Below are 57,671 nucleotides of genomic sequence, written 5' to 3' on the forward strand. Positions count from 1 at the left end.
GGGGCCAGGCCGAGGTGCTGCTGCGGATCGTACGGCTGGAAGGTCTGCGGGTGGGTGAAGGGGGTGCCGGTGGAGATGCTGGCGACCCCGGTGCCCACGACAGGGGTGGTCACGGTGAGCGGGACGCCGGTCTCGGCGGACACCATCCGGGCGATCCCGGGCAGCCGGGTCAGGTCCGGTGCGGTCCACCAGGGTTCGCAGTCGGGCCCGAGGACCTGGGCGGCCTTGGCCGGGTCGTGGGCGAGCAGGAAGAGCAGTTGCTCGGTGGCGACCATGCCGCTGCGCTCGGCCATGCCCAGCCAGGAGCAGGCCGCCACCCTGACCCCGCTCTCCAGCGCGGCCAGGGTGTTGGCCAGCCCCAGCCCGAGGTCGTTGTGCAGGTGCGAGACCAGCACCGCGTCCGGTCCGGCCCCGGCCGCGACCTGCCGGAACAGTGCCCGGGCCTGACCCGGCATCAGGTCCCCGACGGTGTCGGCCAGCACGATCGTGCCCGCGCCGTGCGCGGTCAGCGCTCCCGCGTACTCGGCGACCAGGGCGTGGTCCGCGCGGGGCGCGTCCACCAGGCAGACGTCCACCGCGATGCCGTCCGCGAGGTCGACGGCCTCCTTGACCACCTCCAGGCCACCGGCCAGCGCCGTCCGGGCGTCGGCGTGCACCAGGGCGCGGGCGGTCGCCTCGGACGCCGCCACGATCACCATCACCCGTGCGTGCGCCGCGTCCCGGACCGCGCTCAGCGCCAGCCGCACGTCCTGGACGGTGCCCCGGCAGATCGCCGTCGGGCTCACCGAACCCTGGGCCTCCAGTGCGACCTGACGGGTCGCCTCGAACTCCTGCCGGCACACGGAGGGGAAGCCCGCCGCGAACACCACGTGCCGGGGCCCGTCGGTACCGAACACCGCCCCCTGCTTGCGGGCCAGCCGGACCCGGAAGCCGGCGCCCATCAGGGTCTTGGCCTGCGCCCCGTCCCGCGCCGACTCCTCGAAGAACACCACCCGGCCGGCCTGGGCCGACTCCCGCACCACGTCCACTGCCCGGCTCCCGTCCCAGTGCGGCCACCTCGGTCGGCTCGCCCCTCGCGTGAGCGTAGAGGGCGCCGACGAATGGTGGTAACAGGGGTACGGGAGCCGGGAAGTGATGCTATGTCGACAAGTGGCCGCGACCTGCTTCCGGCCGGAGCCCGCTCAGCTCAGCGGACGGCAGAGCAGGGCGTCCGGTACCCCGCCGTGGTTCCACCGCCAGGTGAAGGCCACGCCGGCCAGGTACTCGGTGTCGGCGCACTGGCCCTTGTAGTGGCCGGGTGCCCAGTCACTGGCGGTGGAGCCGCCGGTGCCGGGGCGGTTGTCGCCGTGGTCGAACCAGACGTTGCGGCCGGTCAGCGGCAGCGGGGTGGTGGCGGGGGCGCACAGCAGGGTGGCCATCGCGTTGCCGCTCGCGCTGTAGCCGACCGCGAAGGTGTGGTCGGGGCACTGGAGCTTGTTGTAGCCCGGGGCCCAGTCGCCGTGCGTGACGTAGCGCTCGTCGTTGACCGCGATCCAGTCGCCGGCGGCCTTGGCGGGCTGGTTCGCGTCGGTGCACAGGCCCCGGTTGGAGCTGCGGGCGAGGGCGACCACGCGCTGGGTGTCCGGGCAGTTGCCCTTGCGGTAGCCGGTGGCCCAGTCCGCCTTGGCGCGCATGGTGAGGGAGAGGTTCTGGTCGCCGAAGTCGAGGTCGAGCATGTTCCAGCGGTCGGACCGGGCGATCCGTCCGGTCCGGGACGGGGCGTCGACCAGCTTGTTCCAGGCGGTGGCGCGCCAGTCGCCGGGGTCGGTCAGGCCGAGCCGCCGGCCGGCCGTGTCGTAGTTGACCAGGGCCCAACTGTCCTGCGGCTTGCCGTCGTTGCCGGTCCAGCCGACCAGCGGCCAGACCGCGAAGTCGGTGTCGTTGGCGACCAGGATGTCGGTGAAGTTGGCCCACCAGGTCTGCTCCAGCGGGTCGCTCTCGTCGCGGCCGGCCGCGCCGAACTCGCTGATCCACACCGGCGCGGTGAAGTGCTGGCCCGCCTCGGTGACGAACAGCGCCTCGTCGTGGACGAGTTGCCGGAGCTGGTCGAGCGGGAACCGCTCGTACGGCCAGTCGTTGGTGTGACCCGGGCCGCTGGCGGCGCCGGTGTAGTTGGGGCCGGTGTAGCCGTAGAAGTGGGCGGAGTAGACCAGCTTGTTCGACTGGATCAGGGTGTTGGAGAGATTGCGGACCGGGGTCAGCATCGGCCGGCCGTAGTCGAGGCCGTCGAGCGGGATGCCGTACCAGTTGATCCCCTCCATCACGATGAGCAGGTCCGGGACGGCCTGGAGGATCCGGTTGCCGGCCTCCTGGAAGGCGGCGTACTCGTCGTGGGAGTCGCCCCAGCCCCAGTTCGGGTTGTCCCAGGTGTCGCGGCGGACCTCGTTGCGCAGGTCGGCGCCGACCACCCGCTTGTTGTCCTGGTAGCGCTTGGCGAGGAACACCCAGTCGTCGATCCACTGCTGGGTGGACTGGCCGCTGTTCCAGCGCTCGCTGCCGTCCAGGCCGCAGCAGAACCGGTAGCCGGTGGTGTGGTTGTTCAGGACGACGGCGAAGCCGTCGGCGGTGAGGGCCGCGATCACCGCGTCGAACACCTGGAGCGGGGTCCGGCCCCGGAGTTGCGGGTTGGCCGCGACGGCGGAGTCCGGCACCACGGTGGTGTCGTGGACCAGCGCGTTCGCGTACGGGAGGCGGATGCTGTTGAGGCCCAGCGCGTGGAAGTCGGCCAGGATGGTCGCCAGCGGTGCCCGGTCCAGGCCGAGCGGGATGTTGTTCGACAGCTGTCGCGCCTGGTGGTTGGCCGGGTCGTTGACGTCGCCGCTGCCCTGCCAGGTGCCCTGGGCACCGGCCCAGTTGCCGGACTTGAGCTTGAAGCGGTTGCCGTTCGCGTCGACGATCCAGCGGCCGCTGGTGCTCAGCGGGCCGGTCCAGGAGGCGGCCAGTTGAGGCCCCGTCAGCACGGCCGGGCCGGCCGGGGCGGCGGCGGGAGCGGAGGTGGCGGAGGCGGGCGCCCCGCCGAGGACGAGGGTCAGGGCGGCCGCGGCGGCGGCCAGCGTTCGGAGGATGGGGCTTCGGACGGCGGGGGCCGAGTCGGCTGATCTCATGCTGTTCCCCTCCAGGGGGTGGGGTGGGGCCGAGGAGCTTCGGGTGGTGCCGGCCGGACCGGTGGTCCGGAGTCGGGGAGCGGCCCGGGCTCAGCCCTTGAGGCCGCTGGTGGCGATGCCCTCGACGATGTGCCGCAGGGCGAGCAGGAAGCTGTCGGGTGCCGGCCTCGCCGTAGGCGTGCGACCAGTCGGAGGCTCAGGGGAAGAGGGCCTGGATGCCGACCACGGCGGCCCCCCGGGCCCACTCCTCCCAGGGGAGCGGACGCAGGGTCAGCGGGCACTTCGCCGCCGCCTTGAAGCAGTGCGCGGCGTAGGCCTCCCTGATGTGCACGCCGAAGAGGTCGTAGGTGTCGAGCCCCTCACCGGTCACCACCACGCGTTCGGGGCCGAGCAGGTTGACCAGGACGGCGATGCCGGTGCCGATCGCCTGACCGGCCCGGGCGAACGCGGCGCGGGCGGCGGGCTCCCCGCCGCGGGCGAGCTGGACGGCCCCGTCGAAGTCGAGCTCCGGACGCCCGGTGGCGCGCCGGACGGTGGCGAGGATGGCGTCGCTGGAGGCGACGGCCTCGACGCAGCCGACCTGGCCGCAGTGGCAGCGCGGCCCGTTCGGGTCGATGCTGATGTGCCCCATCTCGCCGGCCACCCCGTACGCGCCGGTGACCAGGTCACCGTTGACGACGACCCCGGAGCCGATCCCGGCGCCGATGGTGACCAGGGCGAAGTACTCGGTGCCGATGCCGTCGCCGAACCAGTGCTCGGCGCTGGTGAGCGCCTTGACGTCGTTCTCCACGGTGACGGTCAGCCCGGTCGCCGCGGCGACCGTCTCGGCCAGCGGCACGTCCTGCCAGCCGGGGAGCACCGAGTAGCAGACCCGCCCCCTCAGGCGGTCCACGTCGCCGGAGACCGCGATCCCCAGGTGCCGGGTGCGGGCCCTGAACTCGGGCTCGGTGTCGAGGAGTTCGGTGACCAGCTCGGCCAGCAGCGCGCACACGGCGGCCGGGTCGCGGTCGCCCAGCGGGCGGCTCGCGGTGGTGCGCATCCGGGCCTGCAGGTCGCAGACCGTGCCGAACAGGGTGTCGGCACTGATCTTCACCCCGAGGACGAACTCCCGGTCGGGAGTGACCGCGAGCGGGTTGACGGGGCGTCCGGCCCCGGGGGCGGTGCGCTCCGGCGGGAGTTCGTGCAGGTAGCCGTCGTCGATGAGCGGTCGGGCGGCCTTGGTCACGGCGGTCGAGGACAGCCCCGTCCGGCGGGCCAGCTCGACCCGGCTGAGCGGGCTCTCGGCCAACAGCAGGGCGAGGATGGCGGTTTCGGCCGGTGCGGAGACCAGCGGCCTCGAGTGGTTTGGAAACACGGCCGCAACCTACCGGTAAATAAATAACTTCGTCCAGTATTGATTTCCCTCCGGGCCGGACCTACGCTCTGGCCCAACTCCCCATGCTCCGGCCGCCGTTCGCCATGCAGCCGTTCGCACCGCGCACGATCTCCGCCGTCGCCGAACCCCCGGGACCTCCTGTGCCGCCCACGTCCTCCGCCGTCTCCTTCGACGCCGCCCGCGGTCTCGCCGTCCTGCGCACCCCGAACAGCACCTACGCGCTGCGGGTCGGTGTCGACGGCAGCCCCCGGCACCTGCACTGGGGGGCGGTGCTCGACACCGCGGCCCTGACCGGCCTCACCGTGGCCGCCTCGCCCGCCGCGAGCAGCTTCGAGGCGGACCCGGCGCCGGACGAGCTGGCCCCGCAGACCGGGGCGCGGTTCGGCCCGGCCGGCCTCCAGGTGCGGTTCGCGGACGGCACCTCCGGCGCCCAGTGGAACTTCGCCGGGCACACGCTCCAGGACGGTGAACTGCGGCTGCAACTGACCGACCGTCACTACCCGTTGGCCGCCCGGCTCTGTTACCGGGTCCGCCCCGGCAGCGACGTGATCGAGCGCTGGACGGAGCTCACCCACACCGGCACGGCGGACGCGGGCCCGATCACCGTCGACCGGCTGGACTCGGCGGCCTGGACGGCCCCGGCCCGGCCCGACTACCGGCTGAGCCACCTGGCGGGCGGCTGGAACAGCGAGTTCCAGCTGCACCGGGACCGGCTCCCGGTCGCCGAGACCGTGCTCACCAGCCGGCGCGGCCTCACCAGCCACCACGCCAACCCCTGGCTCGCCCTGGACGACGGCACCGCCGACGAGGAGCACGGCGAGGTCTGGAGCACTGCCCTTGCCTGGAGCGGGAGTTGGCGGATCACCGTGCACCGCGACCCGGTCGGCCGGACCGGCTGGACCGGCGGCTTCGGCCACGAGGGAGTGCGCTGGACCCTGCGGCCCGGCGAGAGCCTGCACACCCCCGTCTTCGCCGGCCTCTACACCTCCGGCGGCTTCGGCGCCGCCAGCCGCGCCTGGCACACCCACCTGCGCAGCTGCGTGCTGCCCGCCCCCGAGCAGGACCGGCCGGTGGTCTACAACTCCTGGGAGGCCACCGGCTTCGAGGTCGACCAGGCGGGCCAACTGCGGCTCGCCCGGCTGGCCGCAGGGCTGGGCGCCGAGCTGTTCGTCCTGGACGACGGCTGGTTCGGCCGCCGGACCAGCGACCGGTCCGGCCTCGGCGACTGGACGCCGCGCCCCGAGGCGTTCCCCGACGGGCTGCGCCCGCTGGCCGACGAGGTGCACCGGCTGGGCATGGCCTTCGGCCTCTGGGTGGAGCCGGAGATGGTCAACCGGGACAGCGACCTGTACCGCGCCCACCCCGACTGGGTGGTGCACGCGCCCACCCGGGACGCCACCGAGCTGCGGCACCAGCTGATGCTGAACTTCGGCCGCCCCGAGGTCGAGGGCTGGGCCCACCGGACGCTGGACCGGCTGGTGCGCGAGCACGACGTCGACTGGCTCAAGTGGGACGCCAACCGGGGGGTCACCGAGGCGGGTTGGGCCGGTCACCCGGACCCGGACCGCCTGTGGATCGACCACCCCCGCGCCGTCCACCGGATCATGGACCGGCTCCGCGCCGACCACCCCGGCCTGCGGATCGAAGCCTGCGCCGGCGGCGGCGGCCGGGCCGACCTCGCCGTGCTGGCCCGCACCGACCAGATCTGGACCTCCGACAACACCGACCCCGTCGACCGGATCGCCATCCAGCACGGCTTCAGCCAGCTCTTCCCCGCCCAGGTGATGGCCGCCTGGGTCACCGACAGCCCCAACACCACGACCGGCCGCACCACCCCGCTCCGGTTCCGCTTCCACGTCGCGATGGCCGGCGCGCTCGGCCTCGGCGGCGACCTGACCGGCTGGTCCGAGGCCGAACTCGCCGAGGCCGCCGCCCTGGTGGCCCGCTACAGGCAGATCCGCCCGCTGGTCCAGCACGGCCGGCAGCACCGGCTGACCGGCGGCGGCGGTGTGACGGCCGTGCACCACGCCTCCGAGGACGGCGCCGACCACGCCGTGCTGGTCTGGCGCCCCGTCACCCGGTTCGGACACCAGCCCCCCGCGTTGGTGCTGCCCGCCCTCGACCCCACCGCCCGCTACCTCGACCCGGACGAGGGGATCGTTCACAGTGGCGTCGTTTTGACCCGGTACGGTCTCGAGCTGCGGTTGCCTCCCGGCGACCACGCCAGCCGCCTGATCCGACTGCGCCGGGTCGCTCCCTGACCCGGTCGGCCGGCCCGGCACCGTGACACGAAGGAACAATCGGTACGGAGACCCGCCGGGTTCTGGTCGTCGGCATCGACGGCGTACGCCTCGACCTGCTGCCGCAGTTGGACACTCCCCACCTCGACGCAGTCGCCCGGGCGGGTTTCCTGGCGCCGGTCGAGGTCGACGAGGTGACGCCCACCATGTCGGGCCCCTGCTGGACCACCGTGGTGACCGGGGTCGGGGTCGCCAAGCACGGTGTCCGGGGGCAACAACTTCGTCGGGAACCGGCTCGACGTGTTCCCCGACTTCACCGCCCGGCTGGCCGCCGGGCACGGGCTGCGCACCTTCGCGGTCGGCGGCTGGGAGCCGCTGTTCCTGGCCCGGCAGGGCGGCCCGGTGTTCGCCGCGCCGAGCCGGCTGTCCTACCTCGCCCCACGGGCGGACACCCCTGCGGCCTGGGAGGAGTGCGACGGGAGCGTGACCGCCGAAGCCGTCCGGATCCTCGGCTCCGGCGAGGACCTGGCGGCCTCCTTCGTCTACCTCGGCGCCGTCGACGAGACCGCCCACTTCCTCGGCTGCGGTGCCGAGTACCGACGGGCGATCGAGACCGCCGACCGGCGGCTGGGCGACCTGCCGGCCGCCGTACGCGACCGCCCCGACGCCCGGTCCGAGCAGCCTGGAGCGCACCGCCTGGATCGCCGCGAGCGGCCCCGACATCACTCCCGGCATCACCCCCGACGTCCAGCCCGGCGGCCTCCGGCACGCCGATGTCGCCGCCCACGTGTACGCCGCCCTCGGCATCGCAGCCGACCCGCACCGGACCCTCGACGGACGGCCCTTCCCCACCCGCGTCCCGCAGACCGCCTGACGCGCCCGCACCCACCCCGGTCCCCGCAGTCGCTGACGGAACGTGAGTGCGGGGCGGGTAGGTGACGAGTCGGCCAAGGATATGTAAGGTAAGGCTCGCCTTACTGGCTCGATCGAGCCGATCCTTGTCGACGCTGGGGGAGTTTTGAAGAGCCTTCGTGGCTTGCTGGAGCCGCAGTCGTCGCTGGAGCAGCTGCGCGGCAGCATCGTGGTGGTGAAGTTCGGTGGGAACGCCATGGTGGACGGTGGGTTGAAGGCGGCTTTCGCGGCTGATGTGGTCGAGTTGCGGCGGGCTGGTGTGTGTCCGGTGGTGGTGCATGGTGGTGGTCCGCAGATCAGTGCCCAGTTGGGCCGGTTGGGGTTGGAGTCGTCGTTTGCGGCGGGTCTGCGGGTGACCACGCCGGAGGTGATGGATGTGGTGCGGATGGTGTTGGCGGGTCAGGTGCAGCGTGAGCTGGTGGGTCTGGTCAATGCTTTCGGTCCGTTCGCGGTGGGGATGACGGGTGAGGATGCGCGCACCATGACGGCGGTGAAGCGGTATGCGGTGGTGGAGGGTCGTCGGGTGGACATCGGTCTGGTGGGTGATGTGGTCGGTGTCGAGGCGGGTGTGGTGCGGGCGTTGATCGCGGACGGGCGGATTCCGGTGATCTCCTCGATCGCGCGGGGTGTGGACGGTCAGGTGTACAACGTGAACGCGGACACGGCGGCTGCGGCGCTGGCGATCGAGTTGGGGGCGGCCCGGTTGCTGGTGCTGACCGATGTCGAGGGTCTGTATGCCGACTGGCCGGACTCCGGTTCTCTGATCGACCGTCTGACGGCAAGTGAACTCGATGCTCTGCTGCCGGTGTTGACGAGCGGGATGCTGCCGAAGATGGAGGGCTGCCTGCGGGCCGTCCGGGCCGGGGTCGGCAGCGCCCGGGTGCTGGACGGCCGGGTCCGACACGCCCTGCTGGCGGCTTTCGGGCCGGGTGGCACCGGCACGTTGGTGGTCCCGGACCGGCCCGCCCGGAGTGCGCTGCAGGCCGATCGCATCGGTCTGCAGGCGGACGTCAGTTGACTACGTCGCCCCCATGATAGAACTTAGGTAAGCCTTACCTTGTTGAGGCTGCCGGATCACGAACCAGCAAGCAGTCAACGGGAGGACCAGCATGTCGCGAGGGCTCGGACAGAGCGCAGCCGATCGGGCCGACGAGGCCGCCCAGGTCGACGACCTGATCGGGATCGGCTTCGGCCCCGCGAACCTGGCCCTGGCCATCGCGATCGACGAGCACAACCGGACCGGACCGGCGCAGGCGCTCCAGGTCCGCTTCCTGGAGCAGCAGGAACGATTCGGCTGGCACCGGGGCATGCTGCTGGAGGGGGCGACCATGCAGGTCTCCTTCCTCAAGGACCTGGTCACGATGCGGGATCCGCGCAGCCGCTACACCTTCCTGACGTACCTCCAGGAGCGCGGCCGGCTCGCCGACTTCATCAACCAGAAGAGCTTCTACCCGACCCGGTTGGAGTTCCACGACTACCTCGAGTGGTGCGCGGCCCAGCTCACCCACCAGGCCGGCTACGGCCGCCGGGTGGTGGCGGTCCACCCCGTCGAGCGGGACGGCCGGGTCGCCCTGGTGGACGTGGTCTCGGAGTCGGTGACCGACCCGGCCGACCGGCGGACCCACCGGGCCCGCAACGTGGTGGTCGGTACCGGCCTCAAGCCGCGGCTCCCGGCGGGCGTCGAGGCGGGCGAGCGGGTCTGGCACACCAGGGACCTGCTGTTCCGGGCGCCCCGCCTGACGGACCGTCCCCACCGCAGGTTCACCGTGGTCGGGGCCGGCCAGTCCGCCGCCGAGGCGGTGGAGTACCTGTACCGGACCTTCCCGGACGCCGAGATCTGCGCGGTGGTCGGCCGCTACGGCTACAGCCCGGCCGACGACAGCCCGTTCGCCAACCGGATCTTCGACCCGTCCGCCGTGGACGAGTTCTTCGGCGCCCCGGACGAGGCCAAGCGGACCCTGCTCGGCCAGCACGCCAACACCAACTACGCGGTGGTGGACGGCGACCTGATCGAGCAGCTGTACCGGACGGTCTACCAGGAGAAGGTGGCCGGCACCGAGCGCCTGCGGATCCTCAACGCCAGCCGCCTGACCGGGGTCGAGCCGGGCGAGGACGGCGCCCGCGCGCTGGTCCGCTCGCTCACCACCGGCGAGGAGCTGGTGCTGGAGTCCGACGCGGTCGTGCTGGCCACCGGCTACGACCACGTCGACCCGCGCGAGCTGCTCGGCGAGCTGGCCGCCGCGTGCGTCACCGACGCGGCCGGCCGGCTGCGGGTGGAGCGCGACCACCAGCTGCTGACGGCCGATCACATCGACGTCGGCGTCTACCTCCAGGGCGGCACCGAGCACACCCACGGCATCACCTCCTCGCTGCTCTCCACGCTGGCCGTGCGGGCGGGCGAGATCTGCGACTCCCTGCTGCTGCGGCTGACCGGTGACGAGCTCCGGCTGGACGAGGCCGCCGGCCTCGCCGCGAACTGACCCGTCCTCACCACCCCACGGAGCGAACCGAGATGAACCCCACGCCCGGCCTCGACCCGGACAGCCTGCGCGCGGACCTCGCCGAGATCCTCGGCGAGCGTCCCGAGGACATCCTGGACGACGACGACCTGCGCGACCTCGGCCTGGACTCGATCCGGCTGATGACGCTGATCGAACGCTGGCGGGCGCGCGGCGCCACGGCCGAGTTCGCCGACCTCGCCGAGGTCGGCCCCGCGCCCACCATCCGCGCCTGGTCGGCCCACCTCCGGGCCACCCACTGACCTGGCCCGCCCGGCCCACCCCCTGAACGCACCCTGCTGAGGAGAACCATGAAGACCCACGCCCTGTCCACCCGCAGCCGCAGACTCGCCGCCGTCGCGTCGGCCGCCGCGCTGCTGACGCTGACCGCCTGCGGTTCGGACGGCGACAAGGCGGCCGGCGACGGTGCGAAGAGCTCCCCGTCCGCGCCGAAGGTGATCGAGGCCACCAACGGGAAGATCACGGTGCCCGCCGACGTGAAGCGGATCGTCACCGTCTCGTACGCCACCGGCGCACTGCTCGACCTCGGCGTGCAGCCGGTCGGCACCAGCACCCTGGACGAGAACAACCCGGTCGAGCTGCTGCCCGCGCAGAAGGACGCCGCGGCGAAGATCGAGCCGATCGGCTCCGGCATCGAGATCAACATCGAGAAGGTCGCCTCGCTCAAGCCCGACCTGATCATCGTCGAGGGCGCCACCGCGTTCGACTGGGGCGTCAAGAAGCTCGAAGGCATCGCGCCCACCCTGTACTTCGGCGTCGACAAGCCGGTCGACCTGCTGACCGCGCAGGAGAAGATCGCCACCGCCGTCGGCAGGGACGCCGAGTTCAAGAAGCTCAAGGGTGACTACGAGGCCAAGGCCGCCAAGATCAAGGCCGACTACGCGGGCAAGCTCAACACCGTGAAGTGGAGCTTCGCCTCCTCCTACGGCGGTGGCGAGTTCCTGGTCGACACCAGCAGCTCCTGGGTCGGCCGGGTGCTCAAGGACGCCGGCGCGACCTTCTCGACCGCCTCCGCCGACGGGACCGAGCACGAGGTCACCTACTCGACCGAGAAGCTCGACGTGCTCGCGGACGCCGACATCATCCTGATCCCCAAGCTGGCCGCCACCGGCGAGGTCCCGGCGGACACCAAGGACCTGGACAGGCAGCCGTCCTGGCAGAACCTCAAGGCCGTCAAGGCCGGAAAGGTCGTCCCGGTCACCTACGCGACCACCGACCGGTACGGCACCTCGATCGACGTGCTGAGCCAGCTCGAGACCGTCCTCAAGGGTCTCTGACCCCCGCCGCCCGGCCCCCGCCGCCCGGCCCCCGCCGAGCTGCACCCGCCCACCACACCCCAGGAGAGCCCGACCATGGCCGAGGCGAGCACCGAGACCGCGCAGGCCGAGCTGACGGCCGCTCAGGCCGGAGTCCTCGCCGCCCAGCGGATCGACCCGGAGAACCCCGCCTACAACGTCGGCCAGTACGTCGAGTTCGACGGCCCGCTGGACGGGGAGCTGCTGGAGCGCGCGCTGCGGCAGACCCTGGCGGAGGCGGACGGCCTGCACGTGCGGCTGGTCGAGCGGGACGGGCGGACCGTCCAGGAGTTCGCCGGATTCGACGCCGCCGCCTGGCGGTTGCCCACCCTGGACACCCGGGGGGCGGCCGACCCGGTGGCCGCCGCCGTGGCGCAGGTGCGCGAGCTGCTGGCCGTTCCCACCGCGCTGGCGGGCGCGCAGGCCGGGCCGCTGACCGGCGCGCTGCTGGTGCGGGCCGGGGAGCAGCGCCACCTGTGGTTCCAGTGGTTCCACCACCTGGTGATCGACGGCTACGGCGTCGCGCTGTTCACCCGCCGGGTCGCCGCCGTCTACACCGCGCTGGCCGAGGGCGCCGAGCTGCCCGCCGCCTTCCGCCCGGTCGCGCTGCTCGCCGAGGCGGAGGCCGCGTACCTGGCCTCCGAGCAGGCCGCCGCCGACCGCGCGTACTGGGCCGCCCGGCACTCCGCCGGCCCCGCCGCGGTGGGCCTGACCGAGCAGACCGCCCAGGCCGGGCCGGTCGCGCTGCGGCACCGGGTCGAGCTGTCCGCCGCCGACTCCGCCGTCGTGCTCGGCGCGGCCGGCAGCGTCCGGGCGACCTGGGCCGAGGCGGCCGCCGCCGGGCTGGCCGCCTACCTGCACCGGATGACGGGCACCCAGGAGGCCGTGCTGGGCATGCACTTCATGGCCAGGACCGCCCCCGGCACGCTCCGGGTGCCCGGGATGGCCGTCAACATCCTGCCCGTCCGGCTCGCGGCCACCGGCGGGGACAGCTTCGCCACCCTGCTGCGCCGGGCCGACACCGAGCTCAAGGACGCCCGCCGCCACCAGCTGTACCGGGGCGAGGAGATCCGCCGCGACCTCGGACTGGTCGGCACCGACCAGCGGCTGTACGGCCCGCTGCTCAACCTCAAGCCCTTCGACCTGGACCTGGACTTCGCCGGTCTGCCCGGACGCACCGTCAACCTGGCCTCGGGCCCGGTCGAGGACCTCGCCCTGTCGGTGGCCAAGACCCCCGACGACGTCCTGGTGCTGGAGTTCGAGGCCAACCCCACGCTCTACCGCGCGGACGAACTGGCCGCCCACGCCGAGCGCTGCGCCGCCCTGCTGGCCCGGTTGGCCGCCGCCCCCGACGTCCCGCTGGCCGCGCTCCAACTGCCCACCGAGACCGAGCTGCACGCCGTGCTGCACGACTGGAACGCCACCGGACGGGAGGTGCGTCCGGGCACGTTGGTGTCGCGGATCGCCGAGCGGGTGGCGGCCGCGCCGGACGCGGTGGCGGTGGTGTTCGAGGACGAGACACTGACCTACCGTCAGCTGGACGAGCGGGCCGGGCGGCTGGCCCGTCGCCTGGTGGCCGCCGGTGCGGGGCCGGACCGGATCGTCGCGGTCGCCGTGCCGCGCTCGGCCGAGCTGATGGTCGCGCTGCTGGGCGTGCTCAAGTCCGGCGCCGCCTACCTGCCGCTGGACGCCGACTACCCCGCCGAACGGCTGGCCGTGATGGTCGAGGACGCCGCCCCCGTCCGGGTGGTCACCGTGCCCGCCGTGCTGGAGCGCCTGCCCGAGGCCGCCCGGGCCGCCGCCCTGCTGGTGGACGGCGCGGGCCCGGAGGCCGAGCCGGTCGCGGCCGAGGCGGAGCACGCCGCGTACGTGATCTTCACCTCCGGCTCCACCGGCCGCTCCAAGGGCGTCCTGGTCACCCACCGCGCGATCGTCAACCGCCTGGACTGGATGCAGCACGCCTACCCGCTGACCGCCGGTGACCGGGTGCTGCAGAAGACCCCGGCCAGCTTCGACGTCTCGGTCTGGGAGTTCTTCTGGGCGCTCTGCGAGGGCGCCGCCGTGACCCTGGCCAGGCCCGAGGGCCACAAGGACCCGGCTTACCTGGCCGAGCTGGTCGGGACCGGCGGCATCACCACCCTGCACTTCGTGCCCTCGATGCTGCGCGCCTTCCTGGAGGAGCCCGGCACCGCCGCCCGCTGCACCGGCCTGCGCCAGGTGTTCTGCTCCGGCGAGGCACTCCCCGGCGACCTGGTGGAGCGCTGGTATGCCGCGCTGCCGGGCGTCCCGCTGCACAACCTGTACGGTCCGACCGAGGCCGCCGTCGACGTGACGTACCACCACACCGCGCCCGCCCCCGGCCCGGTGCCGATCGGGCGCCCGGTCTGGAACACCCGGCTCTCGGTGCTGGACGCCGAGCTGCGCCCCGTCCCGGTCGGCGTGCCCGGTGAGCTCTACCTCTCGGGCGTCCAGCTGGCCCGGGGCTACCTCGGCCGCCCCGGCCTGACGGCGGGTCGGTTCGTCGCCGACCCGCACGGCGAGCCGGGGGAGCGGATGTACCGCACCGGTGACCTGGTGCGCTGGGCCCCGGACGGCACCGTGGAGTACCTCGGCCGCACCGACGACCAGGTCAAGGTGCGCGGCTTCCGGATCGAGCTCGGCGAGATCGAGGCCGCGCTGGAGGCCCTGCCCGGCGTCACCCGGGCCGCCGTGACGGCCCGTGAGCTCACCCCCGGCGGCGCCCGCCAACTGGTCGGCTACGTGGTGCCCGCCCCGGCGGACCCGGAGGCGCTGCTCGCCGAGCTCGGCCGGACCCTGCCCGAGCACTTCGTGCCCGCCGTGCTGGTCGGCCTGGCGGCGCTGCCGCTGAGCCCGAACGGCAAGCTGGACCGCAAGGCCCTGCCCGACGCCCGCCCCGCCGCCCAGGGCGCCGGCCGGGCCCCCGCCACCGAGGCCGAGCGGGTGCTCGCCGACCTGGTGGCCGCCGTGCTCGGGCTGCCCGAGGTCGGCGTGGACGACAACTTCTTCTCGCTCGGCGGCGACTCCATCTCCGCCATCCAGCTGGGCAGCCGGGCCCGCCGGGCCGGCTACGGCATCACTCCCCGGGTGGTCTTCGAGCGCCGTACGGTGGCCCGGATCGCCGCCGTCGCCGAGACCCTGGCGGTGGCCGCCCCGGCCCCCGCCGAGGACGGCACCGGCGTGCTGCCCCCCACCCCGATCAGCGAGTGGCTGCGCGGCCGGGGCGGCCCGGTCGGCCGGTTCGCCCAGCACACCGTGGTCACCGTCCCCGGCGGCCTCGACCAGGCCCGGCTGACCGCCGCGCTGGAAACACTGACCGACCGTCACGACGCGCTCCGCCTGCGGCTGCACATCGCGGCCGACGGCTCCTGGCGGCAGGAGGTCCGCCCGGTCGGCAGCGTCCCCACCGCCGAGCGGCTGCGCCGCACCGAGGTCACCGGCGAGGAACTGGACGCCGCCGCCGTGCGGGAGCGCGAACGGCTGGCCGAGGGGCTGGACCCGGAGCAGGGCACCGTGCTGCTGGCGCACTACCTGGACGCGGGGGAGAGCGGCCGCCTGGTGCTGGCCGCCCACCACCTCGCGGTGGACGGCGTCTCCTGGCGGATCCTGCTGCCCGACCTGCACGCCGCGTACCAGGGCGACACCCTCGAAGCCGTCCCCAGCTCGCCCCGCCACTGGGCCACCGGCCTGCACGAGGCCGCCACCGGTGACGGCGTCCGGGCCCAACTGCCGCTCTGGCAAGCCATGCTGGCCGACGGCGCGGGCCCGCTGCTCGGCGACCGGCCGCTCGACCCGGCCCGGGACACCGCCGCCACCACCCGCCGCCTGCGGCTCACCCTGCCCGCCGGGCGGACCGCCCCGCTGCTCGGCGCCGTCCCGGCGAGCCGGCGCGCGGGTGTCGACCACGTGCTGCTCACCGGCCTGACCCTGGCCCTGCTCGGCCGGCGCCGCGACCGGCACGGCGCCGGCAGCCGGGCCGACCTGCTGGTTCGGCTGGAGGGCCACGGCCGGCAGGACGCACTGGTGCCCGGGGCCGACACCGCCCGCACGGTCGGCTGGCTGACCACCGAGTTCCCGGTCCGCCTCGACCTGGACGGCCTCGACCTGGCCGAGGCGCTGGCCGGCGGCCCCGCCGCCGGGCGGGCGCTGGCCCGGGTGAAGGAGCGGCTGCGCACGCTGCCGGACGCCGGGGCCGGCTACGGCCTGCTGCGCCACCTGGACCCGGTCTCCGGGCCCGCGCTGGCCGAGGCCGAGCAGCCGCAGCTGCTCTTCAACTACCTGGGCCGGTTCGCCGGTTCGGGCGAGGACTGGAGCCCCGCCCCCGGCTGCGGCGACGCGATCGGGGCGAGCGCCGACGGCGCCCTGCCCGCCGCGCACGCGCTGGAGGTCGGCGCCTTCGTGCACGACGGCCCGGCCGGCGCGGAGCTGACCGTGCAGCTGAGCTGGCCCGAGGGGGTGCTCACCGAGCAGGCCGTCCGGGAGCTGGCCGAGCGCTGGTTCGCCGCCCTGGACGCGCTGGCCGCCGACGCGGCCCGCCCGGACGCGGGCGGGCTGACCCCCTCCGACGTGCCGCTGGCGCGGGTCACCCAGGCGGAGCTGGACCGGCTGACCGCCGCCCACCCCGGCACCCAGGACGTACTGCCGCTCTCCCCGCTCCAGGAGGGCCTGCTGTTCCACGCCCTGTGGAGCGGCGAGACCGAGGGCGCCGACGACCTGTACACCTCGCTCACCTCGCTGGAGCTGCACGGCCCGCTGGACCGCGCGCTGCTCGCCGCCGCCGTCGACGCCGTGGTGAACCGGCACTCCGCGCTGCGCGCCAGGTTCAGCACCGGACTCACCGAGCACCCCGTCCAGTTGATCGCCGACCGGGTCACCGTGCCCTGGCGCGAGTACGACCTCACCGGCCTGGCCGGGAAGGCGCAGGCCGCCGAGCTGGCCCGGATCGAGACCGCCGAGGCGGCCCGCCGCTTCGACCTGACGGCGCCGCCGCTGGTGCGCTGCGCCCTGGTGCCGCTCGGCCCCGACCGGCACCGCCTGGTGCTGACCCGCCATCACATCGTGATGGACGGCTGGTCCACCCCCGTCCTGCTGCGCGAGCTGATCGCCGCGTACGGCGGCGCCGAGCCGGCCGGGATGCCCCAGGTCACCCCGTACGCCGACCAGTTGGCCTGGCTCGCCGGACGGGACGCCGCCGCCGACACCGCCGCCTGGCGGGCCGCGCTGGCCGGGCCGGTCGCGCCGACCCTGCTGGCCGACGTCCTGGGCACCCCGCCGGCCGGTCCGGCCGGCGCGGGGCGGGAGATCGAGCTGCCGATCCCGGCCGAGCTCGCCGCCGCGCTGACCGCGACCGCCCGCCGGTACGGACTGACCCTCAACACCCTGGTCCAGGGCGCCTGGGCGATCCTGCTGGGCCGGCTCACCGGCCGGGACGACGTGGTCTTCGGCGCCACCGTCTCCGGGCGCCCGAGCGACATCCCGGGCGTCGAGTCGATGGTCGGCCTGTTCAGCAACACCGTCCCGGTGCGGTTCCGCCCCGACCAGGACGAGCCGGTGGTGGAGGCGCTGGAGCGGCTCCAGCTCCAGCAGTCGGCGCTGCTCGACCACCAGTACCTGGGCCTGGCCGAGATCCAGGCGGCGGCCGGAGCCGGCACGCTCTTCGACACCCTGCTGGTCTTCGAGAACTACCCGGTCGACCCCGACCGGCTCGCCGCGCGCGGCCTGCGGGTCGGCGCGATCGGCCACCGGGGCGCCACCCACTACCCGCTGACCGTGCTGACCCTGCCGGGCGAGGCGCCGCAGCTGACCGTCGAGTACCGCCCCGACGTGTTCGACGCCGCGACGGCCCGGGCCGTCGGCACCCGGCTGCTGGGCCTGCTGGCCCGGATCGCCGCCGAACCGCGCACCCCCGTCGGCGCGTTGGAGATCCTGGCCGAGGACGAGCGGCACACCCTGCTGGTGGGCTGGAACGCCACCGCCCGGGAGGTCGGCGACGCCACCCTGCCCGAGCTGTTCGCCGCCCGGGCCGCCGCCACCCCCGAGCTGACCGCCGTGGTCTGCGGCGACCGGGCGCTGACCTACGCCGAGCTGGCCGCCAAGGTCGAGCTGACCGCCCGTCACCTGGCCGCCCTGGGCGTCCGGCCCGGCCAGGTGGTGGCCCTCGCCCTGCCGCGCTCCGCCGACCTGGTGGCCGCCCTGCTCGGCGTGCTGGCGGCCGGTGCCGCCTACCTGCCGGTGGACCTGGACCATCCGGCCGAGCGGGTCGCGCTGATGCTGGCGGACGCCGAGCCGCTGCTCACCCTGACCACCGCCGAGGTGGCCGACCGGCTGCCGGTGCTCACCGAGCACGGCCTCGGCGTCGTCACCCTGACCGAACTCGGCACCCACGCCGCCGAGCCGACCCTGCCGCACCCGGACGACCTGGCGTACGTGATCCACACCTCCGGCTCCACCGGCCGCCCCAAGGGCGTCCAGGTGCCGCACCGGGGCCTGGCCAACATGCTGGAGCACCACGCGGCCACCGTCTTCGCCCGCGCCGTCGAGGCGGCCGGCGGCCGCCGGCTGCGCGCCGCGCACACCGCCTCGTTCTCCTTCGACTCCTCCTGGGAGCAGCTGCTCTGGCTGGTCTGCGGCCACCAGCTGCACGTCTACGACGAGCAGCTGCGCCGCGACCCGCAGGCGCTGGTGGCCCGGCTGCTGGCGGACCGGATCGACACCCTGGACGTCACCCCCTCGTTCGGCCAACAGCTGGTCGAATGGGGCCTGTTGGACTCCGCCGAGCACCGGCCGCTGCTCTTCCTGGTCGGCGGCGAGGCGGTCGGCGAGGCGCTGTGGACCAGGCTCCGGGAGACCGAGGGCGTGATCGGCCACAACTTCTACGGCCCGACCGAGTACACCGTGGACACCCTGGGCGCGGCGCTGGACGACTCCGCCACCCCGTTCGTCGGCCGCCCGATCGGCAACACCCGGGTGTACGTGCTGGACGCCCGGCTGCGGCCGGTGCCGGCCGGCGTGCCCGGTGAGCTCTACATCGCCGGCCCCGGCCTGGCCCGGGGCTACGGCAACCGGCCCGCGCTGACGGCCGGGCGGTTCGTCGCCGACCCGTTCGCGGGCGACGGCAGCCGGATGTACCGCAGCGGCGACGTGGTGCGGTGGCGTCCCGACGGTGCGCTGGACTACCTGGGCCGCGACGACGACCAGGTGAAGATCCGCGGCTTCCGGGTCGAGCCCGGCGAGGTGGAGGCGGCGCTCGCCGCGCTGCCCGGGGTGGCCCAGGCGGCCGTGGTGGTGCGCGGCGGCGAGGGCGTCCGGCGGCTGGTGGGCTACGTCGCCCCGGCCGGTCTGGACGGCTCGGTGCTGCGCAAGGTGCTGGGCGAGACGCTGCCCGAGTACCTGGTCCCGGCGGCGATCGTGGCACTCGACGCGCTGCCGCTGAACGTCAACGGCAAGCTCGACCGGCAGGCCCTGCCCGAGCCCGCCGCGACCGCCTTCACCACCCCCGGTGGCCGGACCCCGCGCGACGAGCGCGAGGCCGTGCTGTGCGCGCTGTTCGCCGACGTGCTCGGCCTGCCCGGGATCGGCGTGGACGACGACTTCTTCGCGCTCGGCGGCCACTCCCTGCTGGCCACCCGCCTGGTGGGCCGGATCCGGGCCGCGCTCGGCGTGGACGCCGCGATCCGCGACCTGTTCGAGACCCGCACCCCGGCCGCCTTCGCCGTCCGGCTGACCGGCGCCGCCGCCCGGCGCCCCGGCCCGGTCGCCCGGCCGCGCCCCGAGCTGCTGCCGCTCTCGCCGGCCCAGGCCCGGCTCTGGTTCCTGTACCGGCTGGAGGGCCCGAGCACCGCGTACACCATCCCGTGCGCGCTGCGGATCGACGGACCGCTGGACGCCGACGCGCTGCGCGCCGCCTTCGGCGACGTGCTGGCCAGGCACGAGGCGCTGCGCACCGTCTTCCCCGACCGGGACGGGCACCCGTACCAGCTGGTGCTGAGCCCCGGGCAGGCCCAACTGCCGTTCGAGACAGTTGAGGTGACGGTAGGTCGGCTGGACGCGGCGGTGGCCGCCGCCGGGGCGTACGCCTTCGAGCTGGCCGAGGAGATCCCGGTGCGGGTGACGTTGCTGAGTGCCGGACCCACCCGGCACGTGCTGAGCGTCGCACTGCACCACATCGCGGGCGACGAGTGGTCCGAGGGCGTGCTGCTGCGCGACCTCGATCTGGCCTACGCGGCCCGACTGGCCGATCGGGCACCGGAGTTCGCTCCGCTGCCGGTGCAGTACGCCGACCACGCGCTGTGGCAGCGCGAGTTGCTGGACGGACCGGTCGGGGCGCAGACCGCGTACTGGACCGTGCAGTTGGCCGGTCTGCCGGCCGAACTGGCGCTGCCCGCCGACCGGCCCAGGCCGACCGAGGCGAGCGGCCGGGGCGGCGCCGTCCGGCTGCGGCTGCCCGAGGAGCTGCACCGGGCCCTGCTGGACCACGCCCGCCGGGCCGGCTGCACCCCGTTCATGGTCACCCAGGCGGCCGCCGCGCTGCTGCTCGGCCGGCTGGCCGGGACCACCGACGTCGCGCTCGGCACCCCGGTGGCCGGGCGGGCCGACAAGGCGGTGGAGGCGGTGGTCGGCTTCTTCGTCAACACCCTGGTACTCCGGCACGACCTGTCCGGCGAGATCGCCTTCGACGAGCTGGTGGCCCGCTCCCGGGAGACCGTGCTCGGTGCGCTGGCACACCAGGACCTGCCGTTCGACCGGCTGGTGGAGATCGTCAACCCGGAGCGCTCGCTCGGCCGGCACCCGCTGTTCCAGGTGATGGTGCAGCACCGCAAGGAGGCCGGTGGGCTGGACACCCTGTTCGGCGGCCGGACCAGGCTGCTGCCCGACCCGGTGCACGCGGCCCGCTTCGACCTGGCCTTCACCTTCGTGGAGTCGGCCGAGGGCGACCGCACCGAGCTGACGGTGATCCACGCCGAGGACCTGTTCGACCGCTCCACCGCCCGCCTGTTCGGCGCCCGGCTGCTCAGCGTGCTGGAGCAGGCGCTGGCCGCGCCGGAGCGTCCGGTCAGCCGGATCGAGCCGGTCTCCGCCCAGGAGCGGCGCGGCCTGGCGGGGGAGTGGAACGCCACCGAGCGGGAGGTGCGTCCGGGCACGTTGGTGTCGCGGATCGCCGAGCGGGTGGCGGCCGCGCCGGACGCGGTGGCGGTGGTGTTCGAGGGGGTGGAGTTGACCTACCGTCAGCTGGACGAGCGGGCCGGGCTGCTGGCGCGTCGCCTGGTGGCCGCCGGTGCGGGGCCGGACCGGATCGTCGCGGTCGCGGTGCCGCGCTCGGTCGAGTTGATGGTGGCGCTGCTGGGCGTGCTCAAGTCCGGTGCCGCGTACCTGCCGCTGGACGTGGAGTACCCGGCCGAGCGGCTGGCCGTGATGGTCGAGGACGCCGCCCCGGTCTGCCTGCTCTCGGTGCCGGGACAGGCCGAGTCGCTGCCCGTGCTGCCCGGTGTCCCGGTGCTCACCGTGGACGGCGCGGGCCCCGGGGCCGAGCCGGTCGCGGCCGAGGCGGAGCACGCCGCGTACGTGATCTTCACCTCCGGCTCCACCGGCCGCCCCAAGGGCGTCGTGGTGACCCACCGTGCGATCGTCAACCGGCTGGACTGGATGCGGGAGGTCTACAGCGTCACGCCCGAGGACCGGGTGCTGCAGAAGACCCCGGCCGGCTTCGACGTCTCGGTCTGGGAGTTCTTCCTCCCGCTGGTCAGCGGCGCCCGGGTGGTGCTCGCCCGTCCGGGCGGCCACCGCGAGCCGGAGTACCTGGCCGCCCTGACGGGCGCTCAGGGGATCACCGCCTGCCACTTCGTGCCGTCCATGCTGACCGCCTTCACCGGCGCCGCCGAGCAGGACCCGGCGGTCCGGGCCGGCTTCCAGGGCGTCCGCCGGGTGTACTGCTCCGGCGAGGCGCTGCCCGCCGCCGCCGTCGACCGGTTCGCCGCGCTCTGGCCGCAGATCGAGCTGCACAACCTGTACGGGCCGACCGAGGCCGCCGTCGACGTCACCTACCACCGGGCCTGGGCCGGTTCGGGCACCGTCCCGATCGGCCGCCCGGTCTGGAACACCACGCTGCACGTGCTGGACGCCGCGCTGCGCCCGGTGCCGGTCGGCGTGCCCGGCGAGCTCTACCTCGGCGGGGTCCAGCTGGCCCGGGGCTACCTGGGCCGCCCCGGTCTGACGGCGGGTCGGTTCGTCGCCGACCCGTTCGCGGCCGGCCGCCGGATGTACCGCACCGGCGACCTGGTCCGCCGCCGGGTGGACGGCGAGGTCGAGTACCTGGGCCGCACCGACGACCAGGTGAAGGTGCGCGGCTTCCGGATCGAGCTCGGCGAGGTGGAGTCGGCGCTGACCGCCGCCCCCGGCGTCGGCCAGGCCGCCGTCACCGCCCGCGCGCTGACCGAGGGTGGCGCGCGCCAACTGCTCGGCTACGTGGTGCCGCAGGCCGGGGCCAGCGTCACCGGCGAGGCGGCCAGGGCGGCCGTCGCGGCCGTGCTGCCCGAGCACATGGTGCCCGCCGTGGTCACCGTGCTGGAGCGGCTGCCGCTCGGCGTCAACGGCAAGCTGGACCGCAAGGCGCTGCCCGCCCCCGGCCGCGCGGCGGCCCCTGCCCCGACCGCCGGGCACACCCCGGCCCGGGCGATGGCGAAGGTCTTCGCCGAGGTGCTCGGGCTGCCGGAGGTCGGCGAGGAGGAGAACTTCTTCGCCCTGGGCGGCGACTCGATCGTCTCCATCCAACTGGTCGGCCGGGCCCGCAAGGCCGGGCTTGAGATCGCCGCCAAGGACGTTTTCCAGCACCCGACCCCGGCCGCGCTGGCCGCCGCCGCCAAGGGCACCGCGGTGGCCGCCGCACCTGCCCCGGCCGCCCCGGTCCCGGTCGAGGGCGAGCTGCCGCTGCTGCCGGTGGTGCACTGGCTGCGCGAACGCGGCGGCCCGCTGGAGCGGTTCAACCAGTCCGTGCTGCTCACCGTCCCCGGCGGGCTGCGCGAGGCGACGCTGCGTCAGGCGCTCACCGCGCTGGTGACCGGCCACCCGGCGCTGCGGCTGCGGCTCGACCGCACCGACGGGATCTGGACCCAGCGGATCGGGCCCGTCCCGGACCCGGCCGACCTGCTCCGCCGGGTCGAGGGCGGCTTCGACCCCGCCGAGGCCGACCGGGCCGCCGGTGAGCTCGACCCCGCCACCGGCCGGGTGCTCCGGGCGGTCTGGTTCGACCGGGGCCCCGGGCAGGACGGCCGCCTGCTGCTGACGGTGCACCACCTCGCGGTGGACGGCGTCTCCTGGCACACCCTGCTGCCCGAACTGGCCGAGCACCACGCCGCGTTCGCGACCGGCCGCCGCCCGGTCGCCGAACCCGAGGCGGAGAGCCTGCGGTCCTGGGCCGAGCGGCTCACCCGGCACGCCGGGGAGCGCGCCCGGGTCGCCGAACTCCCGTACTGGCAGGGCGCGCTGACCGGCCCGGCCGGACCGCTCGGCGCCCTGGCGGCGGACCCCGGACGGGACACCGTGGCGACCCTGCGGACGCTGCGCCGCACGCTGCCCGCCGACCGCACCGCGCCGCTGCTCAGCGACCTCCCCGTCGCCTTCGGCGCGGGCGTGGACGACGTGCTGCTGGCCGGTCTGGTGCTCGGCGTGGCCACCGCCAGGCCGACCGGCACCCCGGCGCTGCGGATCGACCTGGAGGGCCACGGCCGGGGCGGCAGCGAGACCGGCGGGCTCACCCCCGACCTGGCCCGCACCGTCGGCTGGTTCACCACCGTGCATCCCGTCCGGCTCGACCTGGCCGGGCTCGATCCGGCCGCCGCGCTGGCGGGCGGCGAGGCCGCGGGCGGTGTGCTCAAGCAGGTCAAGGAGCAGCTCAGGTCGGCCCCCGACCGGGGGCTCGGCTACGGCCTGCTGCGCTACCTCAACCCGCAGACCGCCGCCCGGCTGGCCGCCGTGCCGCGCTCCGAGGTGCTGTTCAACTACCGGGGCCGCGCCGAAGGTTCGGCCGGCGGGCCCGGCGGCTGGCCGTTCGCCCCGCAGGCGGAGCGGGCCGCGCTGGCCGCCGCCACCGGCCCGGACGCGGCGATGCCGGTCGGCTACCCGCTGGAGATCGACGCCGTGGTCCAGGCCGGCCCCGACGGCCGGCCCGAGCTGGCCGTCGAGTGGAGCTGGCCGCAGGCGCTGCTCGGCGAGGACGAGGTGGCCGTGCTGGCCGACTCCTGGTTCGCCGCGCTGGACGCGCTGGCCCGGCACGGCGCCACCGACGGGGCGGGCGGCATCACCCCGTCCGACCTCAGCCTGGTCCGGCTCAAGCAGGCCCAGATCGACCGGCTGGAATCCCGGCTGCGCGGACGGCGCCGCCGATGACCGCCGAGCCGCTGCCCACCGCCCACCCCACCACCCCCAGGACCGAGAAGACCGTGACGAACGAAGCGACCCCGACCCAGCAGCCGCCGGCCGACTCCGCCACCTCCGGCCTGGAAGACGTCTACCCGCTCTCCTCGCTCCAGGAGGGCCTGCTGTTCCACGCCCTCTACGACGACGGCGCCCGGGACGTGTACGTGGTCCAGTCCCACCTGGACCTGGCCGGCGCGGTCGACACCGCCCGGCTGGGCCGCGCGGTGGACGCCCTGCTGCGGCGGCACGCCAACCTGCGGGCCGGCTTCTGGTACGAGGACCCGGAGGCGGTGGTCCAGTTCGTCCAGCGCGAGGTGCCCACCCCGCTGCGCGAGGCCGACCTGACCGCCTACGCCGGTGCGGCCCAGGACGCGGCGATGGCCGCCGAGACCGAGCGCGACCGGCAGCAGCGGTTCGACCTGGAGACCCCGCCGCTGCTCCGCCTCACCCTGCTCCGGCTGGCCGAGGGCCGCAGCCGACTGGTCGTCACCTGCCACCACCTGCTGCTCGACGGCTGGTCGATGCCGATCGTGGTCCGCGAGCTGCTGGCGCTCTACGGCTCGGACGGCGACCTCGCCGCGCTGCCCCCGGTGCGCCCGTACAAGGACCACCTGGCGCTGCTCGCCACCCGGGACACCGCCGCCGCCGAGGCCGCCTGGGGCGCCGCGCTGGCGGGTGTGACCGAGGCGAGCCTGGTGGCCCCCGGCGGTGGCGCGGTGGAACCCGCTCTGGTGACCCGTCAGGTGGACGCCGAGCTGTCCGCCGCCGTCGCGGGGGCCGCCCGCAGCCGGGGCCTGACGGTCGGCAACCTGGCCAACACCTTGTGGGGCGTGCTGGTCGGCTCGCTCACCGGCAGCACCGACGTGGTCTTCGGCACCACCGTCTCGGGCCGCCCGGACGACCTGCCCGGCGCCGAGTCGATGGTCGGCCTGTTCATCAACACCGTGCCGGTCCGGGTCAGCCCCGCGCCGGACGCCACCCTGGCCGGGGCGGTCGCCCAGGTCCAGCGCGAGCAGGCCGAGCTGATCGCCCATCACCACCTGGGCCTGGCCGCGATCCAGCGCACCACCGAGGTGGACGGACCGCTGTTCGACACCCTGCTGGTGGTGGAGAACTACCAGGGCGGCGGCGACGCGCTGGCCGAGGCGCTCGGCACCGTCGAGGGCCTGACCGTCACCGGTCTCGGCGCCCGGGACACCACCCACTACCCGCTCGGCCTCTCGGTGCTGCCCGGCACCGAGCTGCGGGTCGAGCTGGAGTACCGCCCCGGGCTGTTCGACGCGGCCGGGGCCGAGGCGCTGGCCGACCGGTTCGTGGGTCTGCTGCGCACCTTCGCCGCCGCCCCGGAGACTCCGTTGGCGCGGCTCGACCTGACCGACGGTCAGGACCGGTTCGCCGAGGGCGAGCGGGCCGGGACCCCGGCCGGCACCGTCGCCGACCTGCTGGCCGGGCAGGCCGCCCGCACCCCCGGGGCGACCGCCCTGGTCTGCGGCGCCGAAACCCTGACCTTCCGTGAGCTGGACGAGCGGGCCAACCGGCTGGCCCGGCTGCTGATCGCCGAGGGCCTGACCGGCGAGCGCACCGCCGCGCTGGCCCTGCCCCGCTCCGCCGACGCGGTGGCCGCGATCTTCGGGGCCCTGCGCACCGGCGGCGCCTACCTGCCGCTGGACCTCGCCCAGCCCGCCGAGCGGCTGGCCCTGCTGCTCGACGACGCCGACCCCGCCGTGCTGCTGACCACCGCCCAGGTCGCCGGGCAGCTGCCCGCCGGCCGCCCGGCCGTGCTGCTCGACCCCGAGCGGCTGGCCGCGCTGCCCGGCACCCCGGTCACCGACGCCGAGCGCGGCGGCCCGGTCGACCCCCGGCAGGCCGCCTACGTGATCCACACCTCCGGCTCCACCGGCCGCCCCAAGGGCGTCGTGGTGCCGCACGCGGCGCTGGCCAACCTGGCCCACGACCACCTGACGACCAGTTATCCGGCGGCGGCCGACGGTCGCGTGCTGCGGGTGCTGAGCACCGCCGCGTTCTCCTTCGACTCGTCCTGGGACCAGCTGATCTGGCTGCTCGGCGGGCACGAGCTGCACGTGCTGGACGAGCACGACCGCCGGGACGCCGAGACCGTGGTGGCGTACACCCGGGCGCACCGGATCGACGTCCTCGACAACACCCCCTCCTACACCCAGCGGCTGCTGGACCTCGGCCTGCTGACCGGCGGGCACCGCCCCTCGGTGCTGCTGCTCGGCGGCGAGGCGCTGCCCGAGCCGCTGTGGACCAGGCTGCGTTCCGAGGCGGGCGTCACCAGCCTCAACTACTACGGCCCGACCGAGTTCACCGTCGACGGCCTGCTCGCCGACCTGGCGGACACCCAGGCGCCCACCGTCGGCCGTCCGCTGCGCAACGGCCGTGCGTACGTGCTGGACGCCCTGCTGCGCCCGGTGCCGGCCGGTGCGCGCGGTGAGCTCTATCTGGCGGGCCCGCAGACCGCGCGCGGCTACCTGGGCCGCCCCGGCCCGACCGCCGAGCGCTTCGTCGCCGACCCGTTCGCGGCCGGGGAGCGGATGTACCGCACCGGGGACCTGGTGCGGCGCCGCGCCGACGGCCGGCTGGACTTCCTCGGCCGGGTGGACGACCAGGTGAAGATCCGTGGCTACCGGATCGAACTCGGCGAGATCGAGGCCGCGTTGACCGCGCAGCCCGGTGTCGCCCAGGCCGCCGTGCTGGTCCGCGAGGGCACCGTGCGCCGGGTGGTCGCGTACGTCGTCCCGCAGCCGGGCGCCCCGGTGGTCACCGAGGAGCTGCACGCGGCGCTGGCCGCCGTGATGCCCGAGTACATGGTGCCGTCCGCCTTCGCGGTGCTGGACGCGCTGCCGCTGACCGTGAACGGCAAGCTGGACAAGGCCGCGCTGCCCGACGACGCGCTGGACTACACCGGTCTGACGGGTGGTCGGGAGGCCGGCACCGCGACCGAGCGGCTGCTCTGCGAGTTGTACGCCGAGGTGCTCGGTCTGCCGGAGACCGGGGTCGAGGACGACTTCTTCCGGCTCGGCGGCGACTCGATCTCCTCGATCCGGCTGATCGGCGCGGCCCGGGCCGAAGGTCTGGCGATCAGCCCGCGCGACGTGTTCGAGCTGCGCACCCCCGCCGCGCTGGCGGCCGTGGCGGACCGGCGGGAGACGGCGGGTGCCGTCCCCGAGCTGCCCGAACTGCCGGAGTCCGGCGCGGCCGAGCTGGCCGCCGTCCGGGCGGCGGCGCCCGGGCTGGAGATCGAGGAGGTCTGGCCGGTCTCGCCGCTCCAGGAGGGCCTGCTGTTCGAGGCCGGGTACGACGACCGGGGGCTGGACGTCTACACCTCCCGCGACGTGGTCCAGCTGACCACCCGGGTCCCGGTCGAGGTGCTGCGCGGCGCGGTCGCCACCGTGCTCACCCGCCACCCCAACCTGCGGGTCGGCTTCCTCCAGGACGGCCCGGACCGCCCGGTGCAGTTCCTGCCGCGTGCGGTCGACGTGCCGGTCACCGAGGTCGACCTCGGTCACCTCGACCCGGACGCCTTCGAGACCGAGCTCGCCCGGCTCAAGGAGACCGAGGCGCTCACCCGCTTCGACCTGGCCGCCCCGCCGCTGCTGCGGCTGGTCTCGGTGCTCGCCCCCGGTGGCGGCCAGCAGCTGCTGATCACCAACCACGCGCTGCTGTGGGACGGTTGGTCCACCGGCCTGTTCCTCCAGGAGCTGCTGACGCTCTGCCACCTGCGGCTGACCGGTGGCGCCGACCCCGAGCAGGCCGAGGCGCTGCCCTACCGCGACTTCCTGCGCTGGCTGTCCGCGCAGGACCACGAGCAGGGCCGGGCCGCCTGGCGCGAGGCGCTGGCCGGGCTCGACGAGCCGACCCTGCTGGCTCCGGCGGCCCGGGAGCGCGCCGCCCTGCTGCCGGAGCAGGTCACCGCCGAACTGTCGGTCGAACTGACCACCCGGCTGGGCGAGTTCGCCCGGGAGCACGGTCTGACCCTGAACACCGTGCTGGCCGGCGCCTGGGCGCTGCTGCTGGCCGGGCTGACCGGCCGCCGCGACGTGGTCTTCGGCGCCACCGTCTCCGGCCGTCCGGCCGAGCTGCCCGGCATCGACGCGACCATCGGCATGTTCCTCAACACCGTCCCGGTCCGGGCGGGCCTGCGGGTGGAGGAGTCGGTGGCCGACTTCCTGACCCGCTTCCAGGCCGAGCAGAGCGCGCTGCTGGCGCACCACCAGGTCGGCCTGGGCGAGATCCAGCGCGACACCGGCCTCGGCCGGCTGTTCGACACCCTCCAGGTGCTCCGCAACACCCCGGCCGACGAGAGCGTCCGGGACCGCATTCGGGAGGCGCTCGGCGTCCGGGACGTGGTGGACGTGGACGCCACCCACTTCCCGCTGATCTTCGTCACCAACCCCGGCGAGACGTTGACCTTCGAGTGGAAGTACCGCCCGGACGTCTTCGACCGCGACACCGTGGAGCAGCACGCCGAGCGGATGGTCGCGCTGCTCACCCTGATAGCCCGCCGGCCCGCCGCACTGGTCCGCGACGTCGATCTGCTGACGGTGCGTGAGCGTGGGTGGGTGTTGGGGGAGTGGGCGGCGACGGGTCGTGGGTTGCCGGAGGCGACGGTGGCGGATCTGTTGGCGGAGCGGGCTGCTTCGGTGCCGGGTGAGACGGCGTTGGTGTTCGGTGCGCAGGTGTGGTCGTACGCGGAGTTGGATGCGCGGGTGAATCGTCTTGCGCGGTTGTTCGTGGCGCGTGGGGCTGGTCCTGAGCGGGTGGTGGCACTTGGGTTGCCGCGTTCGTTGGACATGGTGGCGTCGTTGTTCGCGGTGTTGCGCACGGGGGCTGCGTATCTGCCGTTGGAGCTGGACTATCCGTTGGACCGGCTGACGTTCATGGTCGAGGACGCCGCACCCGTGGTGCTGATCTCCGACTCGACGGCGGCCGGGTTGATGCCCGGGTTCGAGGCCACCGTGCTGCTGGACTCGCCCGAGGTGGTGGCGGAGCTGGCAGGTCTGGAGGCCGGCCCGCTGGGGCTGACCGTGGATCAGGACTCCCCGGCCTATGTGATCTTCACGTCGGGGTCGACTGGGCGTCCCAAGGGTGTGGTGACGCCGTATCGGGGTCTGACGAACATGCAGTTGAACCACCGGGAGGCGATCTTCGATCCGGTGGTGGAGTCTGCGGGTGGTCGGCGGTTGCGGATCGCGCATACGGTGTCGTTCTCGTTCGACATGTCGTGGGAGGAGTTGCTGTGGCTGGTCGAGGGGCACGAGGTGCACGTCCTGGACGAGTCGCTGCGGCGTGACGCTCAGGGTCTGGCGGAGTACTGCGACACCCAGGCGATCGACGTGATCAACGTGACGCCCTCGTACGCGCAAGCCCTGGTGGAGTGCGGTCTGTTGGACGAGGACCGGCACCGGCCGGTGCTGGTGTTGCTCGGTGGTGAGGCGGTCGCGGAGACCCTGTGGTCGAGGCTGCGCGACACTGACGGCGTGCTCGGCTACAACCTGTACGGGCCGACCGAGTACACCATCAACACTCTTGGTGGTGGTACTGAAGACTCGGCCACGGCGACGGTCGGCCGCCCGATCTGGAACACCCGCGCCCACGTGCTTGACGGCTTCCTGCGCCCGGTACCGGTCGGCGTCGCGGGCGAGCTCTACGTGGCGGGTGTCGGGCTGGCCCGTGGTTACCTGGACCGGCCTGGTCTGAGCGCCGAGCGTTTCGTCGCCGATCCGTTCGGTGAGCCCGGCGGTCGGATGTACCGCACGGGTGACGTGGTGCGGTGGCGGGCCGACGGTCTGCTGGACTTCCTGGGGCGTGCGGACGACCAGGTGAAGATCCGGGGCTATCGGGTCGAGCCGGGGGAGATCGAGGACGCCCTCGCCGCCCACCCCGGCGTCGCTCAGGCGGCCGTGGTGGTCCGTGAGGACACCCCGGGCGTGAAGCGCCTGGCCGCCTACCTGGTCCCCACCGGTGACACCGTCGACGTGGTGGCCGTCCGGGCCGAACTCGCCGAGCGGCTCCCGGAGTACATGGTCCCGTCCGCGTTCGTCCTGTTGGACGCGCTGCCGCTGACCGTGAACGGCAAGCTCGACCGGGCTGCCCTGCCGGCACCCGGCAACGACGCCCAGGGCACCGGGCGTACCCCGCGCGACGCCCGTGAGGAGATCCTCTGCGGCCTGTTCGCCGAGGTGCTCGGGCTGGCCGAGGTCGGCCCCGAGCAGAACTTCTTCGAGCTCGGCGGCCACTCGCTGCTCGCCACCCGGCTGACCGGCCGGGTCAAGGCGGTGCTGGGCGGTCGGCTGACGGTGCGTGACCTGTTCGAGGCGCCCACCCCGGCCGGGCTGGCCCGTCGTTCCGGCGGGGCCGACGGCCCGGCGCGCCCCGCGCTGACCCGCCGTGAGCGCCCCGCCGAGCTGCCGCTCTCGCACGCCCAGCGCCGGATGTGGTTCCTGCAGAACCTGGACGGCTCGGGCTCCACCTACAACGTGCCGTTGGTGGTCCGGGTCACCGGCGAGCTCGACCTGGCGGCCCTGCGTGCCGCCGTGCACGCGGTCACCGAGCGGCACGAGAGCCTGCGCACGGTCTTCACCGAGACCGACGGCGGCGTCTTCCAGCGGGTGGCTGCGCCGAGCGGTGAGGTGCACGTGGTGGCCTCCTCCGAGCGGACGCTCGCCGAGGACGTACAGACCGCCGTGCGGTACGGCTTCGACCTGGCGGCCGAACTGCCGCTCCGGGTCAGCGTGCTGGAGATCGCCCCCGGCGAGCACGCGGTGGTGCTGCTGTTCCACCACATCGCCGGTGACGAGTGGTCGATGCTCCCCTTCATCGACGACCTGACCACCGCCTACACCGCGCACGCGGCGGGCACGGCCCCGAACTGGGTGCCGCTGCCGGTGCAGTACGCGGACTACACCCTCTGGCAGCAGGAGCTGCTGGACGGCGGCGAGGACGCCGAGACCCTGCACGGCCGTCAGGTCGCCTACTGGCGGCAGGCGTTGGCCGGTCTGCCGGAAGAGCTGCCGCTGCCGACCGACCACCCCCGGGTGCCGGCGGCGGGCTACCGGGGCGACACCGTGCACGCCCAGGTCCCCCCGGCGGTCTACCGGGGCCTGCGGGAGGCGGCCCGGGCGACCGGCACCACCACCTTCATGGTGCTCCAGGCCGCCGTGGCCACCCTGCTGCACCGGCTCGGTGCGGGGACGGACATCCCCCTCGGTGCCCCGGTCGCGGGTCGCCCGGACGGCGCGCTGGACAGCCTGGTCGGCTTCTTCGTGAACACCCTGGTGCTGCGCAACGACCTGTCCGGCGACCCGACCTTCAGCGAGCTGCTGACCCGGACCCGGGACGCCGACCTGGCCGCCTTCGCACACCAGGACCTGCCCTTCGACCGGCTGGTCGAGGCGGTCAACCCGCCCCGGGTGCCCGGCCGCCACCCGCTGTTCCAGGTGATGCTCGGCTACCGGCACAACAACGGCGAGGCGGGCCGCCTGTTCGGCCTGGAGAGCCGGATCCTGCCGTTCGAGCTCGGCGCGGCCAAGTTCGAGCTGGACTTCAACTTCGAGGAGACCTCCAGCACGGAGGAGATCGACATCGCCTTCGAGTACGCGGTCGACCTCTACGACCGGGACACCGCCGAGGCGTTGGTCGAGCGACTGCTCGCGGTGTTGGAGCAGGTCGCGACCGACCCCGCCCGCCGGATCGGCACGCTCGACGTGCTGACGGTGCGTGAGCGTGGGTGGGTGTTGGGGGAGTGGGCGGCGACGGGTCGTGGGTTGCCGGAGGCGACGGTGGCGGATCTGTTGGCGGAGCGGGCTGCTTCGGTGCCGGGTGAGACGGCGTTGGTGTTCGGTGCGCAGGTGTGGTCGTACGCGGAGTTGGATGCGCGGGTGAATCGTCTTGCGCGGTTGTTCGTGGCGCGTGGGGCTGGTCCTGAGCGGGTGGTGGCACTTGGGTTGCCGCGTTCGTTGGACATGGTGGCGTCGTTGTTCGCGGTGTTGCGCACGGGGGCTGCGTATCTGCCGTTGGAGCTGGACTATCCGTTGGACCGGCTGACGTTCATGGTCGAGGACGCCGCACCCGTCTGCCTGGTGACGGACTCCTCCGCAGCGGGACTGATGCCGGACTCGGATGGTGTGCTGCTGCTGGACTCGCCGGAGGTGGTGGCGGAGCTGGCCGCGCTCGACGCCGGACCGCTGGGCATCGAGGTCGATCTCGACGCCGCTGCGTACGTGATTTTCACGTCGGGGTCGACGGGGCGTCCCAAGGGTGTGGTGACGCCGTATCGGGGTCTGACGAACATGCAGTTGAACCACCGGGAGGCGATTTTCGATCCGGTGGTGGCGTCGGCGGGTGGTCGGCGGCTGCGGATCGCGCACACGGTGTCGTTCTCCTTCGACATGTCGTGGGAGGAGTTGCTGTGGCTGGTCGAGGGGCATGAGGTGCACGTCCTGGACGAGTCGCTGCGGCGCGATGCCCAGGGCCTGGCGGACTACTGCGACACCCAGGCGATCGACGTGATCAACGTGACGCCCTCGTACGCGCAAGCCCTGGTGGAGTGCGGTCTGTTGGACGAGGACCGGCACCGACCCGTGCTGGTGCTGCTCGGGGGCGAGGCTGTGGCGGAGACCCTGTGGTCGAGGCTGCGCGACACCGAGGGCGTGATGGGGTACAACCTGTACGGCCCGACGGAGTACACCATCAACACTCTTGGTGGTGGTACTGAAGACTCGGCCACGGCGACGGTCGGCCGCCCGATCTGGAACACCCAGGCGAGGGTGCTGGATGCCGCGTTGCGGCCCGTACCGGTCGGTGTCGCAGGAGAGTTGTACGTGGCGGGCGTCGGTCTGGCGCGGGGCTATCTGCACCGGGCCGGTCTCAGTGCCGGGCGGTTCGTCGCGGACCCGTTCGGTGAGCCCGGGGGTCGGATGTACCGCACGGGTGATGTGGTGCGCTGGCGGGCCGACGGGTTGTTGGACTTCCTGGGCCGGGCCGATGACCAGGTGAAGATCCGGGGTTACCGGGTCGAGCCGGGGGAGATCGAGGACGCCCTCGCGGCCCACCCCGGCGTCGCTCAGGCGGCCGTGGTGGTCCGTGAGGACACCCCGGGCGTGAAGCGCCTGGTCGCCTACCTGGTGCCCACCGAGAACGGTGGCCTGGACACCGGCGCGGTGCGTCGTGTGCTGGCCGGGCGCCTGCCGGAGTACATGGTCCCGTCCGCGTTCGTCCTGTTGGACGCGCTGCCGCTGACCGTGAACGGCAAGCTCGACCGCAAGGCTCTGCCGGCGCCCCTCGCCGAGGACTTCACCGGTTCGGGGCCGCTGCGGGAGCCGCGCTACCCGAGCGAGAAGGCGGTGCACAGCGCCTTCGCGGACGTCCTCGGCCTGCCGGTGCTCGGCATCGACGAGAACTTCTTCGAACTCGGCGGCCACTCCCTGCTGGCGATGTCCCTGGTCCAGCGCCTGCGTGTGGACTTCGAGGGCGGCCTCTGCCTGGCCGACCTGGTGGCCCGGCCCACCGTGGCCGCGCTGGCGGAGTTCCTGGTCGACCGGCTGGTCGGCCACGCGCTCGGCGGCCCGGCCGCCGACGGTCCCGCCCCCTGCTCCCTCTGACCCTTCCTCAGCACGACCTGTTCGCACCACCCGAGCCGTACCCACCGAAAGGAACCGAACCATGAGCGCCACCAACCCGTTCGAGGACGACGACGCCCGTTACTACGTGCTGGTCAACGAGGAGAACCAGCACTCGCTGTGGCCCGCGTTCGCCGAGATCCCGGCCGGCTGGACCGCCGTGCACGGCCAGGACACCCGGGCGGCCTGCACCGCGTACGTCGACGCCAACTGGACCGACATGCGCCCCGCGAGCCTGATCGCCCGCACGGTGGCGGCACAGTCCTGACGGCGATTCCGGGGCGGGGCCGACGGCCCCGCCCCGCCCGTCCCCGACTTCGAGCAGACGGACAGACGTGAGTACCCATCAGACGGCCCCGGCCGACGCGCTGACGGCCGAGGAACTGGCCGACGAGGACCTGGCCCCCGGCGCACTCTCCCCCGAGCGGCGCAGACGCGCCCGGGCTCTGCTACGCCGGTCGGTCCGCCCGCACCGGGGCCTGGTGGCAGCCGCGATGGCCGCCGCGGCGGTCCGGCAGGTCGCCCTGCTGGCCGTGCCCTGGTGCGTCCAGCACGCCCTGGACGACGGGCTGGAGAAGCACGACGACCGGGTGCTGCTCTGGTGGTCGCTGGCCACCGCCGGCACCGCGCTGGTCCAGTTCGTCGCGCTGTACGCCTGGCAGTACCTGGCCGGTTACGCCGACTCCAAGGTCGGCGCCGACCTGCGGGCCGGGCTGCTGCGGCACCTGGCGGGACTGGACCGCGCCGCGCTCGCCTCGCGCGGTCACGGCGACCTGGCGATGCGGGCCACCCGGGACACCGACCTGGTCCGTGAGTGGGTCTACGGGCTGCCGATCTGGGTGGTGCTCGGCACCACCTTCGCCGTCGTGCTGCCCGCGCTGGCCGTGCTGGACGTCAGCCTGCTGCTGGTCACGCTGGCCACCCTGCCGTTCCTGGTCGCGGTCAACCTCCACTACCCCAAGCGCTTCGCCGCCGCGAGCGGCGAGCTGGCCCGGGTGCACGGCGAGCGGGCCGACGCCGTCGCCGACCTGCTCCAGGTCGGCACCGGTCTGCGCGGCACCGGCGGTCACCGACCGCTGGTGGCCCGGCACCACGTGGCCAGCGCCGAGGTCACCGAGCGCACCGTCACCGCCGCCCGGATCGAGGCGAGTTGGGCCGCCGTGGCGCCGTTCGTACCCCGGCTGGCGGTCGCCGCCGGCCTGGGCATCGGCGGCCTCGCCGTGCTCGACCGCGGTCTGCAGTGGGGTGGGCTGGTCGCCTTCGTCTCCTGGATGGCCACCATCACGCTGGCCACCCGGGTCCTGGTCGAGCGCCTGCTGGAGCGCGGCATGGCCGACGTGGCGGCCGCCCGGATCGAGGAGGCGCTGGCCATCCCGGCCACCGTCACCGATCCGGACCCGGCCGACGCCCGGCCGCTGCCGGCCACCGGCGACCTGACCCTCACCGGGGTCAGTGCCGTCCGGGACGGCCGCACCGTGCTGGCCCCGCTCGACCTGACCGTCCGTCAGGGTGAGTTCCTCGCCGTCGAGGGCGCCACCGGCTCCGGCAAGTCCACCCTGCTGCGGCTGCCGGTCCGGCTGGACGACCCCGCCACCGGCACCGTCGCGTACGGCGGCACCGACCTGCGGACCGTCCGGCTGGACGAGGTCCGGGCCCGGATCGGGTACGTGGCCCAGCGGCCGCTGCTGCTCTCGGGCAGCGTGGCCGACAACCTCAGGCTCGGCCGCGACCTCCCCGACCGGGCCCTGCACGACGCCTGCCGGACGGCCGGGCTGCACGACCAGCTGACCGCGATGGCCGACGGCTACGCCACCGAGCTGGGCGAGGGCGGTACCGCGCTCTCCGGCGGCCAGGTGCAGCGGCTGGCGATCGCCCGGGCCCTGCTCGGCGACCCGCAGGTGCTGCTGCTCGACGACTCCACCTCCGCGCTGGACACCAGTACCGAGGAGGTGGTGCTGGCTCGTCTGAAGGACTGGGCGAAGGGTCGCACCGTGGTCTTCGTGAGCCACCGGGCCGCCGTGCTGGCGGCCGCCGACCGGGTGGTGCGGATCCTGCCGCCCGTGGACCGTTCCGAACCGACCGACGACTCCGAACGGACGGACCGCTCCGGACCGGCCGAACCCGCGATGGAGGTGGCCCGTGGCTGAGCAGCCCCTGCTCCTGGAGGAGGCCGACCAGAAGGCCGTACTGCGCCGGGCCGCGCCCTACCTGCGCCCGCACCGCGGCAGGCTCGCGGTCGCGGTCTCGGTCGGGCTGGCCGACTCGGCCGCGTTGGTCGCGGTCGCCCCGCTGGTCGGACTGGCCGTCAACGCGGTGCGCTCCGGCGACCGGCACGGGCTCGGCCTGGCCGTGCTGCTGCTGGTGCTGCTGGCGGTGGTCCAGCTGGTGCTGACCAGGACCGGCGAACTGTTGCTGATCAAGAGCGGTGAGCAGGTGGTCCGCACGCTGCGCGAGCAGTGCGTGGAGAACCTGGCCACCGCCCCGCTGCGGTTCCTGGAGTCGCACCGCAGCGGCGAGTTGCTGCGCCGGGCCACCGGCGAGGTGGCCGCGCTGGCCGCCTTCGTCCGCGAGCACCTGCGCAACCTGGTCTCCTCGGTGGCCACCCTGCTCTTCACCCTGGTGCTGCTGCTGGGCTACTCCTGGCTGATGCTGCTGGTCCAGCTGGTGGTCTTCGTCCCGCTCACGCTGCTGGTGACCCGGTGGTTCCAGCGGGACGCCGGCGCCGCCTTCGGTGGCAAGGCGCAGAGCGAGACGGCCGTCGCGGCCACCTTCGCCGAGACCCTGACGGCCCGTGAGGCGCTGCAGACCTCCCGGGGCCTGCCCGGCTGGACCGTCCGCTTCGACCGGGAGAACCGGCAGGCGGTGCGCGCCAACCAGCGGACGCTGCGGGTGGAGAACCGGATCAACCTGGTCAGCCTGATCGAGGGGCTGGCCCTGGTGCTGCTGCTGCTGGTGGGCGGCTGGCTGGTGGCCAGGGACAGCCTGAGCATCGGCGCGGTGGTCGTGTTCGTGCTGGCGAGCCGGAACCTGTTCGACTCCTTCGCCGACCTCTCCCAGCTGGTCGGCGAGGTGCAGGGGGCACGGACCGGCCTGGCCCGGCTGCTCGACCTGCTGGCCGCCACCGCTCCGCCCGCGCGGTCGGGCCCGGCGGCCGAACTCCCGGACCGGGGGGAGCTGTTGTGCACGGAGGTGGAGTACTCCTACCGCGCCGACGGCCGGGTGCTGCACCCCGTCACGCTGAGCTTCCCGGTCGGCAGCCGTACCGGCGTGGTGGGCGAGACCGGCTCCGGCAAGACCACGCTGTCCAAGCTGCTGTGCGGGCTCTACCGGCCCGACGGCGGGACGGTGAGCTTCGCCGGGACGGATCTGCGGAGGATCCCGGAGGAGGAGCTGCGCCGCCGGGTGGTGCTGGTGCCGCAGGAGGTCAGGATGGTCACCGGTACGGTGGCCGACAACCTGGCCCTGGTGCAGGGCGCCCCCGACCGGGCCCGGATCGAGCGGACGGTCGATCAACTCGGCCTGCGGGACTGGGTGTCCGGCCTGGACGGCGGTCTGGACGCAGAGGTCGGCCAGCGCGGTGGCAGCCTGTCGGCCGGTGAGCGGCAGATCGTCGGCCTGCTCCGGGCGGTGCTCGCCGACCCGGCCGTCCTGGTGCTGGACGAGGCGACCGCCGACATCGACCCGGTGACGGCGGCCCGGCTGGAACACGCGCTGGACGAGCTGCGGGCGGACTGCACGCTGATCGTGATCGCGCACCGGCCGACCACCATCGCCCGGCTGCCCCGGGTGATCCGGTTGGACGGCGGCCGCCTGGTCGGTGACGGTCCGGCAGTTCCGGAGGCCACTGGCTCGGTGATGAGAGGTTAGGCTAACCTAATTGTCACGCGGCCCTGTCCGCCGGGCCGTGCCACTCCTCCCACCGGATAGGGCCGAACGATGACCACCGAGAGCGCTCCGCCGCGGATGCGGATCGTCCGCCATCCGCTCAAGTACCGCCTGCTGGAGGTCACCAAGGTGGACCGGGTCACCCCCGGCACGGTCCGGGTGACCTTCGCCGGGGAGGCGTTGGAAGGTTTCTGCGAGCAGGCGCCGACCGACCACGTGAAGCTCTGCTTCCCCGAGCCCGGCGCCGAACTCCCGGTCGAGCCGGTGGTCGAGAACGACACCTGGATGGACGCCCCGGTCGAGCCGATCACCCGGGACTACACCATCCGGCACTACCGGCGGGCCGAGCGGGAGCTCGACATCGACATGGTGCTGCACGGCACCGGCATCGGTTCGACCTGGGCCGAGCAGGCCGAACCCGGCATGCGGCTGGGCGTGTTCGGCCCGCGCGGCTCGGAGGAGATCGACTTCGTCCACGACTGGTACCTGCTGGCCGCCGAGGAGACCGCGCTGCCCGCGCTGGCCCGCTGGATCGAGATGCTGCCCGCCGGGGTGAAGGTGATCGCCTTCGCCGAGGTGCCCGGGGCTGACGACGAGCAGGAGTTCAGGACCGTCACCGACCTCGACCTGACCTGGCTGCACCGGGGCTCCGCCCCGGCCGGTTCCACCGACCTGCTGGAGCGGGCGATCCGGGCGGCCGAGCTGCCGACGGGCCTGGGCTTCGCCTGGATCGCCGGCGAGGCCACCACCCTCAAGCCGATCCGCCGTCACCTGCGCGGCGAGCGCGGCCTGGGCAAGGAGCAGGTCGACGTGGACGGCTACTGGAAGCGCGGCGTGGCGAACCACGACCACCACGAGGACGACCACGAGCAGGCATGAGCACCGCGACACTCGACCGGCCGGCGCCGGTCGCCCGGCCCCGCAAGGGGCGGGCCAGGAAGGTCGGTTGGCTGCTCGGCTCGCTGGTGCTGCTCGCCGCGGTCGCGGTGGCCGGGATCGCGGTCGGCGCCCGGTACATCCCGCCCGCCCAGGTGCTGCACGTCCTGCTGCACCACGAACCCGCCTCCGAGGACTGGATCGTGGTGCACCACGCCCGGATCCCGCGCACCCTGCTGGGGATCGCGGTCGGCGTGGCGCTCGGCCTGTCCGGCGCCCTGATGCAGGCGCTCACCCGTAACCCGCTCGCCGACCCCGGCCTGCTCGGGGTCAACGGCGGGGCGGCCGCCGCCGTCGCGGGCGCCACTGCGCTGCTCGACCTGCGCACGTTCGGCTCGTACGTCTGGTTCGCGCTGGCCGGGGCCGGGATCGCCGCGGTACTGGTGCACCTGCTCGGCGGCAGTGGCCGGGCCTCCTCCACGCCGGCCCGGCTGGCGCTGGCCGGCACCGCCGTGACGGCCGTGCTGACCGCCTTCGTCAACGGCTTGATCCTGCTCGATCCGCTGACCCTGAACCGGTTCCGGTTCTGGCAGGTCGGCACGCTGGCGGGGGTGGACGCGGGCGTGGTCCGCCAGGTGCTGCCGTTCCTGGTGGTCGGCACGGTGCTGGCGCTGGCGCTGGCCCGCCCGCTGAACGCGATGGCGCTGGGCGACGAGGCCGGGCACGCGCTCGGCGCCAACCCGGTCCGCACCCGCGCGCTCGGCGTGCTCGCCGTCACCCTGCTCTGCGGGGCCGCCACCGCCGCCGTCGGCCCGATCGCCTTCGTCGGCCTGGCCGTTCCGCACCTGGCCCGGTACGTCTGCGGGCCCGACCAGCGCTGGGTGCTGGCGCTCTCGGCGGTGTTCGCGCCGGTGCTGCTGCTCGGCTCCGACGTGCTCGGCCGGGTCCTGCTGCACCCCGGCGAACTCCAGGCCGGGGTGGTCACCGCCTTCCTCGGCGCCCCGCTCTTCATCGCCCTGGTCCGGGGCCGGAGGATCGCCCAGCTGTGAACGGAACGAAGACCGCCCCCGCCGCTCCGGCTCCGAGCGCTCCGACCGCCCCGGCAGTCGTGCCGCTGCATGCCGTCCGGCTGCCCGGCGGCCGGTCAGTCCGGCTGCACCCCCGGGCCGCCGCCGTGGCCGGACTGCTGGTGCTGGTGCTGCTCGGTCTGACGGTGTGGACGCTCACCATGGGCGACTTCCCGCTGCCGGTGCCCGACGTGCTCAACGTGCTGACGGGGGGCGGCAGTCGGGCCGAGCGGTACATCGTGCTGGAGAGCCGGCTGCCCCGGCTGCTGACCGCCCTGCTGGTCGGCGCGGCACTCGGCCTGGCCGGCGCGTTGTTCCAGGCCCTGGCCCGCAACCCGCTCGGCAGCCCCGACGTGATCGGCTTCACGGTCGGCTCGGCCACCGGCGCGCTGGTGGTGATCCTGCTGATCGGCGGGGGCGCCGCCACGGTGGCGTCCGGGGCGGTGGCGGGCGGCCTGGTCACCTCGGTGCTGGTCTACCTGCTGGCCCGCAAGGGCGGCAGCCAGGGTTACCGGCTGGTGCTGGTGGGCATCGGGATCAGCTCGCTGCTCGCCTCCGCCAACGCCTACCTGATCGCCCGGGCCTCGTTCGGCGACGCGCAGAGCGCCGCCGTCTGGCTGACGGGCAGTCTGAACGCGCGCGGCTGGGAGCAGGCGGGCCCGATGGCCGTCGCGCTGGCGCTGCTGCTGCCCGCCGCGCTGCTGCTCGGCCGCCCGCTGCGGATGCTGGAGATGGGCGAGGACTCCGCCGCCGCACTGGGCGTCAGGACCGAGCGGGTCCGGGTCTGGGTGCTGCTGGTCGGGGTCGGCCTGACCGCCGCCGCGACGGCGGCGGCGGGCCCGATCCCGTTCGTCGCCCTGGTGGCCCCGCAGGCGGTCCGCCGGCTCACCCGGACCACCGGCCCGAACCTGCTCGGCTCGGCGCTGCTGGGCGCCGCGCTGCTGGCGGCGAGTGACATCGCGGCGCAGCGCCTGCTGGCCCCCACCCAGCTGCCGGTCGGGGTGTTCACCGGCATGCTGGGCGGCTGCTACCTGATCTGGCTGATCGCCCGTCAGTGGCGCACCGGGCGGGCCTGACACCAGGTACGTCGAAGGCCCCCGCAGCTCTGCGGGGGCCTTCGTACGGTGCGGCCGTCAGCGGCGGGACGGGGCCATCGGGATGACCAGCGGGGTGCCGGTCTGCGGGTCGGCGATGATCTGGCAGGGCAGGTCGAAGACCCGCTCCACCAGCTCGGCGGTGACCACCTCGGCGGGCGGGCCCTCGGCCACCACCGCGCCGTCGCGCATGGCGATCAGGTGGGTGGCGTACCGGGCGGCCTGGTTGAGGTCGTGCAGGACGGCGACCAGGGTGCGGCCCTGCTCCTCGTGCAGCCGGGCACAGAGGTCGAGCACCTCGACCTGGTGCGCGAGGTCGAGGAAGGTGGTCGGCTCGTCGAGCAGCAGCAGCGGGGTCTGCTGGGCGATCGCCATCGCCAGCCAGACGCGCTGGCGCTGACCGCCCGACAGCTCGTCGACGAAGCGGTCGGCGAGCGCGGCGACGTCGGTGGCGGCCATCGACTCGGCGACGATCCGCTCGTCCTCCCGGTTCCACTGCCGGAACAGGCCCTGGTGCGGGTACCGGCCCCGGGCCACCAGGTCGGCCACCGTGATGCCGTCGGGCGCGGTCGAGCTCTGTGGCAACAGGCCGAGCCGGCGGGCGAGTTCCTTCGCGGGCAGGCCGCTGATCCGCTCGCCGTCCAGCAGCACCCGGCCCGCGCTGGGCTTGAGCAGCCGGGCGAAGGCCCGCAGCAGGGTGGACTTGCCGCAGGCGTTCGGCCCGACGATCACGGTGAAGGAGCCGTCCGGGACGGCCACCGTGAGGTCGGTGGCGACGGCCCGGTCGCCGTAGCGCAGGCTGACGTTCTCGGCGTGCAGCCGGCCGGTGCTCACCGGCCCGCCAGCAGCTGGTCGGTGGAGACCACGACGCCGCAGCGGTCGGCGATCCAGGCCAGTGCGTCGCGGTGCCGCTCGGCGGTGAAGTCCGCCGTCGCGTCGGCCACCACGAACGCCTCGATGTCGTGCTGCCAGGCGTCGCAGGCGGTCATCTGGACGCCGATGTGGGCGTAGACGCCGACCAGCACCAGCTGGTCCCGGCCGGCCGCCGCGAGCGAGGCGGCCAGGTCGGTGCGGGCGAAGGCGCTGTACTTCCACTTCGTCAGCAGGACGTCGCCGTCGACCGGTTGGACCTGGGCGGGCATCGCCCGGGCGGGCGGGTCGGCGGGCAGGCCGGGGCCCCAGAAGTCGTACTGCAGGCCGCGCTGTTCGCGGGTCTGTCCGCCGCGCTGGTGCGAGTAGTAGACCGGCATGCCGTGGGTGCGGGCGTGCGCCAGCAGCCGGGCGGTGTTGGCCAGTGCGGGGGCGAGCGGGGCCTGGTCCGGGGGGAAGGCGGCGAGGAAGTAGTTCTGCAGGTCGTGCACGAGCAGCGCGGCCCGGGCGGGGTCGACCTGCCAGGGCACCCGGGCCGGCGGGAGGTCCGTCGGCAGCGGGTACGGGCTGATGCGGGGCAGTGCCATGGTGATCCGGGGTCCTTGTCAGCTGGCGGGGGTGCGGAGGTCCTTCTTGCTGACCTTGCCGATGCCGGTCTGCGGGAAGGCGGTGACGAACTCGACCCGGTCCGGCACCTTGTAGTCGGCCAGGCCGCCGGCCCGGACGAACGCCTTCAGTTCGACGGCGCGAGGCCGTTCGGCCCCGGCCCGCAGGATGACGTACGCGCAGGTCCGCTCGCCCAGGTAGGGGTCGGGGGTGGCGACCACGGCCACGTCGTGCACGGCCGGGTGGCCGAGCAGGACGTTCTCCACCTCCTCGGCGGCGACCTTCTCACCGCCCCGGTTGATCTGGTCCTTGGCCCGCCCCTCGACCACCAGGTGGCCGGTGGGGGTGCGCCGGACCACGTCGCCGGTGCGGTAGAAACCGTCGGGGGTGAAGGCGGTGGCGTTGTGCCCGGGCGCGTTCCAGTAGCCCCGGATGGTGTACGGGCCACGGGTCAGCAGGTGCCCGGTGCCGCCGGGCGGCACGTCCCGGTCCAGGTCGTCGACCACCCGGATCTCGTCGGCGGCGTCGGCGATCGGGCGGCCCTGGGTGGTCAGCACGGTGGGCTCGTCGTCGTCCGGGCGGGTGTAGTTGACCAGGCCCTCGGCCATGCCGAAGACCTGCTGGAGCCGGCAGCCGAGCGCGGGGCCGATCCGGCGGGCCGCCTCCTCGCTCAGTTTGGCGCCGCCGACCTGGAGCAACTCCAGGCTCCCCAGGTCGTGTTCACCGCCGGCCGCGGCGTCCGCCCAGGTCAGGGCGAGCGGCGGGACCAGGCCGGTGAGAGTCACCTGCTCGCGCTCGATCAGCCGGAAGGCGGTGCCCGGGCTCGGGTCCGGCGCGAGCACCACCCGGCCGCCGGCGTGCAGGGCGCCGAGCGTGCCGGGGGAGCTGAGCGGGAAGTTGTGCGCGGCCGGGAGTGCGCACAAGTAGACGGTGTCGGCGCCGAGTTCGCAGATCCGGGCGGACTCGCGGACGCTGTAGAGGTAGTCGTCGTGGGCCCGGGGGATCAGCTTGGGCAGCCCGGTGCTGCCGCCGGAGAGCTGGAGGAACGCCAGGTCGCCGGAGTCCGGCGGGTCGGCGACCGGGACGGGCTCGGCCGCGCGCAGCTCGTCCAGCGGGGTGAAGGCGCCGGGGTCGCCGACCACCACCACCTCGCCCAGCGACGGCACGGCGGTCAGCACCTCGGCGGCCAGCGCCCGGTGGTCGAAGCCCGCGTGCCGGTCCGGCACGATCAGGGCGCGCGCCCCGGCGAACCCGCAGAAGTACGAGAGCTCGGCCCGGCGGTGCGCGGGCAGTGCCATCACCGGCACGATCCCGGCCCGGAGCAGGCCGAAGAAGACCTCGAAGAACTCGGCCACGTTGGGGAGTTGGAGCACCACCCGGTCGCCCCGGCGCAGGCCGCGGGCGAGCAGTCCGGTGGCCAGCAGGTCGGCCCGGCGGTCCAGTTCGGCGTAACTCCAGTGCCGGTCCCCGTCGGTGACCGCGATCCGGTCGGGGGTCGCGGCGGCATGCCGGCGGATCATCTCGTCCAGCCGCTCGCCGGTCCAGTACCCGGCGGCGCGGTAGCGGGCGGCGAACCCGGCCGGCCAGGCGGTGTCGGTGGTCCACGGGGTGTCGGTGGTTCGGGTGGTCACGAGGCGTTCTCCAGGCCGACGGCGTGCAGGAAGGTACGGAACTTGGCGCCGGTCTCGGCCAGTTCGGCGGCCGGGTCGGAGGCGGCCACCACGCCCGCCCCGGCGTACAGCCGCAGGCGGTCGCCCTCGGCCTCGGCGCAGCGCAGGGTGACCACCCACTCGCCGTCGCCCCGGGCGTCGCCCCAGCCGACCACGCCGGTGTAGAGGTCGCGGTCGAAGGGCTCCAGCTCGGCGATCAGTTCACGGGCCCGGTCGGTCGGGGTGCCGCAGACCGCCGGGGTGGGGTGCAGCGCCAGCGCCAGGTCGAGCGCGCTGGTGCCGGGGTCGCGCAGGGTGCCGGTGACGGTGGTGGACAGGTGCCACATCGCGGCGGTGCGCAGCAGGGTGGGCCGCTCCGGCACCACCAGGTCGTCGCAGTACGGCGCCAGGGCGCGGCGCACCGCGTCCACCACGAAGGCGTGCTCGGCGAGGTCCTTGGGCGACTCCAGCAGGGCGGCGGCGCGGCGCAGGTCCTCGGCCAGGTCGCCGCAGCGGGCGGCGGAGCCGGCCAGCGGGTTGGAGACCACCGCGCGGCCCCGGCGGGAGACCAGCAGTTCGGGGCTGGCGCCGACCAGCGTGGCGTCGCCGCCGGCCGGGACGGCGAAGGTGTAGCCGCTCGGGTCGCGGTGGATCAGGCGGTGCAGCATGGCGGGCAGGTCGGCGCCGCCGGGCGTGCTGAGCTCCAGGGTGCGGGCCAGCACCACCTTGGCCAGCTCGGGATCCTCGGCCAGCAGCCGGACCGCCTCGGCGACCGCGTCGGCGTACACCTGCGGTGCGGGGACCGGGGTCTGACGCCAGATCCGGTCGGCGGGCGCCGGCGCGGCCGGTTCGAAGAACGGGTCCTCGGCGACCGGCCCGGCGCGGCGCAGGTCGGTGGGGACGAACAGCCGGGCCGGGCGGCCGGGGGCGAACGGGATGGCGCCGATCACCACGCCGGTGCTGTCCGGGCCGAGGTCACGCAGCAGGGCGGTGGCCGTGGCCGGGTCGGTCACGGCCCGGTCGACGCCCCGGGCCAGCAGGGTGCCGGTGGGGCCGGCGAGGAAGGCGCCCGAGGGGCTCGGCCGGTAGGCGGCCAGCAGGTCGCCGGCGGCGGGGAGGGCGGCGGGCGCCTCGTGTGCCTCGAACGCCGTGGTCATGGTGCTCCGTTCCGGGATGGGTGCTGTGGTGGGTGACGGCCTGGTGGTGCCGTGGGGCCGGCGGACCGTCGGCTGTGGCTCCGTCAGGCGCGCAGGGTGGCGCCGCCGTCGACGTAGAGGTCGTGCATGGTGATGTGCCGGGCCCGGTCGCTGACCAGGAAGACGACCGCCTCGGCGACGTCGTCGGGGGAGGCGATCCGGCCCAGCGGGATGCCCACCCGGTAGGAGCCCGGGTCGCCGTCGATGACACGCTGTTCGGCGCTGTCGTCGCTCCACAGCGCGCGCTGCATCTCGGTGTCGGTGGAGCCGGGGGAGACCAGGTTGCAGCGCACGCCCTCGGCCGCCAGTTCCAGGCCGAGACAGCGGGTGAACATGGTGGCGGCGGCCTTGGAGGCCGCGTACGCCGCCATGTTGGTGCGCGGTACCCCGGCGGCGTTGGAGCCGACGGTGATGATCGAGCCCCGGCGGCGGGCGGCCATCCGGCGTCCGACCGCCCGGCTGGTGTGGAACACCCCGGTGGAGTTGACCGCGAAGGTCTCGGCCCAGTCCTGGTCGGTGATCGCCAGGGCGGGGGACGGGCGGAGGATGCCCGCGACGTTGACCAGGATCTCGATCGGGCCGTGCTCCCGCTCGATCCGCTCGACGGTCCGCTCGACGGCGGCCCCGTCGGTGACGTCCAGGAAGCCGACCGCGTCGTGCGGGGTCCGCCGGTCGGTGGCCACCACCTCGGCGCCCCGGGCGCCGAGCGCCCGCACCACGGCCGCGCCGATGCCTTGCGCGGCGCCGGTCACCAGGGCGATCCGGCCCTGGAGTTCGAGTATTTCCTCGGCCATCCGTCACACCGCCGTCGGGAGGACGGGGCGCGCGGTCGACGGTGACGGCATCTGGATTCTCCGGGGTGGGTGCGGCTCGACAGCGGGCCGGACTGGGACGGTGCAAAGGTTAGGTTAGCCTAACCGAATAAGCCTCGACTGGCGAGGGCCGCAGCGGCGGTACGGGTGTTGACGGCGGGTCACGCCCGAACTGCCCGGAGGGCGCGATCGTCCGGGCGTCGCGCAGGCGTTTCCCGCGCCGCCCCGGTGGCGTAGCGTGGCCGGATGAACACGAACGCGTCCTCCCGGCACGACGTTGTGATCGTCGGTGGCGGGCACAACGGGCTGGTGGCGGCCGCGTATCTCGCGCAGGCCGGCCTTCGGGTGCTGGTGCTGGAGCGGCTGCCGCAGGTGGGCGGAGCAGCGGTGTCGACCCGGGCGTTCGCGGGGGTCGACGCCAGCCTCTCGCGCTACTCCTACCTGGTGAGCCTGCTGCCGCACCGGGTGGTCCGGGAGCTCGGGCTGCGGCTGGACCTGCGGCGCCGCCGGATCGCCTCGTACACGCCCACCGTCCGGGACGGGAAGCCGACCGGGCTGCTGGTGGACGCGGCCGATCCGGGCCGGACCGGAGAGTCGTTCCGGGCGCTGACCGGTGACGGCCGGGAGTGGCGGGCGTGGCAGTCCTTCTACCGGACCACCGGCCGGCTCGCCGAGCGGGTGTTCCCGACCCTGACCGAGCCACTTCCCTCAAAGGCCGGACTGCGCAAGCGGGTTGCGGACGACGCCGCCTGGGAGTCGTTCTTCGAACGGCCGTTGGGCGAGGCGATCGAGCGGACCTTCGCCGACGACCTGGTGCGCGGGGTGGTGCTGACGGACGCGTTGATCGGCACCTTCACGCACGCCCACGACCCCTCCCTGCTGCAGAACCGCTGCTTCCTCTACCACGTGATCGGCAACGGGACGGGCGACTGGGACGTGCCGGTCGGCGGGATGGGCGCGGTGACGGGCGCGCTGGCCGAGGCGGCGCTGGCGGCCGGCGCGGAGATCCGGACCGACTGCGAGGTCACCGCCGTCGCCACCGACGGGGTCGGCGAGGCCGAGGTGACGTACCGTCACCGGGGCGAGGAGGAGCGGGCGGTGGGCCGACGGGTCCTGGTGAACGCCGCCCCGGCGGTCCTCGAACGGCTGCTGGGTGAGGAGCCCGGGCCCGCGCCGGAGGGTGCCCAGCTGAAGGTCAACATGGTGCTGCGCAGGCTGCCGCGCCTCCGGGACGGTGCCGCGGATCCGCGCGAGGCGTTCGCCGGCACCTTCCACATCGCCGAGGGCTACCGGCAGTTGGCGGCGGCGCACGCCGAGGCGGCGGCGGGCCGGATCCCGTCGGCCCCGCCGTCGGAGATCTACTGCCACACGCTCACCGACCCGTCGATCCTCGGGCCCGAGGCGCTCCGGCAGGGCCTGCAGACGCTGACCCTGTTCGGACTGCACATGCCCGCGCGGCTGTTCGCCGACCCGGCGGCCAAGGAGCGGGCGCTGGCGGCGAGTCTGGCGCAGCTCGACCAGGTGCTGGCCGAGCCGATCGCCGACTGCCTGGCCGAGGACGCCGACGGGCGGCCCTGCCTGGAGGCGAAGACACCGCTGGACCTGGAGCGGGAGGTCGGTCTGCCGGGCGGCCACATCTTCCACCGCGACCTCTCCTTCCCGTTCTCGGCCGACGCCGCCGAGGACGCGGCCGCCGAAAGCCCTGCCGCCCGCTGGGGCGTGGCGACGGCGCACCCCACCATCCTGCTGTGCGGCGCGGGCGCGGTCCGTGGCGGCGGCGTCAGCGGCATCCCGGGTCACAACGCGGCGCAGGCCGTGCTGGCCGAGTCGGCCCGGTAGGGCACGGGGTCCACCGGCGGCGTGTGAGGTGCGGCACGGCGGTGGGAAACCCGCTGGTGGGCCGTGCCGGCGGGCCCGTAGACTCCCGTGCTCGTGACCGAGATCAGCGCCGACCCGAGCAACATCCCCGCCGCCCCCGACCGCTCGCCGCTGGCGGCGGACGCCGAACTGATCGGCGCCGCCGTGGCCGCCGCGGGACGCGGCATGGTGGACCGCGAGACGGTGGCCGAGGTGGTCATGCTCTGTGCGGTCGCAGGGGAGCACCTGCTGGTCGTCGGCGCGCCGGGCACCGCGAAGTCCGAGGCCGTCCGCCGGATGGCCGGTCAGCTCGGCGGGCGCTACTTCGAGTACCTGCTCGGCCGGTTCACCGAGCCGAACGAGCTGTTCGGCCCGGTCGACCTGCGCGGACTGCGCGAGGGCCGGGTCGAGTTCGAGACCGCCGGGATGCTCCCCGAGGCTGAGATCGCCTTCCTGGACGAGGTCTTCCTCGGCTCCACGGCGGTGCTGAACACCCTGCTCGGACTGCTCAACGAACGGGTCTTCCGCCGGGGCCGGACCGTCCTGGCCAGCCCGCTGCGGATCTGCGTCGGCGCCGCCAACCACCTGCCCGAGGACCCGGCACTGGCCGCCTTCGCGGACCGCTTCCTGGCCCGGGTGTTCGTCGAGCCGGTGGCCGACGCCCGGCTGGAGGAGCTGCTGGAGGCCGGCCGCCGCCCCGCCGCCGCACCGGTCGTGCACGGCACCCCAGGTGGCCTGCTCGCCGCCGTGGACCGGCTGGCCACCGCCGCCCGCGGCTGCGACCTCGACGAGGTCACCCCGCTGGTCGGCACGGCGCTGCGCCGACTGCGCGCCGCCGGGGTGCCGGTCAGTGACCGCCGGGCGGTGCGCTCGCAGAAGCTGGTCGCGGCCGCCGCCGTGCTGGACGGCCGGACGGTCGCCTCCGCGCGCGACCTCTGGGTGCTGCCGCTGGTCGCCCCGACCGCCGACACCCAGGCACTGGCCCGGGACACCCTCGCCGACCTGGTGGAGAAGTCCGCCAACCGCAGCCTGGTGCACGCCGCCGAGGAGCTCTCCCGCAGCACGGCCGCCCGCGCCGAGCGGCTGGCCCACACCGGCACCGCGCTGCTCGCCGAGCACCGGGGCCTGCCCGAGGGCCGGGACTCGCGGCTGCGGCTGGAGGCCGCCCTGCGCGAGATCGACGCGGGCTTCGACCCGGCCGACCTGCCGGCCGCGCTGGCCGGGATACGGTCCGAGCTGGTCGCGGCGGTCACTCCCTCGTGAGTCTCGCCGAGCCCTCCGCGCGCCCGTCCGTCCCGCTCCGCTGGGAGCGCCGGGAACCGCCGCTGCCCTCCGTCGCCGTCCTCGCGGTCGGCGCCGCGGTGCCCGGCCTGGCCGTCGCGGCCCGGGAGCGGATCCGCAGCGGGGCCCGCCTCGCGGTGCTCGCCGAGGACGACCCGGGTCTGCCCATCGCCGACCGGATGCTGCTCGTCCTCGGTGCGGAGCAGGACCTGCCGTGGGCGGACGGTGCCCGCTACCTGGGCCGGGACGCCGGCCTGCTGACGCCCACCACCGCCCGCCCCGGGCCGGCCACCGCGCTCTGGCGCCGGGCTCTCGGCGGGGCGGAGGGGCAGCTGTGCGTGCTCGTCCCCGGCCGCGCGCTGGTCGCCGACCCGCCGGTGCCGCTCACCTCCGGGGAGGCGCTGGACCCGTTCACCCGGCCGGCCGACAGCGGAGCGGGCGGCACCTCATGACCCGGCACCCCGAGACCGCCGCCCCGTACGGGGCGGGCCGGTGACGACCTCCCGACTGCCCGCCGCGCTCGCCCCGTGGGGTGCCTCCCTCTCGGTCATCTCGCCCGAACTCGCCGTCGCCCTGGGCCCGTTGCTGCGCCGCCTGGACGCCCTGATCGGCGGGCGCGAGCCGGTGGCCGACGTCCACGGCGACCCCGACGGCCTCGGCGGGCTGGCCCGCTCGGGACGGCCGGATCAGCTGCTGCCGTCCGAGTGGCTGCTCGCGGACGAGTATCCCGAGGAGTTCCTCCGCCGCCTGGTGGACGGTGAACTGCTGCATCTGGCACCGGAGTTCACTACGCCTGCGGTGCGCGGGCGGCTGGTCGCCCTGGTCGACGCCGGTCCTGGCCAGGCGGGTGCCGGGCGGTTGGTCCAGCTCGCCGCGCTGCTCGTGCTGCACCGCCGGGCCACCGCACGGGGCACCGAACTGGTCGTCGGCGTGCTCGGCGACCCGCCGGGCCGCACCCTGACCGGCGACCTCGCCGGGCTGCTGCCGGCCTGGCTGGCCGCCCGCCGACCCACCGACCCGACGCCCTCGGACGTGGAACGCGCCCTGGCGGAGCTGGACGCCGCCGACCGGGCCTGGCTGCTGACCTCGCCCCGGCTGGCCGAACGGATCCCGGCCCGCCCGGGGGTCCTGACCAGCGAACCCGCCCACTGGTCCGCCGACGGCGCGGGCCACGTGCTGGTCCGGCTGGACGGTGCGACGGCCGAACTCCCGCTGCCCGCAAGCCGGATCGCGGTTCGGACACTGCGCGGGGCGGAGTTCCGCCGGGGCGGCCCGGTCACCGTCGCCCGACCGGCCCAGGACACCGGGGCGGCGGATCGGCCGACCCTGCCGGTCTTCACCACCGACGCCCGGACCCTGCTGGCCCGGGGCGGACGGCCCACCACCCTGCTCGCCGTCAACCTGCCGAACCACGACGGCAGCGGCGCCACCGCCCTGCGGCTGCGCCGCCACGACCTGCCCGGACCGGTGCTCGCCGCCGGGCGGACCGGCCGCCGCCTGATCGCCCTGTGTGTCGAGGGCGACCGGCTCACCACCCACGTGATCGGCCGTCAGGTCGGCGACCCCGGCGCGTACACCGCCGAGCTCGCGGCCTTCGGGGCCGACCCGGAGCTGCTCGACGAGCTGCTGGCCGGCCCGGTGCTGCCGCTGCTGCGCCGGAGCTCGGACCTGGAGTTCCCGCTCGGCGGCCGCTGGTGGCGGATCGGACCGGACGGCCGCGTCGCGGCCGACGGCCCGGTCGGCTGGGGGACGCGCGACCGTACGCCCTTCAACCGGCTCCGCGAGCCGAGGCTGTTCGGCGGCACGCTGCACGACGAAGCGCGCCGCATCCACCACTTCCTGCACAGCGGCGGCACCCAGGCCTGGTCGCAGGACAGCCGGACCTGGGAGGTGCGCACCGCCGAGGGAGCCGCGAGCCGCATCACGTTCCGCGAGCAGGCCGAGGTGATCGGCCTCGTGCACGGGCAGCAGCCCACGCTGATCACCCTCAGCCGCAACGGCCACCTGGTGCGCGCCGTGCACTCCGACGGGGTGCGGACGCTGACCCGCTTCTCCGGCGGCGAGGGCAAGCCCACCGTGCACCCCAGCAGGCCGCTGATCGCCGCCGAGACCCGGCCCGGCCGGATCGTCGTCGGCGACGCGACCACCGGCCGGGTCCAGTTCCTGATCGGGGGCACCGAGTGAGCACCACCCCGGACGCGGCGTTCCGCGCCGCCGTCACCGCCACCGGGTTCGTCCTCGACGTGCCCGTGATCGGCGCGGCCGAGGCCGCCGCGCGTGTGGTCGAGTCCTGGCAGGACGGCGCCGAGCTGCGCCGACTGCCGGACGGCCGTTGGCTGTTCACCCTGGCGGCCGCCGTGGAGATCCGGGCCGACCGAGCCCCCGGGCTGCCCGTGGTGCGCACCGGCACGGGTGGGTCGGCCACGCTCGGAGCCGACGCCACTCCGGTTTCGTCCGGGCAACTCGCCCTCGCCTCCCATGGTCTGACGATCCTTCAGCCGATCGCCGGGCTGACCGAGCTGGACCCGTCGGGCTGGCTCGACCTCACCGGGCTCACGGTGCACCGCCCACGGCCGCTCGGTGCGGGCGCGCCCGAGGCCGCGCCCGTGGTCGAGGCGCTGCCCGAGCGGCCGCGCCCCGACCTGCGCGCGGCGGCCGGCATCGCGCCCCCGACGGAGCGGGCCCGGCTGCTCAGGGCGGACGCTCCGGCGGCCCCCCGGCGCCGGCTGTCCCGCTTCCTGCCGCGACTGCGCCCGTCGGCGGCGGTCGGGCCGGCCGTCGTCGGCGCGCTGATCGCGTTGGTGCCCGCGCTGCTGCTGTTCACCTCGTCCACCCTGCTGGCCCCGGGGCACGGCCTGCACGGCTGGGTGCTGGGACTCGTGCTCGCCGTGGCGGTGGCGGCCGCCCGCTCGCGCAGGATCGCCCGGACCGCCGCGGCGGCCCCGCCCGGATCCGGCTCGGGCGCCGCCGCCGGGGCGTCCGGTCGCGCGAAGCCGCGCCGTCCGCTGTTCGGCCCGCTGCTGGCCCGCCTGACGATGCGTACGGCAGGCAACCTGGTGCGGGGCCGGCACGCGCGCTACCTGCGCGAGCTGACCAGGGCGTTCGAGCAGCGCCAGTGGGAGGACGCGCTGCGGGACGCGATCCGGCTGTCGGGCGAGCGGTCGGCCGGTCAGGAGTCCTGGCTCACCCTCGGCCTGCCCCGGCGCCGTACGGGTGAGCTGCGGGCCACACCCCGGACCGGCGAGTCGGGTGCCGCGTCGCCGCTCTCCGGCCTCAGCGTCCACCAGCACCTCGCCGAGCTCTACCGTGCCGCCGCCGAGGACCTGGAGCGGACCGGACGGATCGACGAGGCCGCCTTCGTGCTCGCCGACCTGCTGGACGCCCCGGCCGAGGCGGTCGCGCTGCTGGCCCGGCACGGCCGTACGGCCGCGGCGGCCGAGCTGGCGGAGGGCCGTGAGCTCGCCGCCGACCTGGTGGTCCGGCTGTGGTGGCAGGCGGGCGAGCGCGAGCGTGCCGTCCGGACCGCGCACCGCCGGGGCGCCTTCGCCTCGGCGGTCGACCGCCTCGCGGCCGAAGCGCCGGACTCGGCACGGGAGTTGCGCGCCGCCTGGGCGGCCCACTGCCGGGAGTCCGGCGACCGTCTCGGCGCGGCCGAGGCGCTCTGGCCGGACGAGACCCTGCGCCCCTCGGCGGTCGGTGACCTGCGCGAGGCGGTCGCCCTCGGCGGGGCGACCCGGAGCCGCGCGCTGCCGTACCTGCTGGCGCTCGGCGCCGGAGAGGCGACCCGGGCGCTCGCGCTGGCCGTCCTCGAGAGCGAGGGCGACCCGGTCGTCACCGGACGGTCCGTGCTGGCCGCCGGGCTGGCCAGGCTGCCCGCCGCCGACCCGGCCGTGGACCGCGAACTCGCCACGGCGGCGGCCCGCATGATGGTCCGGGACGGCGGCTTCGGCGGCGACCTCGCCGAGCGGGACCGGCACGCGAGCCACCGGGCGCTGCTGGGCCGGGCCGACCCGCTGGTGGCGGCCGATCTCGCCAAGCCGTACCGCCCGGCCCGGAACGGTGAGCGCGCCGCCGCCGTGCACACCGCCGCCGACCGCCCCGGCACGCTGCCGGTGCTGGACGCGGCCCTGCTCGGCTCCGGCGCCGTCCTGGTCGCCTGCGGCCAGGCGGGCGTCCGCCTGCTGACCTCCGACGGCCGTACCAAGGCTCAATGGGACGTGCCTGCCGACCAGTTGGTGCTCGCCGACCACGACGGCTCGGCCCTGCTGGTGGCGACGTACGGATCGACCAAGGAGATCACCCGGCTGGATCTCGCCACCCGCACCGTCCGCCCCTGGACGACGCTGCGCGCCCGGTGGATCGCCGGCTCCTACGACGGCCGCCACCTGATCACGGGCGACGCCGAGGGCATCGTGGTGCTGGACACCCTCGCCGCCGGACCCACCGTGGTCTGGCGCGAACTCGGCGGCGGCGAAAGGCTGGTGGGCACCGTTGCCCGCACCGCCGACCGGTGTGCGGCCGTCGTGGTCTCGCCGCTCCCCGACGGCTCACCGCTGGTCGAGCTCTGGCGCTGGGACCTGCCCGGCTGGGAGCTGCGCTCCCGACTGGAGCTGGACGCGTTCCACCCCGACCAGTGCGTGCCGCTCGCAGGCGCGGGCCTGCTCACGGCCTTGCCGCAGACGGGGGTTGACGGTGCGTCGGACCGGACCGCCCTGCGTCTGCTCACCGGGCGTCCGCCCGCGCCCGACCTCGACCTGGCGGGCATCGCACCGTCCGGCCCGATCGCCGACGCTGACGACTGGGTGCTGCCGGTACCCGACCCGGCCGGTACCGGATTCCGGCTGCACGCGGGCAGCGGCGTGATCCCGACGGCCACCGTGCTGTTCCCGGGCGCGGACCTGCGCCACACCCCGGGCCTGCGGCGGCACGCCGACGCGGTCACCTACTGGCACCGCTCCGGCCGGGTCCTCGCCACCACCCCGGACGGCGCCACCGTGCTCGCCAACCTGCGGGTCACCGGCACCCGCTGACGGTGGCGGCTACGGGAGGCCGGACCCGTCGCCGCAGCTGTAGGCCGCGGTGCTCCCGCCGGTGCCGAACTCCGAGCCGGGGCGGTCGCCCGGCCGTACGGGCCGGCGCCAGAGCAGCTCGCCCGGCTCGGTGAGACCCGGCAGGTAGTGCTCCACCGCCGGTCGCCCGTGCAGGGCCACCGCCAGGACGATCTCTTCGGCCGAAGCCCGGTTCGGCTGCTCATGCAGGGGATGCGCGGCCTGAAGGGCCTTCAGCAGTCCGGTGCCGGGCGCCCGGGCGAACAGCCGGATCGCGGCACCGGTGAAGCCCGCGCCGGCGGCCCAGGCGAGCACGGAGGAGAGGTCGAGCAGGCCGAACACCGCAGCCGGTGCCGCGGCCAGCACCAGCACGCCCGCGAGGTCACCCCGGCGGACCGGGCGGGCCCGTCGGCGTTCGACCATGACGGCGTCGATCTGCTTTAGGGCCTGCCGCATCTCGCCACGGCCCGGCAGGTCGTCGAGTTCGACGGGAGGCGCGAAGGCCGCCCGGAGGGTGGCGAGGACGGGATCGGTGGGGGTGTCAGCCCGCTCGGTGCGGCTGAGCCGGCCGTCCGGCAGCCGTTCGACCTGGCCGGCCAGATGGAGGGCCACCAGCACTGTGACGGTGAACGCCTGAGTGCCGTTGCGCAGCCAGGCCAGCTGGTACGGGGTCAGATCCTGGTCCGACCCGGGCGGCCGAGCCCGCGTCGGCCGGTGGGTGAGCAAGGCGGCGAACACCGGCAGCACCACTGCCGGGACGAGCAGAAGCCATCGCATGACCTACCCCCGATATCGAACGCCGTGCGAGTGCGCCTCGGCAACGTAGCGCACCCGGTCGGCCGGGAACGGGGGAATTGCGGCACCGGGCCGTGATCGGCCGCGGCCGGGCGGCGGGTATGGTCCGGGACACCTTGGCAGGGCCCGACCCGGCTCGGGGTAACCGTCGGTGACAAGTTGTGACAATCGGTAGATGTGCCTAGTGTGCGTCTTATCTGCCACTGGTGGATCCACCCGGTCGGGGCGCCCTTCCTGCCTGCCCGCCGGGGGCCTCTGGCACTCCGTACGGGCAGGAGCGCGGAGCGATGGCCCGGTCGAGTCGCAAGCCGTCTGCGGCTCCGACGCACCGGGCCGGCTGCCGCGAAGGCGTTCCGGAGGTGCCCGTGATTCCTGCTCTCCGCCGAGCACGTGCCGGGGCAATCGCCCTTGCCCTTGCGCTACTGGCCGTCCCGACCGTTTCCTCGACCCCCAGCTGGTCCGCCGCTCCTCCGTCGGTGACGCAGGATCAGCTGTCTCCTGCGAGTGCCGTGCCGGATGTGGCGTTCAGCGCGCAGCTGACGGTGCATTCGTCCGCGTGTTTCACGGCGAAGTCGGTGGGTGTGGGGGTGCGGGACGGGGCGGACAAGAACCTGGACTTCCCCGGTGGGTTGTCGAATGTGCAGATCTGTCCGCAGGGCCTTTCGCTGACCACGGGGACGCGCACGCTGCCTGCGGGGACGTACCGGATGTTCGGTTACTACCAGGATCAGGCCGGTGCCTGGCGCAACCTCCCCGAACAGCGTCTGGTCGTCGCGGCCGCTCCTCCGTCGGTGACGCAGGACCGGCTGTCTCCTGCGACTGCTGTGCCGGATGTGGCGTTCAGCGCGCAGTTGACGGTGCATTCGTCCGTGTGTTTCACGGCGAAGTCGGTGGGTGTGGGGGTGCGGGACGGGGCGGACAAGAACCTGGACTTTCCCGGTGGGTTGTCGAATGTGCAGATCTGTCCGCAGGGCGTCTCGCTGACCACGGGGACGCGCACACTGGCTGCGGGGACGTACCGGATGTTCGGTTACTACCAGGATCAGGCCGGTGCCTGGCAGAACCTCCCCGAACAGCGCCTGGTCGTCGCGGCCGCTCCGGTCAAGCCGACCCCGACCCCCACGCCGACCCCGACCCCCACCCCGACCCCCACACCCACCCCGACCCCGACGCCCTCGCCGTCCGCACCGGTGGTGACGCAGGATCGGCTGTCGCCCGCCGCCGCCGGTACGGACACGCCGTTCAGTGCGCAGCTGACGGTGCATTCGTCCGTGTGTTTCACGGCGAAGTCGGTGGGTGTGGGAGTGCGGGACGGAGCGGACAACAACCTCGACTTCCCCGGTGGGCTGTCGAACGTGCAGATCTGTCCGCAGGGCGTCTCGCTGACCACGGGGACGCGCACGCTGGCCGCCGGGACGTACCGGATGTTCGGCTACTACCAGGACCAGGCGGGGAGCTGGCGCAACCTCCCCGAACAGCGACTGGTCGTCACGAGCACCCCGATCGAGACCATCGTCACGCCCGTCGTCCCGCTCCCGACCGCCGCCCCCTCGCCTTCGCCCTCGCCGGATCCGACCTCGCCCATCGCGGGGGCCAAGCTGATCTGGTCCGACGAGTTCGACGACCCGATCTCCGCGGTGCGCTGGAACAAGACCGTGAGCAGCGCGTACCGGTACGGCACGCACAACCCCGACGACGACAAGCTCGACCGCATCGACCCGGCCGGCGTCTACGCGGCCAACGGTGTGGCGACCTTCACCGCCCGGCAGAGCACCTTCAAGCTGCCCGGTGCCGGAAGCGTGGCCTGGAACACGGGGCTGCTCACCACGGAGAACTCGGGCGACAAGTTCATGGTCAAGACCGGCGACTACGCCGAGACCCGGGTCCAGCTCCCGGAGGCGCTCGGTGCCTGGCCGGCCCTGTGGACCTGGAAGGACGGCGCCAACGAGGTGGACTCCTTCGAGTACCACCCTGACAACCCGGGGCTGCTGGAGTTGACCAACCACGTCAACCGCGCGCAGAAGTACTGGACCAACGCGGCCGCGGTGAAGCCCGGACAGTGGGTCACCATCGGCACCCGGTACGGTGCCGACTCGGTCGGGTGGTACGTCAACGGGGTGAACGTGTTCGAGGACGGGAAGGGCGTCGGGAAGAACTGGACCGCGTACCTGATCCTCAACCTGTCGCTCTGCTCGGGCGACTTCCACCCGGGCCCGAACCCGGCCACCACGGTCACCTTCGCCTCGGACTACGTGCGGGTCTTCCGCTGACCCGACCGGTACGGGCTCAGCCGGTGACCCGGATCTCGAACGGAGCAGAGTTGTTCGTCGAGTCCGGGTCGTCGGCCGAGTCGATGGTCACCGTCCCGCCGGTCAGCACCGTGTCCGGCGGGACGTCGGCGTCGACCCGCACGGGGACCTGGGCGGTGGCCGAATCCTCTTCGTCCAGCCCGGCGCGGAACGTGCAGCGCACGCTCCGGGCCTCGGCCAGCACCACGCACCGCCTGGGGAAGTAGGGGTGCTGGGGGCTGGCTTCGGCCGGTGCGGTGCCCTCGGGGAGCGCCACGGTCACGGTGAACTCGCCGGCCGTCCCGGGGCCCCTGTTCTGCACCAGGCCACGCACCGTCACCACTTCGCCGGCGGCCACCGGGTCCGGGGCGACCGGTTCCACCCGCAGGTCGGCCTGTACCGCCCGGGGGGCGGCGGCGGGCGCCGCTCCCAGCAGGGCGCCCAGCGTGCCGCAGAGCACCGCCACCGTCGCCAACCTACGCATCATGGGTCCACACCTCGCGCGCCGTGCCTGATCCTGCTCGGACTCCGCCACGCTAGGACCTCCGGGCCGGGTCGGCGCCCGGCGACGCGCACGGCCGCACGAGTACCGCCCGGAAGGCCGAACGGGTGGCACCGGGCCCAGCGAGCGGACGCGGCGGGGCGCGGGAGCCGTTCGGCGACCGGCTCCCGCGCCCGGATCAGGTCGGCTGACCGGGGGTCAGACCCGGTCGGCCGCGATCAGCAGGTACTGGAAGGAGCCGTCCCGGTAGGAGTTGATGAACGCCTCCTCGATACCGGTGACGATCGAGGT

The 57,671-nt window shown here is 74.5% G+C and carries 31 protein-coding genes and 1 pseudogene (2 of these 32 cut by a window edge); 21 read left to right on the plus strand and 11 right to left on the minus strand.

What is annotated here, in order from left to right; translation table 11 throughout:
* The 3 genes from OHV05_RS31025 to OHV05_RS31035 all read right to left on the minus strand — a co-directional run.
* Positions 1-1,028, minus strand: partial view of a 2-isopropylmalate synthase gene (locus OHV05_RS31025; RefSeq protein WP_405020625.1) — the 5' portion only. It extends 220 nt beyond the left edge of the window; only the first 1,028 of its 1,248 coding nucleotides appear in the window; it begins with the start codon at positions 1,026-1,028; the stop codon falls past the left edge of the window.
* Positions 1,029-1,181: 153 nt separating this feature from the next.
* Positions 1,182-3,143 (minus strand): glycoside hydrolase family 5 protein, encoded by a 1,962-nt coding sequence (locus tag OHV05_RS31030; protein WP_405020626.1) that lies wholly within the window; start codon positions 3,141-3,143, stop codon positions 1,182-1,184.
* A gap of 196 nt (positions 3,144-3,339) precedes the next feature.
* Positions 3,340-4,497 (minus strand): ROK family protein, encoded by a 1,158-nt coding sequence (locus OHV05_RS31035; protein ID WP_405020627.1) that lies wholly within the window; start codon positions 4,495-4,497, stop codon positions 3,340-3,342.
* A 161-nt stretch (positions 4,498-4,658) separates the two neighbouring features.
* On the opposite strand from OHV05_RS31035, the gene OHV05_RS31040 reads away from it, so the two are divergent.
* The 15 genes and pseudogenes from OHV05_RS31040 (at position 4,659) to OHV05_RS31110 (ending at position 40,458) form a co-directional block, all read left to right on the plus strand.
* The gene (locus OHV05_RS31040; RefSeq protein WP_405020628.1) at positions 4,659-6,779 is read left to right on the plus strand and encodes an alpha-galactosidase; all 2,121 of its coding nucleotides are present in this window, start codon (positions 4,659-4,661) and stop codon (positions 6,777-6,779) included.
* A gap of 107 nt (positions 6,780-6,886) precedes the next feature.
* Positions 6,887-6,982, plus strand: a pseudogene (locus OHV05_RS31045) (hypothetical protein); the annotation flags it as partial.
* Positions 6,983-7,344: 362 nt separating this feature from the next.
* Complete coding sequence (locus tag OHV05_RS31050; protein ID WP_405020629.1) at positions 7,345-7,632, plus strand: hypothetical protein; 288 nt, start codon at positions 7,345-7,347, stop codon at positions 7,630-7,632.
* A gap of 162 nt (positions 7,633-7,794) precedes the next feature.
* Positions 7,795-8,688 (plus strand): acetylglutamate kinase, encoded by an 894-nt coding sequence (gene argB / locus OHV05_RS31055; protein ID WP_405020630.1) that lies wholly within the window; start codon positions 7,795-7,797, stop codon positions 8,686-8,688.
* Positions 8,689-8,779: 91 nt separating this feature from the next.
* On the plus strand, positions 8,780-10,150 hold the full coding sequence (locus OHV05_RS31060; protein WP_405020631.1) for a lysine N(6)-hydroxylase/L-ornithine N(5)-oxygenase family protein: 1,371 nt from the start codon (positions 8,780-8,782) through the stop codon (positions 10,148-10,150).
* Positions 10,151-10,182: 32 nt separating this feature from the next.
* On the plus strand, positions 10,183-10,431 hold the full coding sequence (locus tag OHV05_RS31065) for a phosphopantetheine-binding protein (protein WP_405020632.1): 249 nt from the start codon (positions 10,183-10,185) through the stop codon (positions 10,429-10,431).
* Positions 10,432-10,479: 48 nt separating this feature from the next.
* A complete protein-coding gene (locus OHV05_RS31070) occupies positions 10,480-11,466 on the plus strand; it encodes an ABC transporter substrate-binding protein (RefSeq protein WP_405020633.1) in 987 nt (328 codons plus the stop codon).
* A gap of 75 nt (positions 11,467-11,541) precedes the next feature.
* Entirely contained in the window at positions 11,542-23,883 is a 12,342-nt protein-coding gene (locus tag OHV05_RS31075) for an amino acid adenylation domain-containing protein (protein WP_405020634.1), read from the plus strand.
* Entirely contained in the window at positions 23,880-33,536 is a 9,657-nt protein-coding gene (locus OHV05_RS31080; protein ID WP_405020635.1) for an amino acid adenylation domain-containing protein, read from the plus strand. The genes OHV05_RS31075 and OHV05_RS31080 overlap by 4 nt, the downstream gene beginning before the upstream one ends.
* Before the next feature lie 61 nt (positions 33,537-33,597).
* Positions 33,598-33,822 (plus strand): MbtH family protein, encoded by a 225-nt coding sequence (locus OHV05_RS31085; protein WP_405020636.1) that lies wholly within the window; start codon positions 33,598-33,600, stop codon positions 33,820-33,822.
* Positions 33,823-33,889: 67 nt separating this feature from the next.
* Positions 33,890-35,701: an ABC transporter ATP-binding protein gene (locus OHV05_RS31090; protein WP_405020637.1), complete on the plus strand. Its 1,812-nt coding sequence runs from the start codon at positions 33,890-33,892 to the stop codon at positions 35,699-35,701.
* Entirely contained in the window at positions 35,694-37,421 is a 1,728-nt protein-coding gene (locus OHV05_RS31095; RefSeq protein WP_405020638.1) for an ABC transporter ATP-binding protein, read from the plus strand. The genes OHV05_RS31090 and OHV05_RS31095 overlap by 8 nt, the downstream gene beginning before the upstream one ends.
* A gap of 69 nt (positions 37,422-37,490) precedes the next feature.
* Entirely contained in the window at positions 37,491-38,318 is an 828-nt protein-coding gene (locus OHV05_RS31100; RefSeq protein WP_405020639.1) for a siderophore-interacting protein, read from the plus strand.
* Positions 38,315-39,364: a FecCD family ABC transporter permease gene (locus OHV05_RS31105; RefSeq protein WP_405020640.1), complete on the plus strand. Its 1,050-nt coding sequence runs from the start codon at positions 38,315-38,317 to the stop codon at positions 39,362-39,364. The genes OHV05_RS31100 and OHV05_RS31105 overlap by 4 nt, the downstream gene beginning before the upstream one ends.
* On the plus strand, positions 39,361-40,458 hold the full coding sequence (locus OHV05_RS31110; protein WP_405020641.1) for a FecCD family ABC transporter permease: 1,098 nt from the start codon (positions 39,361-39,363) through the stop codon (positions 40,456-40,458). Before OHV05_RS31105 ends, OHV05_RS31110 begins: the two co-directional genes overlap by 4 nt.
* A gap of 57 nt (positions 40,459-40,515) precedes the next feature.
* Here the strand turns inward: OHV05_RS31110 and OHV05_RS31115 are convergent, their stop codons facing one another.
* The 5 genes from OHV05_RS31115 to OHV05_RS31135 all read right to left on the minus strand — a co-directional run bounded on the left by OHV05_RS31115 (position 40,516) and on the right by OHV05_RS31135 (position 45,591).
* The gene (locus tag OHV05_RS31115; RefSeq protein ID WP_405021587.1) at positions 40,516-41,295 is read right to left on the minus strand and encodes an ABC transporter ATP-binding protein; all 780 of its coding nucleotides are present in this window, start codon (positions 41,293-41,295) and stop codon (positions 40,516-40,518) included.
* 11 nt (positions 41,296-41,306) lie between these two features.
* On the minus strand, positions 41,307-41,933 hold the full coding sequence (locus OHV05_RS31120) for an isochorismatase family protein (protein WP_405020642.1): 627 nt from the start codon (positions 41,931-41,933) through the stop codon (positions 41,307-41,309).
* A gap of 18 nt (positions 41,934-41,951) precedes the next feature.
* Entirely contained in the window at positions 41,952-43,583 is a 1,632-nt protein-coding gene (locus OHV05_RS31125; protein ID WP_405020643.1) for a (2,3-dihydroxybenzoyl)adenylate synthase, read from the minus strand.
* Positions 43,580-44,758: an isochorismate synthase gene (locus tag OHV05_RS31130; RefSeq protein ID WP_405020644.1), complete on the minus strand. Its 1,179-nt coding sequence runs from the start codon at positions 44,756-44,758 to the stop codon at positions 43,580-43,582. The genes OHV05_RS31125 and OHV05_RS31130 overlap by 4 nt, the downstream gene beginning before the upstream one ends.
* An 83-nt stretch (positions 44,759-44,841) precedes the next feature.
* A complete protein-coding gene (locus OHV05_RS31135; protein ID WP_405020645.1) occupies positions 44,842-45,591 on the minus strand; it encodes a 2,3-dihydro-2,3-dihydroxybenzoate dehydrogenase in 750 nt (249 codons plus the stop codon).
* 264 nt (positions 45,592-45,855) lie between these two features.
* Here OHV05_RS31135 and OHV05_RS31140 point away from each other — a divergent pair, with 264 nt between their 5' ends.
* The 5 genes from OHV05_RS31140 to OHV05_RS31160 all read left to right on the plus strand — a co-directional run bounded on the left by OHV05_RS31140 (position 45,856) and on the right by OHV05_RS31160 (position 53,777).
* Positions 45,856-47,448, plus strand: coding sequence for a phytoene desaturase family protein (locus tag OHV05_RS31140; RefSeq protein WP_405020646.1), 1,593 nt, complete (start codon positions 45,856-45,858; stop codon positions 47,446-47,448).
* A gap of 93 nt (positions 47,449-47,541) precedes the next feature.
* Positions 47,542-48,729 carry an AAA family ATPase gene (locus tag OHV05_RS31145; protein ID WP_405020647.1) on the plus strand — a complete coding sequence of 396 codons (1,188 nt, stop codon included), beginning with the start codon at positions 47,542-47,544 and terminating at the stop codon, positions 48,727-48,729.
* Positions 48,726-49,199 carry a hypothetical protein gene (locus tag OHV05_RS31150; protein ID WP_405020648.1) on the plus strand — a complete coding sequence of 158 codons (474 nt, stop codon included), beginning with the start codon at positions 48,726-48,728 and terminating at the stop codon, positions 49,197-49,199. Before OHV05_RS31145 ends, OHV05_RS31150 begins: the two co-directional genes overlap by 4 nt.
* A gap of 40 nt (positions 49,200-49,239) precedes the next feature.
* Positions 49,240-50,931: a hypothetical protein gene (locus tag OHV05_RS31155; protein ID WP_405020649.1), complete on the plus strand. Its 1,692-nt coding sequence runs from the start codon at positions 49,240-49,242 to the stop codon at positions 50,929-50,931.
* Complete coding sequence (locus OHV05_RS31160) at positions 50,928-53,777, plus strand: bpX6 domain-containing protein (protein ID WP_405020650.1); 2,850 nt, start codon at positions 50,928-50,930, stop codon at positions 53,775-53,777. Before OHV05_RS31155 ends, OHV05_RS31160 begins: the two co-directional genes overlap by 4 nt.
* A gap of 9 nt (positions 53,778-53,786) precedes the next feature.
* Here the strand turns inward: OHV05_RS31160 and OHV05_RS31165 are convergent, their stop codons facing one another.
* Positions 53,787-54,572, minus strand: a complete 786-nt coding sequence (locus tag OHV05_RS31165) for a TIGR04222 domain-containing membrane protein (protein WP_405020651.1) — start codon at positions 54,570-54,572, stop codon at positions 53,787-53,789.
* A gap of 971 nt (positions 54,573-55,543) precedes the next feature.
* On the opposite strand from OHV05_RS31165, the gene OHV05_RS31170 reads away from it, so the two are divergent.
* Positions 55,544-56,860, plus strand: a complete 1,317-nt coding sequence (locus OHV05_RS31170) for a hypothetical protein (RefSeq protein WP_405021588.1) — start codon at positions 55,544-55,546, stop codon at positions 56,858-56,860.
* A 16-nt stretch (positions 56,861-56,876) separates the two neighbouring features.
* Here the strand turns inward: OHV05_RS31170 and OHV05_RS31175 are convergent, their stop codons facing one another.
* Together OHV05_RS31175 and OHV05_RS31180 are read right to left on the minus strand one after the other, a co-directional pair.
* Positions 56,877-57,365, minus strand: a complete 489-nt coding sequence (locus tag OHV05_RS31175) for a hypothetical protein (protein WP_405020652.1) — start codon at positions 57,363-57,365, stop codon at positions 56,877-56,879.
* Positions 57,366-57,578: 213 nt separating this feature from the next.
* A protein-coding gene (locus OHV05_RS31180; protein ID WP_405020653.1) for a geranyl diphosphate 2-C-methyltransferase crosses the window boundary here: on the minus strand, positions 57,579-57,671 show its final stretch. Its footprint extends 774 nt past the window's final position; the window shows 93 of its 867 coding nt (coding positions 775-867); its start codon lies off the right edge, out of view; the stop codon is at positions 57,579-57,581.

Origin of the sequence: Kitasatospora sp. NBC_00070, assembly GCF_045041205.1 — a bacterium.
In the GTDB taxonomy this organism is placed as follows: domain Bacteria; phylum Actinomycetota; class Actinomycetes; order Streptomycetales; family Streptomycetaceae; genus Kitasatospora.

Excerpts from the sequence above, each read along its gene's own strand:
- OHV05_RS31030 (WP_405020626.1), bottom strand. The coding sequence starts at position 3,143 with ATGAGATCAGCCGACTCGGCCCCCGCCGTCCGAAGCCCCATCCTCCGA.
- OHV05_RS31060 (WP_405020631.1), top strand. The coding sequence starts at position 8,780 with ATGTCGCGAGGGCTCGGACAGAGCGCAGCCGATCGGGCCGACGAGGCC.
- OHV05_RS31065 (WP_405020632.1), top strand. The coding sequence starts at position 10,183 with ATGAACCCCACGCCCGGCCTCGACCCGGACAGCCTGCGCGCGGACCTC.
- OHV05_RS31070 (WP_405020633.1), top strand. The coding sequence starts at position 10,480 with ATGAAGACCCACGCCCTGTCCACCCGCAGCCGCAGACTCGCCGCCGTC.
- OHV05_RS31075 (WP_405020634.1), top strand. The coding sequence starts at position 11,542 with ATGGCCGAGGCGAGCACCGAGACCGCGCAGGCCGAGCTGACGGCCGCT.
- OHV05_RS31080 (WP_405020635.1), top strand. The coding sequence starts at position 23,880 with ATGACCGCCGAGCCGCTGCCCACCGCCCACCCCACCACCCCCAGGACC.
- OHV05_RS31085 (WP_405020636.1), top strand. The coding sequence starts at position 33,598 with ATGAGCGCCACCAACCCGTTCGAGGACGACGACGCCCGTTACTACGTG.
- OHV05_RS31100 (WP_405020639.1), top strand. The coding sequence starts at position 37,491 with ATGACCACCGAGAGCGCTCCGCCGCGGATGCGGATCGTCCGCCATCCG.
- OHV05_RS31105 (WP_405020640.1), top strand. The coding sequence starts at position 38,315 with ATGAGCACCGCGACACTCGACCGGCCGGCGCCGGTCGCCCGGCCCCGC.
- OHV05_RS31120 (WP_405020642.1), bottom strand. The coding sequence starts at position 41,933 with ATGGCACTGCCCCGCATCAGCCCGTACCCGCTGCCGACGGACCTCCCG.
- OHV05_RS31130 (WP_405020644.1), bottom strand. The coding sequence starts at position 44,758 with ATGACCACGGCGTTCGAGGCACACGAGGCGCCCGCCGCCCTCCCCGCC.
- OHV05_RS31135 (WP_405020645.1), bottom strand. The coding sequence starts at position 45,591 with ATGGCCGAGGAAATACTCGAACTCCAGGGCCGGATCGCCCTGGTGACC.
- OHV05_RS31140 (WP_405020646.1), top strand. The coding sequence starts at position 45,856 with ATGAACACGAACGCGTCCTCCCGGCACGACGTTGTGATCGTCGGTGGC.
- OHV05_RS31165 (WP_405020651.1), bottom strand. The coding sequence starts at position 54,572 with ATGCGATGGCTTCTGCTCGTCCCGGCAGTGGTGCTGCCGGTGTTCGCC.
- OHV05_RS31175 (WP_405020652.1), bottom strand. The coding sequence starts at position 57,365 with ATGATGCGTAGGTTGGCGACGGTGGCGGTGCTCTGCGGCACGCTGGGC.